This window comes from Psychroflexus aurantiacus (genome assembly GCF_010820555.1).
Lineage (GTDB): Bacteria > Bacteroidota > Bacteroidia > Flavobacteriales > Flavobacteriaceae > Psychroflexus > Psychroflexus aurantiacus.
Window position 1 is genome coordinate 456,570 of the sequence record NZ_JAAIKD010000001.1, and the last position, 57,671, is coordinate 514,240.

The 57,671-nt window shown below is 42.4% G+C and carries 56 protein-coding genes, 1 tRNA gene and 1 riboswitch (1 of these 58 only partly in view); of the genes, 28 read left to right on the forward strand and 29 right to left on the reverse strand.

Annotation, left to right across the window (positions count from 1 at the left end; genetic code table 11):
• Positions 1–468: 468 nt before the first annotated feature.
• Positions 469–542: transfer RNA gene (locus G3567_RS01960), tRNA-Ala, on the reverse strand.
• Positions 543–674: 132 nt separating this feature from the next.
• On the opposite strand from G3567_RS01960, the gene G3567_RS01965 reads away from it, so the two are divergent.
• The 4 genes from G3567_RS01965 (at position 675) to G3567_RS01980 (ending at position 4,983) form a co-directional block, all read left to right on the forward strand.
• Positions 675–1,259: a HupE/UreJ family protein gene (locus tag G3567_RS01965; protein ID WP_164003580.1), complete on the forward strand. Its 585-nt coding sequence runs from the start codon at positions 675–677 to the stop codon at positions 1,257–1,259.
• Between the two features lie 98 nt (positions 1,260–1,357).
• Complete coding sequence (locus G3567_RS01970; protein WP_164003582.1) at positions 1,358–1,789, forward strand: deoxycytidylate deaminase; 432 nt, start codon at positions 1,358–1,360, stop codon at positions 1,787–1,789.
• Positions 1,786–3,381 carry a S41 family peptidase gene (locus tag G3567_RS01975; protein ID WP_164003584.1) on the forward strand — a complete coding sequence of 532 codons (1,596 nt, stop codon included), beginning with the start codon at positions 1,786–1,788 and terminating at the stop codon, positions 3,379–3,381. The genes G3567_RS01970 and G3567_RS01975 overlap by 4 nt, the downstream gene beginning before the upstream one ends.
• 6 nt (positions 3,382–3,387) lie before the next feature.
• Positions 3,388–4,983 (forward strand): ATP-dependent DNA ligase, encoded by a 1,596-nt coding sequence (locus tag G3567_RS01980; protein WP_164003586.1) that lies wholly within the window; start codon positions 3,388–3,390, stop codon positions 4,981–4,983.
• Between the two features lie 79 nt (positions 4,984–5,062).
• Here the strand turns inward: G3567_RS01980 and G3567_RS01985 are convergent, their stop codons facing one another.
• Together G3567_RS01985 and G3567_RS01990 are read right to left on the reverse strand one after the other, a co-directional pair.
• Complete coding sequence (locus G3567_RS01985; RefSeq protein ID WP_164003588.1) at positions 5,063–5,335, reverse strand: hypothetical protein; 273 nt, start codon at positions 5,333–5,335, stop codon at positions 5,063–5,065.
• 6 nt (positions 5,336–5,341) lie between these two features.
• Positions 5,342–5,842: a CIA30 family protein gene (locus tag G3567_RS01990; RefSeq protein ID WP_164003590.1), complete on the reverse strand. Its 501-nt coding sequence runs from the start codon at positions 5,840–5,842 to the stop codon at positions 5,342–5,344.
• 94 nt (positions 5,843–5,936) lie between these two features.
• Here G3567_RS01990 and G3567_RS01995 point away from each other — a divergent pair, with 94 nt between their 5' ends.
• The gene (locus tag G3567_RS01995; RefSeq protein ID WP_164003592.1) at positions 5,937–6,533 is read left to right on the forward strand and encodes a DNA-3-methyladenine glycosylase; all 597 of its coding nucleotides are present in this window, start codon (positions 5,937–5,939) and stop codon (positions 6,531–6,533) included.
• A 6-nt stretch (positions 6,534–6,539) separates the two neighbouring features.
• Positions 6,540–7,205, forward strand: a complete 666-nt coding sequence (locus G3567_RS02000) for a hypothetical protein (protein ID WP_164003594.1) — start codon at positions 6,540–6,542, stop codon at positions 7,203–7,205.
• A gap of 196 nt (positions 7,206–7,401) precedes the next feature.
• Here the strand turns inward: G3567_RS02000 and G3567_RS02005 are convergent, their stop codons facing one another.
• Complete coding sequence (locus G3567_RS02005; protein WP_164003596.1) at positions 7,402–8,289, reverse strand: AraC family transcriptional regulator; 888 nt, start codon at positions 8,287–8,289, stop codon at positions 7,402–7,404.
• Positions 8,290–8,488: 199 nt separating this feature from the next.
• Between G3567_RS02005 and hemA the strand changes: the two genes are divergently transcribed.
• Genes hemA through G3567_RS02020 form a run of 3 tightly spaced genes read left to right on the forward strand, consistent with a single transcriptional unit; the run spans position 8,489 to position 11,337 of the window.
• Positions 8,489–9,745, forward strand: a complete 1,257-nt coding sequence (gene hemA, locus G3567_RS02010; protein WP_164003598.1) for a glutamyl-tRNA reductase — start codon at positions 8,489–8,491, stop codon at positions 9,743–9,745.
• Between the two features lie 34 nt (positions 9,746–9,779).
• The gene (hemC, locus tag G3567_RS02015; protein ID WP_164003600.1) at positions 9,780–10,688 is read left to right on the forward strand and encodes a hydroxymethylbilane synthase; all 909 of its coding nucleotides are present in this window, start codon (positions 9,780–9,782) and stop codon (positions 10,686–10,688) included.
• A gap of 1 nt (position 10,689) precedes the next feature.
• On the forward strand, positions 10,690–11,337 hold the full coding sequence (locus tag G3567_RS02020; protein ID WP_164003602.1) for a uroporphyrinogen-III synthase: 648 nt from the start codon (positions 10,690–10,692) through the stop codon (positions 11,335–11,337).
• A gap of 4 nt (positions 11,338–11,341) precedes the next feature.
• On the opposite strand, the gene G3567_RS02025 is transcribed toward G3567_RS02020, so the two are convergent.
• From G3567_RS02025 to G3567_RS02035, 3 genes are all read right to left on the reverse strand, one after another.
• Positions 11,342–12,577: an endonuclease/exonuclease/phosphatase family protein gene (locus G3567_RS02025; protein WP_235923435.1), complete on the reverse strand. Its 1,236-nt coding sequence runs from the start codon at positions 12,575–12,577 to the stop codon at positions 11,342–11,344.
• Positions 12,578–12,689: 112 nt separating this feature from the next.
• Positions 12,690–14,756, reverse strand: coding sequence for an insulinase family protein (locus G3567_RS02030; protein ID WP_164003604.1), 2,067 nt, complete (start codon positions 14,754–14,756; stop codon positions 12,690–12,692).
• A 1-nt stretch (position 14,757) separates the two neighbouring features.
• Complete coding sequence (locus tag G3567_RS02035) at positions 14,758–16,071, reverse strand: M16 family metallopeptidase (RefSeq protein ID WP_164003606.1); 1,314 nt, start codon at positions 16,069–16,071, stop codon at positions 14,758–14,760.
• Positions 16,072–16,233: 162 nt separating this feature from the next.
• Between G3567_RS02035 and G3567_RS02040 the strand changes: the two genes are divergently transcribed.
• The 3 genes from G3567_RS02040 (at position 16,234) to rpmA (ending at position 17,542) form a co-directional block, all read left to right on the forward strand.
• A complete protein-coding gene (locus tag G3567_RS02040) occupies positions 16,234–16,674 on the forward strand; it encodes a DUF4199 domain-containing protein (protein WP_164003607.1) in 441 nt (146 codons plus the stop codon).
• Positions 16,675–16,760: 86 nt separating this feature from the next.
• A complete protein-coding gene (gene rplU / locus G3567_RS02045; protein WP_164003609.1) occupies positions 16,761–17,258 on the forward strand; it encodes a 50S ribosomal protein L21 in 498 nt (165 codons plus the stop codon).
• 23 nt (positions 17,259–17,281) lie between these two features.
• Positions 17,282–17,542, forward strand: coding sequence for a 50S ribosomal protein L27 (gene rpmA, locus G3567_RS02050; protein WP_093369382.1), 261 nt, complete (start codon positions 17,282–17,284; stop codon positions 17,540–17,542).
• A gap of 221 nt (positions 17,543–17,763) precedes the next feature.
• On the opposite strand, the gene G3567_RS02055 is transcribed toward rpmA, so the two are convergent.
• The 7 genes from G3567_RS02055 to recA form a co-directional block, all read right to left on the reverse strand.
• Entirely contained in the window at positions 17,764–18,201 is a 438-nt protein-coding gene (locus G3567_RS02055) for a hypothetical protein (RefSeq protein ID WP_164003611.1), read from the reverse strand.
• Positions 18,202–18,206: 5 nt separating this feature from the next.
• Positions 18,207–18,725: an acyl-CoA thioesterase gene (locus G3567_RS02060; protein ID WP_093369373.1), complete on the reverse strand. Its 519-nt coding sequence runs from the start codon at positions 18,723–18,725 to the stop codon at positions 18,207–18,209.
• A 44-nt stretch (positions 18,726–18,769) separates the two neighbouring features.
• Positions 18,770–19,732, reverse strand: coding sequence for an HU domain-containing protein (locus tag G3567_RS02065; protein ID WP_164003613.1), 963 nt, complete (start codon positions 19,730–19,732; stop codon positions 18,770–18,772).
• A gap of 65 nt (positions 19,733–19,797) precedes the next feature.
• Positions 19,798–21,168 (reverse strand): outer membrane beta-barrel protein, encoded by a 1,371-nt coding sequence (locus G3567_RS02070; protein ID WP_164003614.1) that lies wholly within the window; start codon positions 21,166–21,168, stop codon positions 19,798–19,800.
• Positions 21,169–21,723 (reverse strand): RNA polymerase sigma factor, encoded by a 555-nt coding sequence (locus G3567_RS02075; RefSeq protein WP_164003616.1) that lies wholly within the window; start codon positions 21,721–21,723, stop codon positions 21,169–21,171. It lies immediately after the preceding gene.
• 6 nt (positions 21,724–21,729) lie between these two features.
• Positions 21,730–22,158: a hypothetical protein gene (locus G3567_RS02080; RefSeq protein ID WP_164003618.1), complete on the reverse strand. Its 429-nt coding sequence runs from the start codon at positions 22,156–22,158 to the stop codon at positions 21,730–21,732.
• A gap of 121 nt (positions 22,159–22,279) precedes the next feature.
• A complete protein-coding gene (recA, locus tag G3567_RS02085) occupies positions 22,280–23,302 on the reverse strand; it encodes a recombinase RecA (RefSeq protein ID WP_164003620.1) in 1,023 nt (340 codons plus the stop codon).
• A 437-nt stretch (positions 23,303–23,739) separates the two neighbouring features.
• Positions 23,740–23,840, forward strand: a riboswitch (SAM riboswitch).
• Between the two features lie 232 nt (positions 23,841–24,072).
• Between recA and G3567_RS02090 the strand changes: the two genes are divergently transcribed.
• From G3567_RS02090 to G3567_RS02120, 7 genes are all read left to right on the forward strand, one after another.
• Positions 24,073–25,374, forward strand: a complete 1,302-nt coding sequence (locus G3567_RS02090; RefSeq protein WP_164003621.1) for an O-acetylhomoserine aminocarboxypropyltransferase/cysteine synthase family protein — start codon at positions 24,073–24,075, stop codon at positions 25,372–25,374.
• A gap of 12 nt (positions 25,375–25,386) precedes the next feature.
• Positions 25,387–25,851, forward strand: coding sequence for an OsmC family protein (locus G3567_RS02095; RefSeq protein ID WP_164003622.1), 465 nt, complete (start codon positions 25,387–25,389; stop codon positions 25,849–25,851).
• Entirely contained in the window at positions 25,844–26,854 is a 1,011-nt protein-coding gene (locus G3567_RS02100) for a homoserine O-acetyltransferase family protein (protein WP_164003624.1), read from the forward strand. Before G3567_RS02095 ends, G3567_RS02100 begins: the two co-directional genes overlap by 8 nt.
• Before the next feature lie 3 nt (positions 26,855–26,857).
• Complete coding sequence (locus G3567_RS02105; protein ID WP_164003626.1) at positions 26,858–28,063, forward strand: homoserine dehydrogenase; 1,206 nt, start codon at positions 26,858–26,860, stop codon at positions 28,061–28,063.
• Positions 28,064–28,594: 531 nt separating this feature from the next.
• Complete coding sequence (gene trhO / locus G3567_RS02110) at positions 28,595–29,623, forward strand: oxygen-dependent tRNA uridine(34) hydroxylase TrhO (RefSeq protein WP_164003627.1); 1,029 nt, start codon at positions 28,595–28,597, stop codon at positions 29,621–29,623.
• Between the two features lie 287 nt (positions 29,624–29,910).
• The gene (locus G3567_RS02115) at positions 29,911–30,414 is read left to right on the forward strand and encodes a hypothetical protein (RefSeq protein WP_164003629.1); all 504 of its coding nucleotides are present in this window, start codon (positions 29,911–29,913) and stop codon (positions 30,412–30,414) included.
• Between the two features lie 173 nt (positions 30,415–30,587).
• Complete coding sequence (locus tag G3567_RS02120) at positions 30,588–30,986, forward strand: helix-turn-helix domain-containing protein (RefSeq protein ID WP_164003630.1); 399 nt, start codon at positions 30,588–30,590, stop codon at positions 30,984–30,986.
• Positions 30,987–31,300: 314 nt separating this feature from the next.
• Here G3567_RS02120 and G3567_RS02125 read toward each other — a convergent pair whose 3' ends face one another.
• The 6 genes from G3567_RS02125 to mutY form a co-directional block, all read right to left on the reverse strand.
• The gene (locus G3567_RS02125; protein WP_164003631.1) at positions 31,301–32,209 is read right to left on the reverse strand and encodes a DMT family transporter; all 909 of its coding nucleotides are present in this window, start codon (positions 32,207–32,209) and stop codon (positions 31,301–31,303) included.
• A 119-nt stretch (positions 32,210–32,328) separates the two neighbouring features.
• Positions 32,329–33,120: an MBL fold metallo-hydrolase gene (locus G3567_RS02130; protein ID WP_164003632.1), complete on the reverse strand. Its 792-nt coding sequence runs from the start codon at positions 33,118–33,120 to the stop codon at positions 32,329–32,331.
• 81 nt (positions 33,121–33,201) lie between these two features.
• Positions 33,202–33,759: a gliding motility lipoprotein GldD gene (gldD, locus tag G3567_RS02135; RefSeq protein ID WP_164003633.1), complete on the reverse strand. Its 558-nt coding sequence runs from the start codon at positions 33,757–33,759 to the stop codon at positions 33,202–33,204.
• Entirely contained in the window at positions 33,752–35,095 is a 1,344-nt protein-coding gene (locus tag G3567_RS02140) for a gliding motility-associated protein GldE (RefSeq protein ID WP_164003634.1), read from the reverse strand. Before G3567_RS02140 ends, gldD begins: the two co-directional genes overlap by 8 nt.
• A 19-nt stretch (positions 35,096–35,114) precedes the next feature.
• Entirely contained in the window at positions 35,115–35,567 is a 453-nt protein-coding gene (locus G3567_RS02145) for a single-stranded DNA-binding protein (RefSeq protein ID WP_164003635.1), read from the reverse strand.
• Between the two features lie 33 nt (positions 35,568–35,600).
• Entirely contained in the window at positions 35,601–36,671 is a 1,071-nt protein-coding gene (mutY, locus tag G3567_RS02150; protein ID WP_164003636.1) for an A/G-specific adenine glycosylase, read from the reverse strand.
• A 133-nt stretch (positions 36,672–36,804) separates the two neighbouring features.
• Here mutY and G3567_RS02155 point away from each other — a divergent pair, with 133 nt between their 5' ends.
• From G3567_RS02155 to G3567_RS02165, 3 genes are all read left to right on the forward strand, one after another.
• Entirely contained in the window at positions 36,805–37,095 is a 291-nt protein-coding gene (locus tag G3567_RS02155; protein WP_164003638.1) for an HU family DNA-binding protein, read from the forward strand.
• A gap of 286 nt (positions 37,096–37,381) precedes the next feature.
• On the forward strand, positions 37,382–38,926 hold the full coding sequence (locus tag G3567_RS02160) for an Rne/Rng family ribonuclease (protein WP_164003640.1): 1,545 nt from the start codon (positions 37,382–37,384) through the stop codon (positions 38,924–38,926).
• A gap of 89 nt (positions 38,927–39,015) precedes the next feature.
• Positions 39,016–39,507, forward strand: a complete 492-nt coding sequence (locus G3567_RS02165; protein ID WP_164003642.1) for a regulatory protein RecX — start codon at positions 39,016–39,018, stop codon at positions 39,505–39,507.
• Here G3567_RS02165 and G3567_RS02170 read toward each other — a convergent pair.
• The 3 genes from G3567_RS02170 to G3567_RS02180 all read right to left on the reverse strand — a co-directional run bounded on the left by G3567_RS02170 (position 39,493) and on the right by G3567_RS02180 (position 42,790).
• Positions 39,493–40,386 (reverse strand): cupin-like domain-containing protein, encoded by an 894-nt coding sequence (locus tag G3567_RS02170; protein ID WP_164003643.1) that lies wholly within the window; start codon positions 40,384–40,386, stop codon positions 39,493–39,495. The two genes, G3567_RS02165 and G3567_RS02170, sit on opposite strands and share 15 nt — an antisense overlap.
• Positions 40,387–40,466: 80 nt before the next feature.
• On the reverse strand, positions 40,467–41,555 hold the full coding sequence (gene bioB / locus G3567_RS02175; protein WP_164003645.1) for a biotin synthase BioB: 1,089 nt from the start codon (positions 41,553–41,555) through the stop codon (positions 40,467–40,469).
• An 86-nt stretch (positions 41,556–41,641) separates the two neighbouring features.
• Entirely contained in the window at positions 41,642–42,790 is a 1,149-nt protein-coding gene (locus G3567_RS02180) for a beta-ketoacyl synthase N-terminal-like domain-containing protein (protein WP_164003647.1), read from the reverse strand.
• 177 nt (positions 42,791–42,967) lie between these two features.
• Here G3567_RS02180 and G3567_RS02185 point away from each other — a divergent pair, with 177 nt between their 5' ends.
• From G3567_RS02185 to G3567_RS02195, 3 genes are read left to right on the forward strand one after another with little or no spacing between them, the layout of a single operon-like run.
• Positions 42,968–44,131: a PSP1 domain-containing protein gene (locus G3567_RS02185; RefSeq protein ID WP_164003649.1), complete on the forward strand. Its 1,164-nt coding sequence runs from the start codon at positions 42,968–42,970 to the stop codon at positions 44,129–44,131.
• Positions 44,118–44,615 (forward strand): gliding motility lipoprotein GldH, encoded by a 498-nt coding sequence (locus G3567_RS02190; protein WP_164003651.1) that lies wholly within the window; start codon positions 44,118–44,120, stop codon positions 44,613–44,615. The genes G3567_RS02185 and G3567_RS02190 overlap by 14 nt, the downstream gene beginning before the upstream one ends.
• A gap of 17 nt (positions 44,616–44,632) precedes the next feature.
• The gene (locus G3567_RS02195; RefSeq protein WP_164003653.1) at positions 44,633–46,957 is read left to right on the forward strand and encodes a penicillin-binding protein 1A; all 2,325 of its coding nucleotides are present in this window, start codon (positions 44,633–44,635) and stop codon (positions 46,955–46,957) included.
• Here G3567_RS02195 and queD read toward each other — a convergent pair.
• A complete protein-coding gene (queD, locus tag G3567_RS02200) occupies positions 46,954–47,406 on the reverse strand; it encodes a 6-carboxytetrahydropterin synthase QueD (protein ID WP_164003655.1) in 453 nt (150 codons plus the stop codon). The two genes, G3567_RS02195 and queD, sit on opposite strands and share 4 nt — an antisense overlap.
• 324 nt (positions 47,407–47,730) lie before the next feature.
• Between queD and G3567_RS02205 the strand changes: the two genes are divergently transcribed.
• Positions 47,731–48,372 (forward strand): 2OG-Fe(II) oxygenase, encoded by a 642-nt coding sequence (locus tag G3567_RS02205; RefSeq protein ID WP_164003657.1) that lies wholly within the window; start codon positions 47,731–47,733, stop codon positions 48,370–48,372.
• Between the two features lie 51 nt (positions 48,373–48,423).
• Here the strand turns inward: G3567_RS02205 and serA are convergent, their stop codons facing one another.
• Together serA and G3567_RS02215 are read right to left on the reverse strand one after the other, a co-directional pair.
• Entirely contained in the window at positions 48,424–49,659 is a 1,236-nt protein-coding gene (gene serA / locus G3567_RS02210; RefSeq protein ID WP_164003659.1) for a phosphoglycerate dehydrogenase, read from the reverse strand.
• 175 nt (positions 49,660–49,834) lie between these two features.
• Positions 49,835–51,613, reverse strand: a complete 1,779-nt coding sequence (locus G3567_RS02215) for an ABC transporter ATP-binding protein (protein ID WP_164003661.1) — start codon at positions 51,611–51,613, stop codon at positions 49,835–49,837.
• A gap of 289 nt (positions 51,614–51,902) precedes the next feature.
• Here G3567_RS02215 and G3567_RS02220 point away from each other — a divergent pair, with 289 nt between their 5' ends.
• Complete coding sequence (locus tag G3567_RS02220; protein ID WP_164003663.1) at positions 51,903–53,483, forward strand: amidohydrolase family protein; 1,581 nt, start codon at positions 51,903–51,905, stop codon at positions 53,481–53,483.
• Positions 53,484–53,580: 97 nt separating this feature from the next.
• Positions 53,581–54,051 (forward strand): CBS domain-containing protein, encoded by a 471-nt coding sequence (locus G3567_RS02225; RefSeq protein WP_164003664.1) that lies wholly within the window; start codon positions 53,581–53,583, stop codon positions 54,049–54,051.
• Between the two features lie 274 nt (positions 54,052–54,325).
• On the opposite strand, the gene G3567_RS02230 is transcribed toward G3567_RS02225, so the two are convergent.
• The 3 genes from G3567_RS02230 to G3567_RS02240 form a co-directional block, all read right to left on the reverse strand.
• Positions 54,326–55,234 carry a histone deacetylase family protein gene (locus tag G3567_RS02230; RefSeq protein WP_164003775.1) on the reverse strand — a complete coding sequence of 303 codons (909 nt, stop codon included), beginning with the start codon at positions 55,232–55,234 and terminating at the stop codon, positions 54,326–54,328.
• A 130-nt stretch (positions 55,235–55,364) separates the two neighbouring features.
• On the reverse strand, positions 55,365–56,870 hold the full coding sequence (locus G3567_RS02235; protein WP_164003666.1) for a S10 family peptidase: 1,506 nt from the start codon (positions 56,868–56,870) through the stop codon (positions 55,365–55,367).
• 256 nt (positions 56,871–57,126) lie between these two features.
• On the reverse strand, positions 57,127–57,671 hold the final stretch of the coding sequence (locus tag G3567_RS02240; protein WP_164003668.1) for an MFS transporter. The gene runs 622 nt beyond the window's last position; the window shows 545 of its 1,167 coding nt (coding positions 623–1,167); its start codon lies beyond the right edge, outside the window; the stop codon is at positions 57,127–57,129.

Genomic DNA, 57,671 nt, shown 5'->3' on the forward strand with positions numbered 1-57,671 from the left:
TTAGAAGAAAGTGGAGAATATCGTCCCGAAGCATCGGGAGACCCGATGGCCTCATTCCACAATCAAAAAATCACTCCGTAAAGAAGTGGTTTTTGAATAAAGTGGAGAATATCGTCCCGAAGCATCGGGAGAACCGATGGCCTCATTCCACAATCAAAAAAACCACTCCGTAAAAAAGTGGTTTTAGAATAAAGTGGAGAATATCGTCCCGAAGCATCGGGAGACCCGATGGCCTCATTCCACAATCAAAAAAACACTCCGTAAAGAAGTGGTTTTTGAATAAAGTGGAGAATATCGTCCCGAAGCATCGGGAGACCCGATGGCCTCATTCCACAATCAAAAAAACACTCCGTAAAGAAGTGGTTTTTGAATAAAGTGGAGAATATCGTCCCGAAGCATCGGGAGAACCGAGGGCCTCGTTCCACAATCAAAAAAACCACTCCGTAAAGAAGTGGTTTTAGAATAAAGTGGAGAATATCGGATTCGAACCGATGGCCTCCACGCTGCCAGCGTGGCGCTCTAGCCAACTGAGCTAATCCCCCAGAGCTTACAAAAATAAACAAATTTCAGACGTGTAAAACCTTAAATTAAACTATTTTTAGGATTAGGGGTTTTGAGTCTGTTTCAGAAGCGATTTTTATTTAATTTTATCAACTAAACCTAATTCTTACTAAATGAATGATTTTTGGCTATACCTCAAAATGGGATTCGAACACGTTTTGGACTGGAAGGCTTATGATCACGTGCTTTTCCTTACGGCTTTAGTCGCATCGTATTCGTTTCAAAAGAGCAAAGAGGTCATTTGGTTAGTCACACTTTTTACCATTGGTCACATTTTATCTCTGGCGCTTTCAGCTTACGATATATTGAGAGTGAACAGTGATGTCATTGAGTTCCTGATTCCGGCAAGTATTATTTTCACCGCCATTTATAATATGTTCACCGTGGGGAAAGCCCGTAGAAACGTCAAATTCAATCTTCTGTATTTTGTCACGTTCTTCTTTGGGCTGGTGCATGGCTTCGGATTTTCAATCCACTTCAATATGATGGCTAAAGGGGCGGATAACATTTTACTTATGCTGGTAGAGTTTGCCCTCGGTATAGAGTTAGCTCAAATTTTGGTAGTTTTTATAGTGCTGCTTTTAGGCTTTATCATTCAAAATCTTTTTAGATTTTCCAAAAGAGACTGGGTACTCGTCATTTCTTCCGTGGTTCTGGGAATGACCATTCCTATTCTTATAGACAACTGGATTTTTTAAAGGTTCTAAAAATCAATGCTATAGAGATTAAGTAAATTTAGGCAGCTTCTTAACGCTTGTAAAGAAGCATAAGTTTTATATTCGAATTAATTTTACAGATGACGACAGAAAAACAACTGAAATTTGATAAAGCCTACCTGCGCATTGCCAGGGAATGGGGGAAACTATCCCATTGCAAACGCAAGCAGGTCGGTGCCATTATCGTTAAAGACCGGATGATCATCTCCGATGGCTATAACGGCACTCCTACCGGATTTGACAATGCCTGCGAGGATGATGAAGATACGACCAAATGGTATGTGCTTCATGCCGAAGCCAATGCTATTCTGAAAGTATCCGCTTCCACGCAGTCCTCCAAAAACGCAACGCTTTACATCGCTTTGTCCCCCTGTAAAGAATGCAGCAAGCTCATACATCAGGCTGGCATCATTCGTGTAGTCTATCAGCAGGCCTACAAGGATAATTCGGGTTTGGAGTTTTTGAAAAAAGCCGGAGTAGAATTAGTACATATTGAAGATCTTGAGGAATGAATAAGAACACGAAAATAATCCTGCCGCTGTTTATTACAGTCGTATTTGTAGGCGGAATATTGCTTGGAAATCTGCTTAATTTCCAGGACAATTCATTTTCCGGTTCTTCTCCCAAGCGCCAAAAACTCAACAGACTTATCAGTTTTATCGATAAAGAGTATGTCGATGAAGTCAATACCGATAGTATTGTAGATCTTACAGTCACCTCCATTCTTGAAAATTTAGACCCACATTCCGCTTACATCTCTAAGCAGGAATATGACTATGTTCAGGATAATATGCGGGGAGATTTTGTGGGTATCGGCATAAGTTTTTATACCATCAAGGATACGATCGCCGTCATCAGAACTTTAGAAAAGGGGCCGGGCGAACAGGCGGGATTGGAAGCTGGAGATCGGATTTTATATGCCGATGCCATTCCTTTATTCGGGAACAATATGAGCAGTGATTCTATAACTGAACTCTTAAAAGGTCCTGCAAATTCCAAGGTGAATCTAAAAGTAAAACGCCTGGGTGAAAACGATTTGATGAATTTTGAAATCAACCGGGGCCTTGTCCCTTTGAAAAGTGTAGATGCCGGCTATATGCTAAATGACACTTTGGGATATGTCAAAATCAACCGGTTTGCTGAATCCACCTATTCTGAGTTTAAAGCCAAGTTGGAGGAATTTGCCACTCCGGAGATGAAAAGTGTCATACTGGATCTGAGAAATAATGGCGGGGGCTTTTTAAAACAGGCTACACTCATTTTAGATGAATTTATCGCCGATGGGAAACTGCTTCTGTTTACCAAAAACAAGAATGGCGACTTAAAGGAGACCTACGCCACAGACTTTGGAAGTTACGAAGACCAGAACCTTTACGTGTTTATCGATGAAAAGTCCGCTTCAGCCAGTGAGATTGTCGCCGGAGCAATTCAGGATAACGACAGAGGAACCATTATAGGCCGGCGGTCTTTTGGAAAAGGACTTGTACAGCGAGAAATGAATCTTGGAGATGGAAGTGCTGTCAGACTGACGGTGGCCAGGTATTACACCCCAACGGGTCGTTCCATACAACGCCCTTATGAACAAGGAAATACCGAAGCCTACTACTCCAGCTACATGGAGCGCTATACCAACGGTGAACTCTTAAGCAAAGACAGCATTACCACCGACGATTCCCTGCGGTATGAAACACCGAAAGGCAAGGTTGTGTACGGTGGAGGCGGCATCATTCCCGATATTTTTGTATCCCGAAACGCATCACAGGATATACAGGATATTAAATTCATGTATGAGGGTGGAGTGATGGATCGGTTTATTTTTAATCTGCTGGACGAAGACCGGGCATTTTACAACGCGCTTTCTGAAAGTGAATTTTTGGAAAGAAGGCTTATTACGGAAGCCGTCCTGGATAGGTTTACGCGCTATCTTGGCGATTATGACCTGAATTACAACTTTGGGAGCAGCAGTTATTACTTAAAAAAACATCTGGAAGCTACCATGGCAAAACAACTCTTTGGAAGTGACCTCGCTGAAAAGATTTCCAACGAAAACGATCCTTACATCAACAGACTTTTAAGGTCAGAAAAAAGCCTGGCGAAAGACTAAAGAGGTATGAAGGATTTTGCTCAATTGGTAAAGACCATAGACAGCACCAACAAGACCAATAGAAAGGTTGAGGCCTTGAGCGCTTATTTCCTGAAAGCTTCCGATGCTGATAAAGTCTGGACCATCGCGATTTTGTCTCACAGACGTCCGCCAAGACCGGTGAACAGTAACTTAATAAGAGATTATGCTTCCGAACTGGCCGATATCCCTTTATGGCTTTTTGAAGAATCGTATCACATCGTTGGTGATTTGGCTGAAACCATTGCTTTGGTGGTTCCAGAGAAAGTCAAAGCGACCGAAAAAAGCTTAAGCCAGTATCTGCAGGAAATCATTCAGCTCAAATCAAAATCAGAAGAGGAGAAAAAACAATACCTCATCGAGAACTGGAGTCAGCTCAATTATTACGAACGCTTCGTATTTACCAAATTGATTACCGGAGGCTTTCGCATAGGGGTAAGTCAGAAATTAATGACCCGGGCGCTTTCCAAAGCCACCGGCATCGATGAGGATATACTGGCCTTCAAACTCATGGGAAACTGGAATCCCGGCAAAATTTCTTATTCTGAATTGATCCTGGAAGAAAATGAAGCCGATTACCTGTCCAAGCCGTATCCCTTTTATCTCGCTTATGCCATCGAAGAGGAGGCGTCAGAACTCGGCAATCCTGCCGACTGGATTGCGGAACACAAATGGGACGGTATACGCTCGCAGCTGATTGTGCGAAAAGGACAACTGTTTGTGTGGAGTCGTGGCGAAGAACTGGTCACCGATAAATATCCGGAATTTGAAGCGTTTACAGAAGTTCTCCCCGATGGAACCGTTTTGGACGGGGAGATTTTGCCCTATCCAAATGAGGGTATCGGCGATTTTAAGGACCTGCAAACCCGAATCGGTCGCAAAAATATAAGCAAAGCGCTTCTGAAAAAATTACCGGTGATCCTGAAGGCTTACGATATCCTGGAATACCAGGGAGAAGATATTCGCTCGACCCCCTTTGACAAACGAAGAGAACTTCTGGATGGCCTTTTCGCTGAGTATTCTTCAAAAATAAAGCCCTTCCATCTGTCGGAAACCATGCGTTTTTCATCCTGGGAAGACATGGCCCGAGAACGTGAAAAAGCTAGAGAGATCAAGTCTGAAGGACTTATGATCAAACGGGCCAATTCCAGCTATGGTGTGGGCCGTAAAAAAGGAGACTGGTGGAAATGGAAGTCAGATCCGTTTAGCATCGATGCGGTGCTTACCTATGCCATGCGCGGACATGGCCGAAGGAGTAACCTGTTTACAGATTATACCTTTGCGCTGTGGAATGCCGATAAAACCGAGCTGGTCACTTTCGCGAAGGCCTATTCCGGACTGACAGATAAGGAGTTTAAAACAATAGATGCCTGGATCAAAAAAAACACCGTCGAGCGTTTTGGTCCTGTAAGAAGTGTGGAGCACGAACAGGTTTTCGAAATCGCCTTCGAAGGTATCGCCGAATCCAAACGTCACAAAAGCGGCATCGCCACGCGCTTCCCCAGAATCCTGCGCTGGCGACAGGATAAAAAAATTGCAGATGCCAATACTCTGGAAGATTTGAAAGCCATGATTCCTGAGTGAGAACAAAAAGTAAAAGGTACAAAGTATGAAGTATGAAGGTCAAAATGTCAACAGCCAACAGTTAAAGGTTAGGAGGCTCCTACTTATCCTTGAGTTTCTTACGGTAAATAAAGTCGTTTAAGGTCCAGGAAAAGATGCCGTAAATTCCGCCACCCACCACAATGGAAATGGCCAGCTGTACAAAAAAGTCCGTATTGCTCAGCTGTCCCCATTTGTCCCAGTAATTGATTACTAAATTGACTGCAAAAATCAAAATTCCAAAACCAAAGCCGTGTTTGATGATGTATTTGGCTTTGCCCTGACTTTTGATTTTCTCCCAGTTGTCAACAAATTTTTTATCTGCTTCGTTCATAATTTTTTATTTGGTTAAGTACACCTTATCGATTTCCAATTGAAATTCTTCTGCTTTCTTATTTCCTATCAGGAAAGCGACTTCCCGAATTACGTCAGCCTCAAAGTCGGGCAAATTTAAAGTTCTTCCTCTATATCTCGGAGAGAAAGCGGATAGTTTTAACTGAATTGTTTTCCATTCCGAAGTAACCTCAAATTCCTGGACATACGAAGCAACTTCTTCTTCCCCACTTTTTTTGATTCTGAATTGATAGGTGGATGGCTTTCCTTTTACCCGAAGATTCACATGGGTGTAATCCTGGACATGTTTAATCGTGGTTTGATGTCTTACAGAAGCAAAGCCTCCGTTGTTTTCCAGCGAAATTTTTCCGGTGAAAACCGCATTTCCGTCATCGTTAAGATGAATTGAACTCTGAGACAACCCACCCATCACACCATCATTTACAATATCCCAGTCATTGAGGTTTTGGTTAGGTTCGAAATCGTATATCGTAACATCTTGTGCCATAGCGGTTGTGATTATAAAACAGAACATTAAAGTTTTCATAGGAAGTCCGTATTTGAGCATTAAATTTAGTTATTTTAAATCGAAAATCTAATCTATGCCGCAAGCACTTTCAAAAAGTTATTTTGAGAATCCCGATGTCGTTTTTCTTGCCAGGGATTTGATTGGAAAACAATTGACCACCCATATAGACGGCGTCATCACTTCCGGCATCATCACCGAAACGGAAGCCTACGCAGGCCGCGGAGACAAAGCCTGCCACGCCCACCTGGGAAGGTTTACCGAGCGTACCAAAGTGATGTACGAATCCGGAGGAATTGCTTATGTTTACTTGTGCTACGGTATTCACAACCTCTTCAATATCGTGACCAATACCCAGGGAAATGCAGATGCCATATTGATAAGAGCCATCCAGCCTACGCAGGGTATCGACATCATGCAGGAACGGCGAGGAAAGTTAAAGCTTGACAAATCCCTGACTTCAGGTCCGGGAAATGTGACCAAAGCTTTAGGCATTACCCGGTCTCATAACCAGCTGAGTGTGACCGGAGATGACATTTGGATAAAGGATGCTGGTCAAAAAATTAATACTATTGTTGAAACCAAAAGAATTGGTATAGATTATGCGGACGAAGATGCAGAATTGCCCTGGCGATTTTACGCTAAGGATTCTAAATTCGTTTCCGTAAAATAAAAGCCTATGAAACTTAAACTCATTTTATATCTTGTTCTTCTTATCGCGCTGAGCGAGAACCTGTACAGTCAGGACAAACTATTTTACAACCGGATTCATTATTTTGAACATCAGGCCTGCCAGCATCCTATCGGGACTGTGATTCAGGATAAGGTCTTTTATGCGAATAATGCAAACCCTGCCTCTTTTATGAATTTCAATAATTCTGAAAGTGAAATCGCGTATGTGGATTTGTTCAATTACGGAAAATATACCGCCTTTAATCAGTTTTTGAAACCCGAATTCTTGGCAGCAAATACGGTTGTCATGGGATTTAGGCAAGGCGTTTGGAGTGTTACCGGATCCATTCAAAAAGCGAAAAGTCAGTTCCAACTGGACAAGGTCAAAGACACGCTCGTCGGTGATAAAACCCTGAAGCATATACGTATTGAGCCAAAAGACACTTTAATTCACCGGTTCAAATCCTATAATATCTTAATCAACACCCGACCTCAGACAGAATTGCCTCTTTATACCTCACCCCCGATATACTTTCTGCTGAAAGGAAGCCTAAAAGAGTTAAAGGGCATTGTTGTAGAAACTTACTTTGTGGACTTACAGGGTTACTGGTTTTGCCGGGACGTCCTTTCCGGATTTGAAATCACCAACAAACGGGTGATTATTCTAAACTAAAGATTTGCAACAGAAATTTTAGCTTAGGCATTTAAGCCTTTGGAACTGTCATTTTTTAATTGATGAATGACTTAGCTTATCTTTGCGTTAGTTCTTTGAGAGTTTTGCGTGAAACCCAATTCTAAAGATTGATTTTAAATAGGAGGATGAGATCATATCTTCCAAAGCCATTCCTCAGTTAAACTCTTATTCAAAATCACCCCTGGACATACTTCTTCGGGGTTGTCCCAAATTTCTTTTTAAACGCGGCGATAAAATGGCTGGCTGTACTGTAACCGATACTTAAACCCACTTCATTCACATTGTGCTGCCCTTTTTCCAGGAGTTTCCTGGCATAATCCATTTTATAATCGAAAAGAAAGGAGAACACCGTATCCCCGTAAATTTCCTTGAAGCCTTCTTTCAGCTTTTTCAGGCTCAAACCTACCTCATCGGCAAGTTCCTGCAAGGTTGGGGGCTCTGTCATTCGCTGGAGAATGATACTTTTTGCCAGCTTGATTTTCTTCACATTGTCTTCGTCATCCAAAAATGGACATTGTTCAATGTCTGCCTCTGCAGGCCGATTGAAATAAAGCCCTATCAGCTCATACACTTTGCCTTTCAGGTAAATTTTCCTGACGGAAGGGTGAAGGTTGAAGTTCAAAATCTGACTTAAAATCACAGCCATAGCCGGTGAAACCATGACTTCCTTATAGAATTTTTTATCGCGATTGTCCTCGGTCAGGAAATCGATGTAATTGGCCTCGGCAGAAAATAACGTATGCAGTTTTTTGATGGATATCAAAATGGATACCGACCAGGAATTGGAAGAGGATTCAAGATTAAGCGGTAAATCCCGCTCCGGATTATAAAGCAGTAACGAGGAATCTTCCTTAATATTTAGAGCATACCTGCCTTCATTAAAATTGAATTTAATCTCCCCTTTCACGCAGAAATGGAATTGAATGAAATCTGCACTGATCTGGTGAGTGATACACTCTTCATAGTCCGAATCATTCTTCACGGACAGGATAGATATACCCTCTTCAATCTCTATAAGCTGCTCCGAACCTCTAGCGATATTTTTATCTGACATTAAGGCCATTGGTAGTCGTTTATTATTTAGAACGTTTCTAATTAAACTAGCTCTAATTGGTTATCATTACTACAAAAATACTTAATTAAGCTGATATTTATCAGATTTCAATTAAAAATACGCCAAACGACAAAAAAGGAACTTATAGCGTTATTTTTAACTCTGCTTATATTCTAGTTTTGTACTCCATATTTTTTGGAATCAAAGAATGCAGAAATACAACGTCTCTAAACATAAAAACTTTTACGTCATAGGCATAAGCTATCAAAAAGCAGATGCGGAGACTAGAGGTAAATTCAACCTAAATATAGACCAGAGAAAAGCTTTGCTAGACAAGGCTAAATCTATTGGCCTTACTTCTGTGGTGACTTCTTCAACCTGCAACAGAACTGAAATTTACGCCTTTGCTGACGAGGCAGAGGTATTGATCGATTTGCTTTGTGAATTTAGCATCGGAGACCAGACCACCTTTTTGGAAAGCGGGTATATTCTGGAAAACGAAGTGGCTATCAATCATATGTTTCGTGTGGGAGGCGGACTGGACAGCCAGATTCTTGGTGATTTTGAAATTATAAGTCAGATCAAATCGGCCTTCACTTTATCCAAGAAAAAGGGAATGATCAATCATTTCATGGAAAGACTGGTCAATTCAGTGATACAGGCCAGCCGCAGAATCAAAAATGAAACTAAAATTTCTTCAGGAGCAACCTCGGTTTCCTTTGCGTCTGTCCAATATATTTTAGACCACACCACTCATGTTTCAGATAAGAAAATACTCTTGTTTGGCACTGGAAAAATTGGGCGAAACACCTGTGAGAACCTGGTGAAGCATACCAGCAACAAAAACATCACGCTCATCAACAGAACCAAAGATAAGGCTGAAGAAATCGCTGGTAAATTCAATTTGATCGTCAAGGATTTTTCAGAATTACAGTCGGAAATCCGTTCTACGGACATTTTGATTGTTGCCACGGGTGCTCAAACCCCAACCATCACCAAAGAACTGATTTATCCGAAAAAAGAGCTTTTAGTTCTGGACCTTTCTATTCCTAAAAATGTAGCTGAAGATGTGGAAGGCATGACCAATGTGAAGCTGCTTCACCTGGATCATTTATCTCAGCTTACCGATGAAACACTATCTAAAAGAAGAGCTTTTATCCCTGATGCAGAAGCCATCATTGAAGATGTAAAAATAGAATTTGATGAGTGGCTGGACACCCGGAAATTCGCTCCAACTATCAAAGCCCTGAAAGAAAAATTCAAAATCTTCCAGGATGAAGAATTGGATTATCAAAGCAAAAAGAACAGTCAATTTGATAAGGAGCAGGCCGAACTTATCAGTGATCGCGTGATTCATAAAATCACAAGAAGTTTTGCAAGCCACTTAAGAAGCGCCAACGGTTCTACGGAAGACAGCATTGCTTTGCTTAAAAAGGTGTTTGAATTGGAAACGGAATCCGACTAGCCTAAATTTTACACGCCTATAATCATACTTACTTATGTCAAAAACTATACGGATAGGGACTCGTGATAGTGAACTGGCCTTATGGCAGGCTCATAAGGTAAAATCACTCCTGGAACGTGAAGGCTATACTCCCATTCTCAAACCCGTCAAATCTACCGGAGACCTCAACCTGGAGCAACCGCTTTACGAAATGGGCATCACCGGCATTTTTACCAAAACCCTGGATGTGGCCCTTATCAAAGGAGAAATTGATATTGCCGTGCATTCCATGAAAGACGTGCCTACAGCCTTACCGGTAGGCGTTGTGCAGGCGGCTGTTTTACCAAGAGCCAACACAAGTGATATCCTTATTCATAAAGGATTGGAGGATTTTTCTTCAAAACGAACCATTGCCACGGGAAGCTTAAGACGCAAAGCCCAGTGGCTGCGCAAATATCCAAATCATGAGGTCGTCAACTTGCGAGGAAACGTCAATACGCGTCTGCAAAAGCTGGAGGACAGCGACTGGGCCGGAGCCATTTTTGCGGCAGCGGGACTTGAGCGCATCGATTTAAAGCCGGACAACCACATCGAACTCGACTGGATGATTCCTGCGGCTGCCCAGGGCGCTATGCTGGTGGTCACCCTGGATTCTAATTCCGTCTGCAAAACCGCTTTAAGCCCTATTAACCACGCTGAGACCGCTTTGGCTGTAAAAGTTGAGCGAGAGTTCCTCAAAACTCTGGAAGGGGGCTGCACTGCTCCTATTGGAGCCCTGGCGACTATTGAAGGGGATGAACTAAAATTAAAAGCTGGATTGTTTGGTCTGGACGGAACCGAAAGCTACGTCATCGAAGAATCCGCCGCTTTAAGTCAGGCAGAAGGTTTTGGGAAACGCTGCGCTGAACTGGTTTTGAGTCAGGGTGGTGATCGACTGATGAAAGAACTGCGGAAAATACTATAAAATGCCTTCAGTCCTTTCTACAAAACAGCTTTCGCCCGCTCAGAAAAACCTGCTACTCAACGCAGACCTCAGTCTTACCGAATACAATTTTATACAGACACAAGCCTTAGAACTGCCGGCATCTGTATCCGAAGCATCTTACCCAAATGCCATTATCACCAGTCAGACAACGGTTGAGTTAATCCAAAATTTCAAAATCAAAACGTGCTATTGTGTGGGTGAAAACACCGCTTTAAAATTGAAATCCCTGGGGTTTGACGTCGAACTCATCGCTGAACAAGGGAAGGCCTTAGCTGAAGCCATCATCGAAAGCTATCCTGACCAGGCTTTTACCTTTTTTGGAAGTCGGCAGCGAAGGCCTGAACTTTCTGAAGCTCTTGAAAAAGCAAAAGTGAGTCTCACAGAGATTTTCGTTTACGAAACCCTCAAAACGCCTAAATCCTTCAACCGGACATTCGATGCCGTGCTGTGCTTCAGCCCTTCCGGAGTGGACAGCTTTTTTGAAGGAAACCCCAATTCAGCATCCCAACTGATTTGCATTGGAGAAACCACTGCGAGACAAGCAAAGCTCTACACAGAACGCATTTTTATATCGAGTAAAACCAGTATAGAAAGTGTCATCGTAAAAGCGGTGAAGGTGTTGAAGTAAACCCTTAGTCTTCGAGCTTGACTTCAACCCAAACCAGTCTGTGGTCGGAGCTGGATGCTCTATCCAGCATCAACTCATGCAAAGCTTCGCCTTCTACCGGCCAGAATACCCCATGATCGACCACGTTTAAATCTGTGGAAGGCAGCACATAATCTGCTCTCAGTTTCCATGAAGCAGTGTGGTATTTTCCGTAGGGATTATCAGGGCTTAAGGATTCACCGCCTTTGCTGGAAGGCGTAAACTCATTATTCACCCGGGGGTGATTCAATAAATCGCTGATGCCTTCGGTCCTGGCGTTACCTTCATCCGGGGAAGCGTTCAAATCTCCCATAATGACGAAGGTCTCTGATCCCAGGGAACCGGTTTCGCCCTTATCATCATAGATATAAGCGCCCTGGTTTTTATCGATATAGTCTTTCCAGAATCTGATTTCATCGTGATTCCTTTTGCCATTTCTATCTTCCTCCCCGTCAAAACCTGGCGGAGTAGGATGGCTGACAAGGACATGTATGGTTTTCTCACCGACTATGACGGGCACATCCCAGTGGGATTTGGAAGACAGCCTGAAGGCCTCCCAGGCTTCATCGCTATAAAAGTTATTACCGTCAGCAGTTTTGGTTTCTAAATAATCTGGCATATCCTTCCACTTGAATTGCTGAAAAGTGCGAATGTTCGTTTTGTCGATGGGGTATTTCGATAGCAGTACCATCCCATAATGCCCGGGATACCGCCCATAACCAAAGGCATCGTTGGCACTGCCTTCAAATTTACGATCTCCGTTAAGATCGAACGGCGTTTCTATGCCCGTATTGGGGGCAGCATAGTAATAATAAGGATAGTCGATCGCTTGTGCTTCTCCCTGAGACACCTTAAGATAAGCCTTGATGAATTGCTCTATGCCCTGTTCAGGATTTTCGATATAGTCAAATTCATTGAGGAGAATTACATCCGGTCTTTGGGTCTGTATGAGTTTGGCAATGTTTTTAATATGTGGGCTGCTTCCACTGGCCAGTTTATCAATTAGCACCTGAGAAGACACCCCATCGGCATACCGGCCTAGATAATTTTCAGATTCCATACTGACGTTGAAGGTCGCAAACATGACCGCCGTCTGCTGGTCTGATGCACTAGGGTTTTTACATTGAATCATGAGCAAAACCAATACTAAAAGCGAGGGTAAATCTTTGAAGCGCATTTTGTTTTGTTTAGACTGTACGTCTGCAATAATACGCTTATTCAAGTTTTTCTAAATGATGAATTATTCAAAAAAAAACCGGGTACTGACTGTTTTTTTTCCTAAAACAAAAAAATCCCGCCTTTCAGCGGGATTTAAGAATCATAAACACTAAACCTTATTCGAAATCGGCATCGGCAACGCCTTCGTTAAATTTAACTTCTTCTATTTTAATATCAACGCTTTGTGGACCAAAACTTTGACTTAAGGTCATTGGAATCAAAATTCCGTTTTTATCTGTATAATCCAGGTATGAAATGGTGGATACCATTTTTTGCCCCATCTGTTCTGCCGTAGTTTCCGTAGCCAGCTTCAAACCAGAATCTACACTGTAGAATTCTCTAACATTGTCTGTAAGCTTAACAACATAAGCATCTTCACCATTAACTGGCTCAATCCCCGTAAGTTCTGCGTTTTCTGAGACACTCAATTCAGGAAAGAGACCGGAACTCGCTTTGGTATCTTTTATTTGTTGCTCGTTTAAGTCCATTCTTTGACCCTGGCCAGCAGCATAGCCTTTTTCACCATCAAAAACCTGTTTGCTAAGTGTCATCCCATTCATTTCAATCATAGTGAGAGATTTTCCGCCTTTAGCCGCTTTACTTGTAAACGATAAAGTCCTGCCCTGAAGGCTTGCATTCCCTTTCATCATCATGGAATTGACTTTAGACACTGCCTCTTCTCCACCTACAGCAGAGATATAATCCTCATACACGGTTGCTACTGTAACCCCTTCCGGAAGTTCTTTTTTGAACTCAGGCTTGTCAATAGGATTCGCATATTGATCAAAATAATTTACAGGAAGATTCAATCTATCAAGATTATCTACAACCTCACTTCCTTTACCCACCATGATTATTCTTGCATTATCAATCTTAAAGTACTTTTGAGAAACGGCTTTAACATCCTCAGCAGACACCTTATTGATATTGTCAAGATAATTTTCATAAAAATCCTGTGGTAAATTATTGAGCTTTATGCTAAGCGCATAGTTTGCAATGGTTTGAGGACGCTCTAATGCCATTACAAAGTTTCCAACATACTTAGCTTTAGCGTTTTCTAAAGTTTGCGCATCAACGGGCTCTGTTCTAATCCGTTTTATTTCTTTAACGAACTCAACCACCGCACTATCTGCTACGGCATTTCTTACCTTAGCGGAAGCATTAAATCTAGAGACACCATATCGGTTTGACCCTAAACTTGAATAAGCACCATACGTATAGCCTTTGTCCTCACGAAGATTTTTGAACAGGTAGCCTTCACCGCCTCCTCCAAGAATGTTATTTGCCATCAATGCAGCAAAATAATCTTCGTCGTTCTGCTTCAAGTCCACATTATTTGTTACTGTAATGTCCGTTTGAGAGGCGTTTGGCATATCGATAAAATTAATTTGAGTAGTCGATACATTCTCTGTCAATTTTGGTTCAGATATGTTTGGTAAATCCTGTTTTTCCCAATCCCCAAAAAACTTTTTTATTTGTTTTTTCGCGGCCTTTGGATCAATATCGCCTACAACAACAATATAAGCATCGTTGGGAGCAAAACGCACCTTATAAAGATCTTTTACATCTTGAAAAGTAACATTGTTAACCGTTTCTTCTGTTAAATACTCTCCATAAACATGATCCTTGCCATAAGCTAAAGCGCTAACAACTCTTCCTGAAACTGCATCTAAGCTTTTTTCGCTTGACTTTAAATTTTCGATCAGCTTCTCTTTCTCTTTTTCAAATTCCTGTTCTACCAATAACGGATTAATGGTAGCATCTGCCATAAGCTCGACAATACGATCAGAGTATTTCACCAATCCACTTCCAAAGGCTCCACTAGAACCAAAGCTTATGCTAGCTCCTAAAAAGTCAACTTCTTCGTTGAAATCATCTTTGGAAATCGAAGTGGTTCCATTACCGAGCATTGCAGATAATAAACTTGCAACACCTGCTTTATCTCCTTCCTTGTAAGGCAAGTTGTCTATACTCAACTGATAAGAAACGCGAGGTAACTTATTATTTTCAACCACCATAACGGTGATTCCGTTCTTTAATTTAAATTCCTTTGGCTTTTCAAGATTGATTTTGGGTTCAGGGCCAGCTTCAGGCATCTGAGATCTATCTATTTGAGCGTTGACTCCAAATGCAATCAAAGCAACACCTATAAAAGCGACTAATTTTATGTTTATTGTTTTCATCTTAGTTATCTTCTTTTTTTGGTAAATACTCGATTTCTACCCTTTGATTAGGGCTTAAATACTTCTTAGCAACGTCTCTAATTTCCTCTCTTGTTATAGATCGGTAAAGCTCCAACTGAGTGTTGATCAGATCCACATCCTCATATAACAAGTAGTAGGTAGCCAAAGAACTGGCTATCCCTGCAACACTAGAGTTAGAACTTACGAATCTGCTTTCAAATTGGTTCAATAATTTCTGATAGTCTCTTTCAGAGATCAATTCATTCTGCATTTTAAGAATCTCTTCATCAATTTCTGCTAACAGAGTGTCCAAAGAAACATCGCCTAAGGGCAGCGCTAACAAAGCAAAAATATTATAATCTACCTGACCCAGGTTGATCGCCTGAGCTTGTAAAGCCATCTTTTGTTCATCAACTAATTTTTTGTACAAAACAGAACTCTTTCCACCGCTTAAATAGGTTGAAATCATGTCTAATACGAAAGCATCACGGGTGGCCTGTCCAGGTAATCTATAGGCGGCGATGATGGCAGGAATCTGGATATTTGCATCGTAAGCTTTCACCCGTTTAGTAGAGGTTATAGGCTCTTCTTCAGGAAAATCTCTCACCACTTCAGGACGTGGCTTAACCGGCCCAAAGTAATCTTCAACCATTTTCATAGTTTCAGCTTTGTCTATGTCTCCGGCAACGATGAGTACAGCATTGTTTGGACCATAATATTTGTTGAAATATGCATTAAATTCTTCCAAAGTCGCCGCATCTAAGTGCTCCATTTCTCCAATATTCGTATCCTTATAGGGGTGCACTGTGAAAAGATTTTCGCCTACAACCTCTAAAAATTTACCATAAGGTCTATCATAGCTTTGTCGCTTTTCTTCTTTTACGACCTCATTTTGAGTCTCTACTCCCTGTTCATCAATTACTGGATGCAGCATGCGCTCGGACTCCAACCATAGTCCCAGTTCCAGCTTATTGGACGGGAAGATTTCATAATAATAGGTCCTGTCCTGGGACGTATTGGCATTAAACGTACCTCCGTTGGCAGGAATTATTTTCATGAACTCACCTCTTCCTATATTTTCTGAGCCTTCAAATAACAAATGTTCAAAAAAGTGAGCGAAGCCGGTACGATCTCTAGGGCCGTCCTTTCCACCTACGTTATACATAACAGAGGTGATTACAACAGGTGCCGTGTTATCCTGATGCAGGATCACATGCAAACCATTGTCCAAGTCATATTCTGTAAATTCCACCTTCTGGGCCTGTGCCAGCGTGATAAAAAATACAAAAACAGATAACATAATAGTCTTAGTCATTTTTTTTGTTTTTGGTTATATCCTGTAAGTCTCAAATTATACAATTTGTTACAAAAATTTAGAGTTCATTTTATAGTTTTGAAATCCTTAAGAGTTTATTAATTCATGTTGAAAATTCTTATCCATTCTTAATTTTGATATATTAGCAAATAAATTTAACCCATGAGTCGATTTGTACTTTCAGTAAGATTTGGAATAGCATTAGCTTCCTCTTTAATAGCATACTTTTTGGTTTTATCCTTATTCGGACTGCATACCAACCCATTATTTAGTTTATTTAATGGGGTTATTACCGGTTTTGCCATCTATGAAGCCATAAGATACAAGCGAATTGAATTAAAATCTGATTATACGTATACAAAGGGCTTTCAGGCCGGAATAGTGACCGGTTTTCTGGCTACCATCCTCTTTACCATTTTTATGGCGGTCTATGTGACGGAAGTCGACCCCGATTTCATCAGTAAAATCGCCGAAACCTTTTCCAAATCCTATTCAGTAGGTGTTGGAATCTTTAGTTTCACCGTTTTACTCGGCGGTTTTGCCACGACCATCGTCCTGACCCTGTCCTTCATGCAGCTGCTCAAACGCAGTTTGAAGGCTTAGTATTTTCATTCAAATTTAAATTGCCCTTTTATTTTTAAAGTACTATATTTGCAAACTATTTAGTAAAAATTAAATAACTAAACACTATGTATGCAATTGTAGAGATAGCAGGGCAGCAATTTAAAGTTGCGAAAGACCAGAAAGTGTTTGTTCACCGTTTAAAAGAAGAAGAAGGTACGGATGTATCTTTTGACAAAGTTCTTTTACATGCAGACGGAGACAACATTACTCTAGGCGCCCCGGCTATAGATGGTGCTTCCATTAGCGCAAAAGTCGTTAAGCACCTGAAAGGAGACAAGGTTATTGTCTTTAAAAAGAAAAGAAGAAAAGGATACCGTAAGAAAAATGGTCACCGCCAGTACCTTACTGAAATCCAAATTGGAGACATCTCTGTTTCTGGAGGTTCTTCAAAATCGACTTCGGCTTCTAAGAAAAAAGAAGAAACCAAAGAAGCTAAAAAAGAAGAAACAACCGACTTGAGCAAGCACACTGTGGCTGAGCTTAAAGAAATGGCCAAAGAAAGAGGCTTGGAAGGATACTCTGCTTTGAAAAAAGCTGAATTGATCGAATTATTAAGTAAGTAACATAATTACAAAAACTAAACATCATGGCACATAAGAAAGGTGTTGGAAGTTCAAAAAACGGAAGAGAATCAGAATCAAAACGTCTTGGCGTTAAAATTTTTGGTGGACAGGCTGCTGTTGCTGGAAATATCATCGTGAGACAAAGAGGAACTGCTCACAAGCCAGGCGAGAATGTATATGCTGGAAAGGATCATACATTACACGCTAAAGTGGATGGAACCGTACATTTTAAGAAAACAAAAGATGACAAGTCTTTTGTCTATGTCACTCCATTTGAAGCTTAAGCAATTAACTTCTAATATACAAAAAGCCCTTTAATTGATTTTAAAGGGCTTTTTGTATCTCTGAATCCTGCCACAGTGACTTAGGAAAGGAAATTATATGGGATTTCATGAACAAACTTCAGCGTTTAAATTCAGGTGCATACGCCTCCTAAATCAGAAGCAAAGCTCCTGGAAGTGCTTCCGGGAGCTTTGCTTCTTATGCCTGTTATGGTATGCTTATGTTAAAACCAAGCCTTCCAGGGAATCCTTGAAAGCATAAGCAGTAAGGCCAGGGCATAAAAAATAGCGATGGTTCTAAACTTCTTGTTGGAAGCCAGCTTCTTTTTGTGTTTGCTGTAGCCTACGGTGATGAGGACAATCGTTATTATCATCGTTAATGGGTGCTCCACAAGGTATAATCTCAAAGTGCTGTCCTGCATGACGCCTTTCATGCCAACTTCTGAAAAGGCATTGAAATACGGGCTTACGAAATATAAGACCAGGCCAATAAGCAATTGTAAATGCGAAACAATAAGCGTAAACAGTGAAATTCTAAAGTCTTGCGGGCCAAATGATTTTTTGCCCAGGGTTTTGATAATCGCATTAAAAGTCGCTAATACCAAAACTAAAACGACTAAATAAGCCCAATAGGAGTGAACAATCTGAATAACTTCGTACATAGTATTTATTTATTATTTTCAAAAAGAGCTTTAAGCTCTGTAGCGTTTTGTGGTTTCATTTTACCTGCCAGAACCAGGCTTAACTGCTTACGTCTTAAAGCAGCATCAAACCTTTCTTTTTCAAGTTTGGTTTGCGGCTCCAATTTAGGAACTTCTACGGGATTTCCTGTATCATCTACAGCAACAAACGTATAAATCGCTTCATTGGCTTTAGACCGTTTTCCGCTTTCACGGTCTTCGATCCAGACATCGATAAATATTTCCATCGAGGTTTTGAAGTTTCTGGAAACTTTAGCTTCAACAGTCACCACACTCCCCAGGGGAATGGCTTTATTGAAAGCGACGTGGTTGACAGATGCCGTCACGACGATACGCCTGGAATGTCGTCTTGCAGCAATACTCGCGGCACGATCCATCCTCGCTAAAAGCTCTCCGCCAAACAAATTGTTGAGTGGATTCGTTTCACTGGGTAAAACTAAATCGGTGAGTGTGGTTTTAGAATCTTCAGGATATTTTACTTCCATGTCTATTTTTCTGCAAAGATAGGATTTGTCTTGTTAACCCAATCCTAAAGTTGCTTGACATATAACCAGGCCTCTGGGTTTTCGGTCGCTTTTATTGTTCTAAGCTGAGACAAGGCCTCCTCTTTTTGCACGTAACTGTCAAAAGCTACCTGGTGTAATCCATAGGCGTTTTCTCCTATCATCGAAGCCTTATAACCCTGAGCCCGGAGAAGCTCTACTTTTCTAATAGCATTGCTTTTGACTCGAAAAGCTCCGGCAATAATGTGGTATTTTGGTTTTAAAGTTTCAAGCTTTGTGGTGCTTAAAGGAAGTTCGGATAAGGTATAGCTGAATTCTGCACTTTGAATTTTATCCTGCAGGAGGGATTCTGCTTTTTGAGCTTCCGCGTCGTTATGTGATATCACGTAGGTATTATACTGGTACAATCCTCCAAAACCGATAAGGCTTAGAGCAATCACGCCAACTGCAGCATATTTTAGATAAGGTCTGCGATGTTTTACTTCTGAAGTTTCTTCTGCCATAACCGGAGCTTGCAGCGTTCTGACTTTTACCCCGGAGTCCTCTTCTGCTGCATTTTCCTGCAGGGCTTGTGAAACGCTATCCAGGGTCATTTCAGCCAGTCCAAAAGACTCTACAAAATAGTTAGTGGCATCATTAGGTTCAAAAGAAAGCTTGTGTTCCTCATCAAGCTTAAACCGGCCTAACTGAGGAATGTCTATCACTTTTTCAAGACGTAAAGCCGTTTGAAAATCCTTGACGAAAAGCTGGATTTTGTGCTTTGCAGAGTCAAAATCCATAGACTCTCCTTTGGCAATGGTTTCTGCTAAAAGCCCGTCGTGATTTTGAATCGCTTTATTAAAGGTCAGTTTCCTGGAAGGTGGCGTAAACCTATGAGAGTCCGCATGATAGGCAGACGTGTTTTTTTGGGTGACAAAGGCTCCAAATCCGGGAACGATCACACATTCGTAACGGTATAACAGGTCTTTTATGTAGTCTTCTACTCTCATACCAACAAAGTTAATTTTTTTACTTACATGAGCAACAGGCCGACTAAATTTTGAACGCTAAATTTCTAAAACTTAAATTTAACCCCCGAATAAATTCCGAAGAAATAAGGCTCAAAATTGGTGGTAGCCCTATCAAAGGTATTGATTTGATACATAAACTTAGGCTCTAAATTTAAGGATACCCGTTCTGAAAAGCTGAAGTCCAGACCCACACCAAGATTGGCACTGAAACTGAAGTCATTGATATTATCTGCTTCACCAATACTGGAAGAGCTTCCGTTGTTTTCGAAAAAGATTTCATTAGTGTTCAATACATAGGTACTGGCTCCTCCCAGTAAATGAACGCCAAGTTTCTTATCTATTAATGCGTATTCCACTTCCAGAGGTACTTCCAGAAAGCCCATTTCATGATGGATGGACCCAATAGGATTTAAATTGGAAGGGACCAGGGAACTGGATAGCGTTCTGGATTGCATATTCCCAAAAGGGCTTGCAGAAATCAGGGAGACGTCCCCGGCGAGATGGGTCTGGATATTGTTATTTATCAAACGTTCCCCTTTGAAAGAAGAGATGGATAAAATGACATCCTGCGTGTTGTAACCCATGGCGACCTGGTTAATCCCTGTTCGTATTTTGATCTTTTTATTGATAGCATAGGCAACATTCACCCCGTAAGACAGGTTGGGATTGCTGGTTGTTTTTCCCAGGAGCGTCGGTGCTATTGGATTTCCTCCGCTAAACGAATTCATAAAAACAGGAGCGACATTGGGCTGAATTGCCCAGGGTCTTTGCATGGACTTGTTTTCTTCACCAGCTAAACGGTTGTTTGCTTCTATGGCATCAAACAAGGATGGTTTCCGGTCGGTGGTGTATTCCTCTTCGTCAGTACTGATGAGTGTGGAGGCCATGGAGGCTTTTGACAATGAGTTTACTGATAACCCGTTCAACTGGCTGACTGTGGAAAGCGAGCTTCCTGAAGTTTTTGGTTTTGCTGCAAGACCTGCTTTCGGGTCTGTTGGTTCCGGGTTTAAAACAAGGCTTGCTAAAACTGAATTATTGGTTTCCGACTCTGAAAACTGAAAAGCCAGGCGGCTTTCCATAGCGGTTTCAATTTCCGATAAGCGTTCATTAACCGATGAAAACCTATACCGGGCTGGAATGAGTTCCAAAGAGGAGGATGTGAAATTTACAGGCGTCTTAAACCTTATAGATGGTTTATAAACGGAGGACTGGTAATAAAAAGCTCCGATAGAACTGAAAATAAGAACCACCGCTGCCACGGAAGCGACCTGCCACCAGAAAGGAAGGGTTCTTCTGGACTGTTTTTTTCCAGTTAATTTCGCTTCGATGCCATTCCAGACTTTTGGAGACGGCGAAGCCTGGAGGTCTTTTAAGCCCTCCTGAAACAAGCGTTCTATGGATTTAGAAGATTTCATTTAATTCTGATCGATTTTATAGGAATAATTCCCTCCTCCACTGGCTTCTACTATTTTTTTTCTTAAAATTTCCTTCGCTCTGGACAGGTTTGATTTGGATGTGCCTTCCGAAATGGAAAGTTTTTCAGCAATTTCTCTGTGTGAAAACCCATCAAGCGTATACAGATTAAACACCATTCTGTATCGGTCGGGCAGACTTTGTATGCAATTCAATAAAAATGGAAGGGTGTAGCTTTCGTCTTCTACATAAATCTCTTCCGCTTTGAGGGCATTTTCATTCACAAGCTCAAATACCTTTTGAGTTCTGTAGCGCTGAAGGCAAATGTTGATGGTAATGCGTTTTAACCAGCCTTCAAAAGAACCCTTGTGCTGAAACTGATGTACATTCTCGAAAATCGTGATGAAGGCATCCTGCAGATTATCTTCAGCCTCGGCATAATTGCGGGAATACTTTAAAGAAATACTAAACAGAACCTCGGCAAACATCTCATACAAAAGCTTTTGTGACGACAGGTCATTCTGCTTACAACGTTTGATTAGGTTCTTTAATTTCATAGGTGTTTATTCTATCACAATCACTTTTTTATCTATGAAAACGGGCTGTCCAAGGCTATCGTTAGCGGTTAAGAATTTGAACGTGAAGTCAGATTCAAATCCGTTGTTAAAATTAACTTCTCTTGGTACGCCTTCATTTTCCGGTATACAACTAATGCCACCTTTCTGAGTGAATATAGTTATTGCGCGAACAAAATACAAACTATCCTGCTGTATTTCAGCCTCAAAGCCTGAAAACCTGTGACAATCTGACTTTTTTTCGTACGTGATTTCTAAAACATAGGCTTCACCAACCCGCATGGTATCTGGTATGTTAGCTGCTAATATGGGAGAAACTTCTGTAGATTGAAAAAAAGTATCATCCTCGGAGTCACAACTTGCAAAAAAAAGTGAACCTATCAAACAGGCTATAAAGAATTGACTTAGGTATTTCATTGAGGGTGCATATTTAATTTTAGATGATACATTATAAATAAGGTTGCGTAAAAAAATATAGATTTAGTCAAAAAAACCGATGAAATTTTCATCGGTTTTTTTATTTGGTTTGAAGCCTGTTTTATTCTTCAGACTTGGCCAGTTTGATCGCGGCTACGATTTTTTCTTCCAGTTCGTCCATCAGTTCAGGATTGTCCAGCAATAAGGTTTTGACAGCATCCCGACCCTGACCGAGCTTGGTGTCTTCATAACTAAACCAGGAGCCTGCTTTTTTGATGATTTCGTAATCCACGCCGATGTCGATAACTTCTCCGACTTTGGAAATTCCCGTACCATACATGATGTCAAATTCTGCCATCTTAAATGGAGGAGCAACTTTGTTTTTGACCACTTTCACCCGGGTTTTGTTACCCATGACATCACTATTCGCATTTTTGATCTGCGTGGAACGTCTGATATCCAGCCTTACAGAAGCATAGAATTTAAGTGCATTTCCACCCGTTGTCGTTTCCGGATTTCCAAACATCACTCCTATTTTCTCTCTCAACTGATTAATGAAAATCACCGTACAATTGGTTTTACTAATAGTAGACGTCATTTTTCTGAGGGCCTGAGACATCAGTCTGGCGTGAAGTCCCATTTTGGAATCTCCCATTTCTCCTTCAATCTCGCTTTTTGGTGTTAAAGCAGCTACGGAGTCAATCACAATAATATCGATAGCTCCGGATCGAATCAGGTTCTCGGTAATTTCCAGAGCCTGTTCCCCATGATCTGGCTGGGATATGATCAGGTTATCTATATCGATGTTCAGGTTTTTGGCGTAAGCCCTGTCAAAAGCATGTTCAGCATCTATAAACGCAGCTATTCCTCCGGCTTTTTGCGCTTCTGCAATAGCATGAAGCGTGAGGGTGGTTTTACCTGAAGATTCCGGTCCGTAGATTTCTACAACTCTTCCTCTGGGATAGCCGCCAACGCCAAGCGCCAGATCCAAACCCAAGGAACCCGAAGAAATGGCGTCCACATCCTGTACAGCCTGATCACTCATTTTCATAACTGTCCCCTTACCATACGTTTTATCAAGCTTATCCAAAGTCAACTGGAGTGCTTTTAACTTTGCATCTTTCTCGCTATTTTCTTTTGCCATGTTTTTTTATTGAATTCATTTTATGTAAAAATAGTATTTCTTTTTAATTATTTTGACCTCCGTGACGCAACCATTTAAGTAAATAAACATCTTCATTAGTAAACGACAGTATTTGAAGTTTTTAAGAAAGATATCTTTTACCAGTATGAATGGGATTTCGGTCTCATTTATGACGGTGTGCAGTTGTAAAATCGACGGGGGCTGACGTTGTTTAATTTTTGATTGATTGAAAAATTAAAAATGTATAACAACGAATTAGCCAAACCTTGTTGTTTTTTACAACCTTTTAAAAAAGCCCCTGCGAACGGGGCTTTTTTTATTTCCAAAACCCGAAGCCATTCATTTTAAGAATATTTAACATAATTCTGCTTTTATCAGCTTGCTATTTATAAAGTTTGCTATAGATTTGCTGTATCATCTGCCACAATTCGGTGTATGATTTATAAAGAAGAGGTAAGAGACAGGCTCTACGACCCTCGGCAACCTCAACAAAGTGTTGAAAGGTGCTAATTCCTGCCCACTAAGGGACATATAAATTATAAGGAAATGAACTTGTATTTTTTAAACACCGCTTTTACCCGTTTTTTCAATTTTGAATTCGTAACCTCATGGTCTTTGTGCTCGCGATCTATGCGAATGCGCATGCCTGTGTCGTGCTTTTTCTGTATGTGCGCATAGGCTCACTTCCCTCATTTTATTTATAACTCACGTCTTCATTTCTGAAGAACTATCGAGTCAGTCCATTTTATAATCCTTTAATATTCATACAAATGTCTACACTAAAATTTGAAAGTTTACAACTTCACGCCGGCCAGGAAGCCGATCCAACCACAGGTTCCATTGCTGTACCTATTCACCAGACCTCCTCTTATAAATTTAAAAGTTCTGAACATGCCGCAAAATTATTTGGGCTGCAGGAGTTTGGAAATATCTATACCCGAATCATGAATCCCACCACCGATGTGTTCGAAAAACGCATCGCTGCCTTAGAGGGCGGGGTTTCGGCGGTAGCGACCTCTTCCGGTCTGGCCGCCCAGTTTCTGGCTTTATCGACCATTCTGCAGGCCGGAGATAATTTTATTTCCACCTCGTTTCTGTACGGCGGAACCTATAACCAATTCAATGTCACCTTCAAGAAACTCGGCATAGAAGCCCGCTTCGCCAACGGCGATGAGGCGGATTCTTTTGAAGCCTTAATCGACGATAAAACCAAAGCGATTTATCTGGAAACCATCGGTAATCCAAAATTCAATATTCCGGATTTTGAGGCCATTGCCAAAATTGCACAGAAGCATGACATCCCGCTTATTGTGGATAACACCTTCGGGGCCGGGGGAGCGATTGCCCAGCCGATAAAACATGGGGCCAACATTGTAACCTCTTCGGCAACCAAATGGATAGGCGGGCATGGCACAAGCATTGGCGGCGTGCTCGTAGATGCCGGAAACTTTAACTGGGCTAATGGAAAATTCCCCGGATTCACAGAACCTTCTGAAGGCTACCACGGCCTGAAATTCTGGGAGGTGTTTGGCGAAGGCAACCCTTTGGGTCTCCCTAACGTAGCTTTTGCCATAAAAGCCAGGGTGGAAGGCCTGAGAGATTTCGGGCAATCCATTAGCCCGTTCAACTCCTTTTTACTGCTTCAGGGTCTGGAAACCTTATCCCTCAGAACCGAACGCCACACTGAAAATGCCTTGAAATTGGCCCGACACCTGGAAAAACATCCCAAAGTGGAATATGTCAATTACCCCGGGCTGGAAAGCTCGCCCTATCATGAAAATGCCAAAAAATACCTGCGCCATGGTTTCGGAGCTGTACTATCCTTTAAGCTCAAAGGCAGCGTGGAAGATGCAGACCAGCTGGTAGATTCATTAGAACTTATTACCCATACCGCCAATGTGGGGGATGCAAAGACTTTGATCATTCACCCGTCTTCGACCACCCATCAGCAGCTTAACGACGAGGAGCAAAAAGCCTCCGGCGTATTTCCGGGAATTCTCAGGGTTTCAGTAGGGATAGAACATATAGACGATATCATCGCTGATTTAGAACAGGCATTTTCAAAACTTTAAAAATTAAATACCATGAGTTTATCAAACTTTTCAATAAACGGATCCAGTATCAATTCAACTTTATATAAAGGCACTTCAAGACAATTCAGCTTTTTAGTGGACGAGCCCCACGAACTGGGTGGTCTGGATCTGGCCGCCAATCCGGTAGAATATTTGCTGGCAGGTTACGCAGGCTGTCTGAATGTGGTCATCAATTTGGTGGCCAAAGAATTGGGGGTCAAACTTTATGATTTTACTATTAATATCAATGGAAATATCGAGGCCGATAAATTCCTGGGACTAAGCCAGGAAGGCCGGGCCGGCTTTCAGTCGCTGGAGGTGAGTATCGACTTCGTCACCAATGCCACTCAGGAAAGCATTGACTTTCTGTTGAAAAACGTAAAACGAAGATGCCCCGTCGGCGATAATTTAAGCCAGGCGACACCAATCGAATACCACATTTCAAAATCAGCTTACACCGAGGAAGTCTATGCCTAAACTATTTACGTATCGACAGCCTTTCGAACTCGAAAACGGGCAGAGCTTACCTGAGCTTGCGCTGGCTTATAACACCTTAGGCCAGCTCAATGCGGATGGTTCCAATGTGATCTGGATATGCCATGCCCTAACCGCCAATGCACATCCCGAAGAATGGTGGCCGGGCATTTTCGATAAGAAAAATGGTATTGATATCGATACGTATTTTGTGATTTGCGTCAATACGATTGGTTCCTCCTACGGGAGTACCAGTCCTCAAAGCTTGCATCCGGAAACCGGGGAAGTCTACGGCCTGGATTTTCCAAAGTTCAGCATTCGGGATATTTCAAAAAGCCTGGATCTTTTAAGTGAACATCTGGGAATCCACGAGATTCAGTACCTCCTGGGAGGGTCCATGGGGGGCATGCAGGCGATGGAATGGGCCATTCAGAAACCAGAGAAAATCAAAAATCTGGTCCTGCTGGCTACCAGTGCCAGGCATTCTTCCTGGGGCATTGCCCTGAATGAAACCCAGCGTATGGCCATTGAAGCCGATGCCACCTTTTTTGGAAACAAAAAAGAGGCCGGTAAAAAAGGGCTTGAAGCTGCCAGGGCCGTGGCTTTGGTGAGTTACAGAAACTACCGGACTTACCAGATGTCGCAAATCGATCAGGACAATACCACCGATCACTTCCGGGCTTCTTCCTATCAAAAGTATCAGGGTGAAAAGCTTTCCGGGCGTTTTGATGCCAAAGCTTACTGGTATTTATCCAAAGCTATGGACAGTCATGATGTGGGAAGAAAGCGGGGAGGCTGCGAAAAGGCGTTATCCGGAATCCAGGCAAAAACCCTGGTGATTGGCATTCAAAGCGATTTTCTGTTTCCCGTGGAAGAGCAGGAATTCCTGGCCCGGCACATCCCCGATTCGGCCCTGGAGATTATCGATTCTACCTACGGTCATGACGGCTTTTTGATAGAAGTGGACCGCATTAAATCCGTATTACAAAAACACTTTAAACTATAACCCATGCCACAACAGCTTAGTATTGGATTATTTGGATTTGGCAGCGTGGGCTCTGGAATATACCATGTGCTCAAGAAAAAACCCAGTCCTGAAATTCAGTTAAAAACCATCGTCGTCAAAAATAAAGATAAACCGAGATCCATCGACTCCAGTCAATTTAGCTATGCCGCAGAAGATATTCTGGAAGATGAGGATATCAACGTGGTTCTGGAGCTAATCGATGATGCGGATGCCGCTTTTCACATCGTAAAACAGGCCTTGATCCAAAAGAAACATGTGGTTTCGGCCAACAAAAAAATGCTGGCCGAGCATTTTGAGGAACTCATCACTCTGGCACAAAAGCAAAACGTCAGTTTGCTTTACGAAGCCGCCGTTTGCGGAAGTATCCCGGTGATACGAACCCTGGAGGAATCCTTCGGTTATGATGCGTTAACCGCTTTAAAATCCATAAGCAACGGCACCAGCAATTATGTACTGACGCGCTTGTTTCAAAATCCGCAGCCCTTCGAGGAAATCATCACCGATGCGCAAAACCACGGTTTTGCAGAATCTGACCCGACTTTGGACATCGACGGCTGGGATACCAAATTCAAACTGATACTCAAAAATTACCATGGCTTTGGGGTATTGCATGCCCCGGAGGATATTTTAAATCTGGGCATTCGGCATGTCAAACCGGAAGACATTGAATTTGCCAGGGAAAAAGACCTGAGCATAAAATTAATCGGGCATTCCAGGATGGAAGACCGAAGGCTTGAAACCTACGTCGCCCCCCAGTTTATACCGACTTCTGAAGCCATCACCGGCATTGACTTTGAAAATAACGCCGTGCAGATCGATGCCGAATTTGCACATCAGCACCTGCTTCAGGGCAAAGGAGCCGGGAGCATCCCGACGGCCAGTGCCGTGCTTTCAGATCTGGTTTCCCTGCTCAAAGGCTACGCTTATCCGTATTCGAAAGTCCGTAAAGGCATTCCTGAACCTGAGTCTCAAACTCCTGAAGTTGTGTTTGATCCGGAAAAACTTATCAAAGTCTACATCTCTTCCTACGCTAGAGAAGATTTGGAGCCTTTTCGTTTTAAAGAGCGTATCCTTTGCGGCACCCAAAAGCAGCTTCAGTATAAAATCGGAAAACTGACGCTTGACCATTTAAAAGAACAGGTGAAACACTCTAATGCGGAGGTGTTTATCGCGGTGTTTCCAGACTAATCCTGGATTGGAGATTGGAGATTGAGGATTGAAGAATAGGTATTTTCTCGTCGATCAAAGTTATTGTCAGGTCATGCGCAGTCGAGACCGACCTGGGAAAAGACCTCTCGACTCAAGCCTGTTCACAGCACTTCAGGTGGAAGCCGAAAGGCTCGAGGGGACAGGCCTAAAACGTGATTAGGCATGACGAATGATCAGATATTTTTTACACCGCTTTGCCATAGCTGGGTGGGTTAAACACCCAGCTTGATCTTCCCTCAAGGGAAGAAAAACACACTGGAAATAATAAACCTTAAGTATAATTGTAACTTTTTCCCTCCTTGCATCCGACGATCTCGATTATTATCAGGAGAGAGGAATGCACAATGCCGATAGGCAAAGGGTGTTAACCATCAGCATAAGTCTATCTCAAAACAAGATTCTTAGTTTCAAATCATCCTTCTTAAATCAGAAATCGGATATCATAAATATCAAATTTCTTACCTTTGCACTTTTATTCATCATTTCTTTTAAACCAAATATTAGTATAGCATGCAACTGTACAATAAACTAAGTTCAAAAGAAAGGGAACAGCTTATTGAAAAAGCTGGCGAGGAACGTCTTACCCTTTCTTTTTACAAGTACCACCAGCTCAAAGATCCCAAAGCCTTTAGAGACGATCTGTTTATCCACTGGAACCGGCTCGACGTTCTGGGGCGTATCTATGTGGCTCACGAGGGCATCAACGCCCAGCTGTCGGTGCCGGCCAAAAAATTTGAGGCCTTCAAAACCTATCTGGACAGCATCGATTTCTTAAAAGACGTCCGGCTCAACATCGCCATCGAACACTACGCTAAAGCTTTTCTAAAACTCAAGATAAAAGTCAGACCCAAAATTGTTCACGACGGGCTGAACGATTCCAGCTTTGATGTGACTGACAAAGGCGTGCATGTGGATGCGATGAAATTCAACGAACTCATCGAAGATCCCAACACGGTTTTGGTGGATATGCGCAACCATTACGAAAGTGAGATCGGGCATTTCAAGAACGCGGTCACTCCCGATGTGGATACCTTCAGACAGTCTCTGGACATCATCGAGGAAGATCTGAAAGACCACAAAGAAGACAAAAACCTGGTCATGTACTGTACCGGAGGGATCCGCTGCGAAAAGGCCAGCGCCTACTACAAGCACAAAGGCTTCAAAAAAGTCTACCAGCTGGAAGGCGGCATCATCGAGTACGCCAGGCAGGTCAAAGACCAGAACCTGGAAAACAAATTCTTCGGCAAGAATTTCGTGTTTGACGACCGCCGCAGCGAGAAAATCTCAGACGACGTGATTGCCCAGTGCCATCAGTGCGGTAAGACCTGCGACACCCATGTGAACTGTGCCAACGACGGCTGTCACCTGCTGTTTATCCAGTGTGAGGACTGCGCGAAAACGATGGAAGGCTGTTGCTCCGACGCCTGCCAGGACATCATAAAGTTGCCATACGAAGAGCAAAAACGCCTAAGGTCTGGCAAGCCCGCCGGACATCGAATCTTCAAAAAAGGCCGGTCGCCGGTGCTCAAATTCAAGTAAAGAAGTCACCTATCGTTTACCCACTTCCCCCTAAATACGTTCATAAAGATTTAGGGGGATTTTGTTTGCTCCTGACTTGAAGTATGGCGATACATTTCTTTACGATTATCGTTAACCCAAACCTCCGGTCTGGTGATGACCTTCTCCTGAAGGAGGGCTACTAGCCTTAAGGGCCTAAACTGCTCCTGAAAAAGGCAAGAAAAAACCGATATCCTAACTGTTCTAATAAAAGTATATTTTTGAACGGAGATAATGAGTTTTGCGCATTAAAACATTTTTTCAAGTACATGAGAAAAATCGAACTGATTTTAGGAACTGTTGCAGCGATTTCAATAGCATATAAATTTATTTTAGGGAATGGTATTAATCCCATTTTTATACTGTCAATAATGGGTTTAAGTTTATTCTATATTTACTTCAGTTTTGCTTATTTCAATAATATCCGCTTCAAAAAAATATTTAAACGATATTCTTTCAAATACATTTCAAAATGGAGGATACTTGGCACTATCGGATTGGGTTTCGGCTTAGGAATTACGATTTTAGGCATTTTATGGTCTCTAATGTATTGGCCGTTTAATGCATATTACTCATTAGGAGTTCCGATTTTGCTCATAATCGGAATAATCTCAATGATAAAATTTTTGAAAACCAAATCAGAAGATTACATACGTATTTTAAAACGGATTCTAATAATCGGTGGTGTGGGAATCATCCTATGGTTAATACCTCAAGAAACTTTAAATGAATTATTGAGCATAGAAACAACCCAAACAGCAGAAAAGAAGTAAAATAAACCACTCGAAATTCCCAGTGGATTTTCCTCCAGAAAACCTTAGCGAAGTCCATAATAAAGCGTTTTTACTGTATAAAGACAAGTTTGTCGTAAGATTGTCACCCTAGTGACGCAAGACTGAATTAGACTTCCAGATAAATTTGCCTCGAACCATTACCTAAAAAAACCATGAAAAATCAACACTTAGCAGAAAAAATTAAAGATCTAAGGACCCGAAAAGGATTTTCGCAGGAGCAATTGTCAGAAGAATCAAAATTGAGTTTAAGAACGATTCAAAGAATAGAAAAAGGGGAATCCGTTCCTCGGGGGGATACCTTGATTAAACTGACCCGGGCGCTTGGCGTAAGCCCGGACGACCTCTTAGAATGGGCAGAGGTGGAAGACAAAGGCTATTTAACGCTTATGAATTTAAGTGCGCTTAGCGTCTTTATACAGCCCTTCCTGGGCATCATTATACCTACGGTGATGTGGATTCTAAAACGAGAAAAAATAAAAGGAGTTGAGGATACGGGAAAGAAAATAATAAGCTTTCAGATTACCTGGACTCTGACTTTTTTATGCTTTTGATGATAGCATCCAAAGGATCCTATATACCCTTAAATTTTAACGCTTTAAAGTCCTTACCGGTCTTAGTGATGGATTTTTCATTGGTCGGATCCGTATTAAAATTGCTTTACCTGTATAATTTGGTTTTGATTCTTCTAAACGTCCGGAAAAGTCAACGCAGAAAGAAAAATAAATATGTCCCCAGAATTCCATTTTTGAAATAAAAGAGAAATTCCATTACTATTAATAAATAGAGGTTTTGCCAAAGAATTAGCATAGAAAAACAAGGGTGTAACCGGAAAATCTGTGTGCCCATTGGCAACCAAAAAAGGCTTCTAAGCCTCCTCCAGGACTTCAGCCTTTTTCTCTTTGGTCTTCCGGTTGGAAATATAGACCCCCAGGAGAATCACGCCTCCGGCAGCTAACTGGAAAAGATTGAACTCCTCTCCATCCAGGTACCCCCAGAACAAAGCTACCACAGGAATAAGATAAGTCACCGAGGTGGAAAATACAGGGTTGGATAATTGAATAAGCCTGTTGAAAATGATCTTAGCCAGGGCGGTTCCCATAAGCGCCAGGATCGTCACATAAAGCAAGGAGGTCTGCACGGCGTCTTGGGCGAGGAATTCTGCGTTAAAAAAGCCTGTAAAGGCTAATAGGCCGAGGGCGAAGGGAGTCAGTACCAAAAAAGAACCCGTAGCGATACCCAGCGCTGAAATTTTTTCCAGGTAGGATTTTATGATATTGGCATTGAAGGCATACATCAGGGAAGCTATCACCGGTAAAACGGCAAACCAGTAATTCTGATTGGGATTCAGCGAAGCGCCTGCTAAAATGAGAAGTACAGAACCTGCAAGCCCAATCACAACGCCTATAAACTGTTTTTTGATAAACCGGTTGCTGAAAAACAGAATCCCGGTCACAAGCGCCAGCAAAGGTACTGTCGAATTCAGAATAGACGCAATGGCGCTATCGATTTCCGTTTCAGCATAGGAGAATAACAGGGTGGGAATCATGGTCCCGATAAAGCCAGAAACCGCAATCCACTTCCACTGCCACTTCCGGATTTGCTTTATTTTTTTAAAGCCGATGAGTCCCAGGAAAATCCCGGTAATCAGGACGCGGAGGCAGGTGAGCTGCAGTGGAGACAGGCCCACCAAACCCTTTTTGATCAGGATAAAGGAACTTCCCCACAGAAGCGCCAGAGAAAAAAGAAAAACCCACTTTAAGGTGTTTGCATTCAAACCAAAAAATTTTTGTAAAAGTCAGTTTTATTCTTCAGCACGTTTAATAAAATCGGGTTAAAACTTTTCAGGCTTTGGAAAAAAATCCAAAGCCTGAAATAAGTTAGGTGTTTTTTGTTTTAATCGGCCTGAGGATACCAGTCCAGCAGGTTAACTTCAATGGCCGCATTGCCTTTATTCACTAAAGCTTTAAATTTCTCTACATCCGATAGGCCTCCCTGTCCCCGGTAATGGTACGGATAGATCTCAGCAGGCTGAAAAGCCAGCACCGCATCCGCTGCAGCCTCTACATCCATGGTGTAGGGCAGGTTCATGCATACGAAAGCCTTGTCGATATTGTCCAGGTTTCTCATTTCAGGAACCCCTTCCGTATCCCCGGAGAAATACACCTTAAGTTCTCCTTTCGCTATCACATAACCGTTGCCTCTGCCTTTGGTATGGTATACTTTATCTTCATCGCCTTGGTTATACATGGCTATGCCCTCTATATTAAAACCATTCAGAGCTTTGGTTTCGCCGTTATTGAGTATAATCAACCGGCTGCTAAACTTCCCTTGCATTTGATCGGCGACCGCCTGAGGGACAATGATCCTGGTTTCCGGAGTCGAAACCGCTTCCAGGGTTTCCTGGTTGAAGTGATCCCCGTGAATATCGGTGATCAAAATAACATCTGGGGAAGGCTGACTTTCAAAAGCCTGAGTGCCTCCTACCGGATCGATATAAAACACCGTGGAATCGATTTCAAAAACGGCCGTCGCATGAGAAATGGGCGTAATGTCAAATTCAGGCGCTTTCTGTTCTGTGGTCTGAACCTTTTCTTCGGCCATCTCCTCTTCCTGACTGGAATTGGAGTTTTTACAGCCTGTAAGCATAACTGAAGCCAAAACTAAACTGAGTATTCCTGTTTTCATAGTGTAAAATTTTAAGCTAAATGTAAAGTATGCTCTTTTATAAAGCATTGGGATTATATTTTATTTAGGGATTAAGGGGTTTTACCTCCACTCCAGGCTTTCCACCAGATGTCGCATGTCGGCTTTGATATAGCTGGCGGCGGGTAAAATGGAATCGTAATTGGGCTGGACTTCAAAATAAATGGAGCCCGTCAGGAAATGAGAAGTACTGTCGGTGAGGTAAAACTGGGCCTGGGACGCGGCGTCGCCTTCCACCTCGTAAAAATTTCCGAAGGTCTGTTTTTCCAGGTTTTCGTAAACACTAACTTCAATATGATCCGCCTTAATCGTATGTTTTTCCGGAAGCTTTTGGGCATCGATGAGCAGTGCTCTCAGGTTATCTTCCACCGGCGTATAGGTGAGATAAATCTTAGCATTCATCCTGGGGTAGTCGAGGTTGATCCAGCAGGGTTTATCGGGATTATCTCGCTCTAAGGTGGATCGCACATTTTTTTCGAAGGTGAACGGACAGTCCAGCGTGATTTTGTTATACCTGGCTTCTTCATAATCCAGCGCCAGAAATCCGGAGGGTTTTGGCTGATTGGCCCGGTTACAGGACGTCATGAATACCAAAAGAAAAGCTATGGAAATTCTAAGCATCTTCAACGGTATTGTCTTTATTGATTTTCACTTTGAGCTGCACGATGCGTTTGCTGTCCAGAGCTTCTACCGTGAAATCAAAATTACTGAAGGCAATGAGCTGTCCTTTCTTCGGAAAGCCTTTTGCAGACTCGAGGACAAAGCCGGCGAGGGTTTCGGCTTCTCCCTTACTGGACTCCATTTCTTCCATTTTCTGATCGCTCAGTTTCAGGATTTTATAGAAGTCTTTTAAAGGGGTTTTGCCTTCAAACACATAGGTAGAGTTATTGATTTTGGAATAAATAACGTCTTCGTCATCAAACTCATCGCTGATGTCTCCAACGATTTCTTCGATAATATCTTCCAGGGAAATCAAACCGCTCGTGCCCCCGTATTCATCGACGACAATGGCCAGGTGATTTTTTTGATTTTGGAAATCGGCTAAAAGATCATCCAGTTTCTTGTTTTCGGGAACGAAATAAGGCTCTCTGACCAGAGCCTGCCAGTCGAAATTTTTCTCCTGAAGGTGTGGCAGCAAATCTTTGATGTACAAGATGCCGGTGATATTATCCACGTTTTCTTCATAGACAGGAATCCGCGAATAGCCGTTTTCCATAATTTCAGAGACCACTTCAGCGAAAGACTGTTCCACATTAAGCGCAAAAATATCGAGTCGTGGGCGCATCACCTGTTTGGTATCCGTATTTCCAAAAGACACTATCCCCTGCAGGATTTTCTTTTCATCTTTGGAGGTGTCTTCCTCGCTGGTGAGTTCCAGGGCCTGGGACAACTGATCCACACTCAGGTTGGTTTTTTGTTTGCCAAATCTGGTATGTATCAAAATGGTTATGGATCGCATGGGCAAGCTCAGCGGCGTAAACAGTCTGTCCAGAATACTCAGAGGCACCGCCATGAAGTGTGCGAATTCCACGTTGTTTCTGTTGGCATAGACTTTTGGTAAAATCTCACCAAACATCAGTATGAGGAAAGTCACCAGGCCTACATCGATAATAAATTTGAGGCTTATTCCGAAAAAAAGGGTTCCGCTGTCTCCGTAAAAGGTTTCGCTGATGGAAGCGTAGAGTAAAACGATGGCGATATTTATAAAATTATTGGCGATAAGAATCGTCGCCAGTAGTTTTTTGGGCTTATCCAGCAGGTTGATGATAATTTGTTCCTGCTTGGACACATTTCCCTCCTTCACATCAAAATCTGAGGGTTTCAAGGAAAAAAGAGCCACTTCCGAACCTGAAATAAGCGCAGAGGATATGAGCAAAATAAAGAAAAGTATAATCTTGAATATTTCGCTAAATTCTATTACCGAAAATAAAATGTAACTCGAGGGGTCGGGTTCCAATACTTAAAGAATTTTTGTTTTAAAAGGGTAAATCATCTTCTTCCTCTTCCATAGCCTGCGGGGCCGGAGAAGGTTTGGAATCAGACTTGGGTTGAGAAGCCTGGGGAGATCCCATGCTTTCAGAACTAGCTCCATCTTTTGGAGTCAAAAAGGTAAATTCCAGGCATTGTATTTCAGTTGAATACCTGTCCATGCCTTTGTCATCCTGCCATTTACGGGTTTTGATGCGTCCTTCTATATACACTTTATCACCTTTCTTAAGGTATTTTTCGCAAATTTCAGCAGCCTTGTTTCTCACAACGATGTTGTGCCATTCGGTGTTGCTTACTTTTTCGTTGGTGGATTTATTGATGTACTCTTCGTTTGTGGCCAAAGGAAAACGCCCGATACAATTTCCGCCTTCAAAATAATGCATTTTCACTTCATCGCCTGTGTGGCCTATGAGCATGACTTTGTTCAGTGTTCCTGCCATAATAATAAATTTATGTAAATGTAAGAAAAAGATTTATGCCATGGAAAATTCAGATTCTATAAAATTCTGAATCAGCACGGGCACAGCCAGTTGGCCTAAATCTTTTATTTTCTGAAGCTCCAGGTGTTCTAAAAGTTCCACTTCAGAAAGTTTACAGCTGAGTTTAACTTCTATGAATGAAGCCAAAATTTTTCTGTGCGACAGCAGATGAACCACTGGCTTTTCATTATACAGACGGATGCCCTGTATGCAGGATGTCTTCAGATTGATTCTGGAAAGGATGTCTTCCGAAGCCGGCAGTTCCTGTGGTGCTTCCGATTCCATAAGCGGAAATTCATAAAGGCCTTTCCAGATGCCTGCCCCCTTTCTTTGCTGAACCAGGGTGTTTTCTTCTGAATCTGTAACTACCAGGTAAGTAAAGTAGCGTGTTTTGACTTTAGCGGTCTTTATTTTCACGGGCAGTTCTTCCTGAATCCCCTGTCGAAAGGCCACACAGTCCTCCTGAAACACACAAAACATACACTTTGGAGATTTGGGCCTGCAGTGCAGCGCGCCAAATTCCATAATGGCCTGGTTATGGATTGACGGCTGGGAAGCATCGAGCATGTCCTGGGCTTTTAGTTTGAATTCCTTGACTCCTTCGGTAGAATTAATGGGAGTATGAATGCCCAGAAAACGCGAAAGCACCCGCTGTACGTTTCCATCGACAACGGCCACGGGCTCCTCGTAAGCAAAAGAAGCGATGGCAGCGGCGGTATAATCGCCTACGCCTTTCAGGCTTTTTAACTCCTTATAATTGTCGGGAAAAATGCCGTTTAAGGTTTTGCTAACATACTGGGCTGTAAAATGAAGATTTCTGGCTCTGGAATAATAACCCAGGCCCTGCCATAATTTCAGCACCTCATCTTCGCTTGCCCTGGCCAGATCGTGAACCGTAGGAAAACGGGAGACAAATTTACGGAAGTATGGCAGGCCCTGCTTGACCTGGGTTTGCTGCAGTATGATTTCGCTCAGCCAAATGATATAGGCATCCCGGGTGTGTCGCCAGGGCAAATCTCTGTGTTCTATCCTATACCAATCCAGCAGACGTTTAGAGAAATTCATTCCTTGTTTTTTGCAAGTATAATTCATATCCGCCTACTATTTAGCGCATTGTGTTTAATTATTGCGGATTAATTACTTATATTTGCAAACTCAAAAAAAATCAAGATTAATCCTGAATAAATATTTTTGAATTATGACGAAAGCAGATATCGTAGCCAACATTTCAGACAAACTCGGCTTAGAGAAAAATGAAGTTCAAGCTACTGTAGAAACCTTTATGGATGAAGTTAAGAATTCTTTAGAAGGTGGAGATAATGTGTATCTTAGAGGTTTTGGAAGTTTCATTGTGAAGACAAGAGCGGAAAAAACAGGGAGGAACATCTCAAAAAACACAACCATTAAAATTCCAGCCCACAATATTCCGGCATTTAAACCTGCTAAAATATTTGTAGAAGGAGTGAAGCAAAACGTAGAAGTAAAATAAGTTTAATAATCTAAAAAAAATACAAGCCTATGCCAAGCGGTAAAAAAAGAAAGAGACATAAGGTAGCCACTCACAAAAGAAAAAAGAGAAGCAGAGCTAACCGTCACAAGAAAAAGTAGTGCCTCACTACTTTTTCTAATTCTATACGTTCTTTGACATCAAAATTCAAAGCGATTGAATTTTTAAATCGAATTAAAAATGTAATCCTTTTCATCACTGAAATACAAGGATTACTTATGTATAATTTTAGTCTGTAAAACCTACAGACTTCTAAAATCTAATAAGCGTGAATAAGGAATTAATAGTACGTTCTAGTTCCGACGCTGTAGATTTTGCCTTATTAAAAGATGGAAGGCTCATAGAGCTCCATAAAGAGACAGAAGGATTCGATTTCTCTGTTGGTGATATTTTTCTAGCAAAAATTAGAAAAGCTTTACCGGGTCTCAATGCCGCATTTGTGAATGTCGGTTATGAAAAAGATGGTTTTTTACATTACCATGACCTTGGACCAAACGTCAAAACAATGCTGAAGTTTGTGAAAAAAGCCACCGCCAATCAACTGAAAAATTTCTCTTTGAGGGATTTTCCTTTTGAAGAAGAAATCGATAAAAATGGATCGATAGCCGATACGCTAAGCTCCAACCAATCCCTTCTTGTACAAGTTGTAAAAGAACCAATCTCTACCAAAGGCCCAAGATTGAGCAGTGAGCTTTCTCTTGCAGGTCGCTATATTGTTTTAGTTCCCTTTTCGGATCGGGTTTCAGTTTCACAGAAAATTGAAAGCAAAGAAGAAAAGAGCAGACTCAAGCGATTAGTAAAAAGTATTAAACCCAAAGGTTTTAGCGTCATCATCAGAACTGTTGCAGAAGGCAAAAAAGTGGCTGATATCGACAGAGACCTTCAAAATTTGATGAAACGATGGGAAAACATGTGCAAAAAGCTTAGCAAAGCACATCAGCCATCGAAAGTTTTGGGTGAGCTTAGTAAAGCTTCATCAATATTAAGAGACATGTTCAACGACTCATTTACATCTATTAGCATAGATGATGATGTCATTTTTACACAAATAAAAGATTATGTCGGGAAAATATCTCCAGACAAAGAATCTATTGTTTCTCACTATAATTCTAATGTTCCCATATTTGAAAAGTATGGTATAGAAAGACAAATCAAAACGTCTTTTGGTAAAACCGTAACTATGAAAAAAGGAGCTTACTTAGTCATTGAGCATACAGAAGCTATGCACGTGATTGATGTCAATAGTGGAAACAGAAGTAATAAGGCCAAAAATCAAGAAGATACAGCACTCGAAGTCAACATGATAAGCGCAACAGAGATTGCGCGTCAGTTGAGATTAAGAGACATGGGAGGAATCATTGTCGTCGATTTTATCGACATGAACAACCCAGACAACCGAAGAAAACTTTACGAACATCTTAAAGATGAGATGAGCGATGATAGAGCTAAACACAAAATCTTGCCCCCAAGTAAATTTGGGTTAATCCAAATCACCAGACAGCGTGTTCGTCCCGAGATGAACATCAAAACGCGTGAGGCGGACCCCAATAAAGGCGACGGTGAGATTGAAGCCCCAATCGTGATTATCAATAAAATCAATGCGGATCTGCAAAAGATCCTGAAGAAAGGAGATAAGAAGATTACGCTTACTGCGCATCCTTTTATCGCTGCCTACTTAATGAAAGGCTTTCCTTCTCCAAGAAGCAAGTGGTTCTTTGATTTCAAAAAATGGGTGAAAATCCAGCCAAGGGATGCTTACAATTATTTAGAATATCATTTTTATGACCAAAACGGGTCAATCATCAAAGTCTAAGGTGTTGATATCAATTTTTAAAAACCCCATATCCCAAGCGGATATGGGGTTTTTTGTTTTCGTATTTTTGCAGCCAGATCAAACTGAAAATGCCAGGAGAAAACTTCAAACCCAGGAAATCCTTAAGCGTAGACGAAGCGCTGTTGAAGCTGATGAATTACTGCGTCTATCAGGACCGCTGTCATCAGGAGGTGGAGAAAAAACTCAAAGATCTGCAGATGTATGAAGATGCCCAGGCTTACATCATCACCAGACTCATTGAAGAGGATTTCCTGAATGAAGAACGCTTCGCCAGAAGTTATGCCCGCGGCAAATTCAGAATAAAGAAATATGGCCGATTAAGAATTACAAGAGAACTTAAGGCTAAAAATATTTCTGCCTACAATCTGAAAGCAGGCTTGTCTGAAATTGAGGAAGAGGAGTATCTCACGACGCTGAGGGACTTAGCCGAGCAAAAACTGAACAGCCTGAAGGAGCAGGACCCCTACAAAAAAAGGCAGAAACTCTATCAGCACCTGGCTTATAAGGGCTATGAAACCGAGTTGATTTACGATGTCATCAACGATTTACTTCCGATGTAAGTCGTTCTGTAATCGTTTCTCCTGCCTGCGATAGGCCAGCCTGTTTTTATAGTTGATCCAGTCATCCCCTTTTAGTTTCCGCATCACATTTTCAAAAGCCCGCATGATCGTCAGATTATAAATGGCTTTACTCAAATTTTTAGGGCTTCTGGGTAAGGTTCTTAAACTCATGGAAAAACCGGGCGTGAGGTAAGTCATATTATGCCAGTAACCTTCCGGCATATACAGGGCTTCACCGTGTTCCAGGTAGGCTTCGTAACCCTTTGCCAGCTTCAAGGCGGGGAACTTTTCCAGATCGGGGGCATTGAAATCAATTTCATTCAGACTGATCAAGGCATTCGGAACTTTATACAGGTACCTGGTTTCTGAAGGCGGATAGATAATGCAGCGCTTTTTCCCTTCGAAATGGATATGCAGTATGTTTGCAAAATCAATGTCGTAGTGCATAAACACCGACGAATTCTCAGCACCAAAAAAAAGAAAGGGCAGTTTTTTGAGAAATTTTATGCCAAGCGCCGGCATTTTGAAGTGATTTTGAAGTACGGGGACTTCTTTCATCATATTAAACAAAAAAATACGATAGTCGGTCGGACCTTTTTTCAAAAGATCCACATAGGCTTTAAGTTTCATTTTAGCATGCGGCTCATTGAACTTATTCTTGGCCGAAACCGGTCTGTTGTCGTATAAAGGCACTTCCACATCTCCGGCGATCTCCTTCAGGTAAGACAGGGACCACTTTTCATACGCAGGCCATTCCCTGGTGAGTTGCTCTATAACCACAGGCTTTTGAGGCTTCACATACTGCTCCAAAAAGTCCTGAGGGGAAATGCTTTTTACCCTGTCGACAGTCTGCAGGTTGAGTTTTTCATCAGGTTTCATACCTAACAAAAATAAGCTTCATTTCGGGATCTGCCAAAATGAAGCTTATGATATCTTAACTCTAAGGCTGTCTCTCCAGACTAAACCTTGGTCTTGGCTTTTTGCTTGGCCTCGACATTACGTTCTATCGTATGTCCGGGACGCGACCATTTTGGTTTTTCACCGAGTGGTTTGTACTGGGATTCTTCTGCAGAAACCGACTGTGGCTGAGATTTTTTCTCAAAGGGCTTCTGAGGCTCCAGTCCCAGGAGTTTAAACATTTCCATGTCTTCGTTCACGTCAGGATTTGGTGTGGTCAGCAGTTTATCTCCGGCAAAAATAGAGTTGGCACCGGCAAAAAAGCACATCGCCTGTCCTTCTCTGCTCATGTCGGTTCTCCCCGCAGAAAGTCTCACTTGGGTTTCAGGCATCACGATTCTGGTGGTAGCAACCATGCGCAGCATTTCCCAGATCGATACTTTTTGCTGTTCTTCCAGAGGAGTTCCTTCTACAGGCACCAAAGCGTTGATGGGTGTAGATTCCGGCTGAGGATTCAAGGTGGCTAAAGCCACCAGCATCCCTGCTCTGTCTTCCAGGGATTCTCCCATGCCAATAATACCTCCGCTACAAACGGTCACATTGCTTTTTCTAACGTTCCCAATCGTATCCAGCCTGTCCTGGTAACCTCTTGTGGAAATCACTTCTTTATAATATTCTTCTGAAGAATCTAAATTATGGTTATAGGCATACAGACCGGCTTCAGCCAGACGCTGAGCCTGGTTTTCTGTCACCATGCCCAGAGTACAGCAAACCTCCATGTCCAGTTTGTTGATGGTTCTTACCATTTCCAGAACGTTATCGAACTCCTGACCATCCTTTACATTTCTCCAGGCTGCGCCCATACAAACTCTGGAACTGCCGGAAGCTTTGGCTCTCAGGGCCTGTGCCTTAACCTGAGAAACGCTCATTAGATCGTTGCCTTCAATATCGGTGTGGTAACGCGCTGCCTGCGGGCAATAGCCGCAATCCTCCGGGCACCCTCCGGTTTTGATAGATAGCAAAGTTGAAACCTGCACTTTATTGGGATCGTGATGTATTCTATGTACGGTGGCTGCTTCGTAAAGCAGCTCCATCAAAGGCTTATTATAAATATCTAAAATCTCTTCCTTGGTCCAGTCGTTTCTTGTCATGATATTTTATTTAAGGATTCAAAAATAGAAAAAAGTAGGTGTATTAGCTATTCTGAATAAAATTTGAGTCAAATTAATTTTTAAATCTATGGTTTTTCCAGCAAAATACTCACGGCATTCCCGCCAAAACCTACGGCATTTACCAGCACTGAAGTGATGGGTTTTGAAGGTGAGAGCTGCTTATAAAACGGGGTTTCAAAAAATTCGCCAGTTTTCAGCATCAGTAAGGCCATTTCGATATTCAACATGCCTGAAGCGCCAAAGGTATGCCCCAGCTTCCATTTGTTGGTGGTGAGCAGGGGCATGGTTTCAAATGTGTTTTGGATGGCATTCACCTCGGCCTGGTCTCCTTTTTTGGTGCCCGGAGCATGCAGCACAACAGCATCTACACGGGTCTTTCCGGCTTCCTGCAGTGCCATTTTCATGGATTTTTGAAAGCATTCTGCGTCCGAAGAAATGGAAATGTTGTGTGTGATCTGTTCAGTAGCATACCCAAATCCCGTGATCCGGGCCAAGGCCTGTTCTGAAGATCTCGACATGACTGCCGTTGCCGAGCCTTCCCCAAGAATCAGAGAATTCTGACGTTTATCCAGCTTCAGACTTTCACAGGGAAAATCGGTATCCAGTCTGGAATACAGTTTTAAAGCCTGCATCTGAGCGACCGTAAATTCCGTCAGCGGCGCTTCTGAGCCGCCTACCAGAAACATGCCACACATGTCGGCTTCCAGCCAGGCTTTGGCATTCAGCATGGCATGCAGGGCTGTGGAACAGGTGATGGAATGGCTTATGTTGGGGCCGTCCACACCCAGATCCTGGGCCACCCAGGACGAAATATTCCCCAGGGTGGTGGTCGGAGACGTGAGCGGCGATAGTGTTTTCCCCTCCAGAAACCTTTTGTGGTGCGCTTCGAATAAGGCTGTGGCTCCGCGGGACGACCCGATATTAATCCCTGTGGATTCGGGTTCAAAACTTAAGCCTGAAATCGCTTTTCTGGCGGTAAACATCGCCATCAGCACAGATTTGTCCAGGTCTTTGTACCGGGGGTTTTCCTGAGCAAGGTTTTGGATTTCTTCTGAAGATGAGGCAGGAAGACTCGCTCCTAGGACCGAGGTTTTAGCCCAGTCTAAGGCTTTGAAATGCGTGGAATCGGTTCGATAATGCTTCAGAATGCTTTCCCGGTCATCGCCTAAAGCGGAAATAGATCCAAAACCATTGATGTATATGGGGTGTTTCAAGTGAAGTTAATTTTTGAAGCAAATATCGAAAAAACTAAAGCTACACCCTATTAAATTCAGAATAACTAAAAAAAGCAATGGAATCTCTCTAGTAATTATTTGGTATCTTTGAAATTCTGAATAAGAAAGATTAATCTTCAGCGTTTTAAGTATGAAGCGCTTCAATATATAGAACGTATGGGATGTAGCAGTTGCTCGACCGGAAAAGATGGCCAGCCAAAAGGCTGCAAAAATAACGGCACTTGTGGAACAGATGGATGTAATAAGCTGACGGTTTTTGACTGGCTGTCGGATGTGGAGCTTCCTGGAGGACAGAAAGCTTTTGACTGTGTCGAGGTCAGGTTTAAGAATAGCAGGAAAGAATTTTTTAGAAATACAGAACAGCTAACGCTTTCCATTGGAGATATTGTAGCCACGGAAGCTTCACCAGGGCATGATATCGGGATGGTAACGCTTACCGGGGAACTGGTGAGGGTGCAGATGAAAAAGAAAAACACAGACCCAGCTTCCAAGGAGATTCCAAAAGTTTACAGAAAAGCCTCTCAAAAAGACATCGATGTCTGGCAGGCCGCCAGAGAGCGCGAGGATGCGATGAAGGTGAAAGCCAGACAAATCGCTATCCGCCTGAAGCTGAAAATGAAAATAAGCGATATCGAATTTCAGGGCGATGCCTCCAAAGCCGTTTTTTATTATACCGCAGAAGAGCGTGTGGATTTCAGGCAACTGATTAAAGAGTTTGCCTACGAGTTCAAAACGAGAATCGAAATGCGTCAGATTGGCTTTAGACAGGAAGCGGCCAGACTTGGCGGTATTGGATCCTGCGGACGTGAACTCTGCTGTTCTACCTGGTTAACCGATTTCAGGACGGTAAAAACTTCGGCGGCGAGATACCAGCAATTATCGCTGAATCCGCTAAAACTTGCCGGACAATGTGGTAAGCTGAAATGCTGCCTCAATTATGAACTGGACACCTACCTGGAAGCTCTCAAAGACTTCCCGAGACAGGATCAAAAACTCACCACGCAAAAAGGGGATGCCGTTTGCCAGAAAATTGATATTTTCAAAGGGAAATTATGGTATGCTTACGAGAAGGAATACAACAACTGGATTGAGCTCGATACAGACGCAGTTAAGGAGATTTTAAAGGCTCAGCGTGAAAAAAACCCGGTAGCCAGTCTGGAAGAATTTACTTCTGAAATACCTGTCGAAAAAGCGGAGTTTTCCAATGCTTTCGGGCAGGACAGTTTAACCCGTTTTGATAAGCCAAAACGAAAAAAACCTAAAAATAAAAGAAAGTCAAATAAACATAAGAAGTCTAAAAAGAACAATGCAAACTCTTAAACTCTTGCTTTTAGTTGGCTTTTGTATGGGTTTGGTAAGTTGCCAGGAAGATCTTGTATTTTCAGAATATAAAAGCTTTACCGGGGGCTGGCCGAAAACCGATACCCTGGTTTTTGACTTTGAGGCTCCCGACACCATTCGCCCTTATGATTTGTTTTTTGTAACACGGGTCAACCAAGATTACGAATTCAATAATTTATACCTCATTGCTCATATTACTTTTCCCAACGGGAAACAGATTGGGGATACCCTGGAATATGAAATGGCTTATCCTGACGGAGAACTGATGGGAACCGGTATGAGCAGCGTAAAAGAAAGTAAATTGTGGTACAAATCCAATGTGGTTTTCACTGAACAGGGAACCTATGATATAGCGGTGATACAGGCTATGCGAAAATTTGGAAAGATTGAAGCCTTGGACACCCTGAAAGGAATTATGGACTTTGGCATACATTTGGAGAAGGTAAAACAGGCTGAAAATTAATGTGTTTTTAAAAAATTATGAGTAAGACATCAACATCAGAAAAGAAAAAAGGATTTAAGAAATACATACTGGGCTTTTGGATTTTATTCTTTGCCGGAGTCCTCAGTGTTGTTTTTATTTTTCTTCTGGCTGGCTGGGGCGCTTTAGGACCCATGCCTACCTTTGAGGAACTGGAAAACCCGGAAACCAACCTGGCAACCGAAGTCATCTCTGTAGATGGCGAAACCCTTGGTAAATATTTTAAGGAAAACAGGACGCCCATCAATTTTGAAGATCTTCCCGATCACCTGGTCAATGCCCTTGTTGCCACAGAAGACGAACGGTTTTACAGCCATTCCGGTATAGATGCCCGAGGAACCTTAAGGGCAGCCATTTTTCTCGGAAAGAAGGGAGGCGCCAGTACAATCACCCAGCAGCTTTCAAAGCTTTTGTTTACAGATCCCAACAAAAGCGGAACCTTCAATAGAATTATTCAAAAAATAAAAGAGTGGGTCATCGCCGTGAGGCTGGAAGAGCAGTATGCCAAAAATGAGATTATTGCGATGTACCTCAACAAAATGGATTTTTTGTACAATGCCATCGGGATACGTTCTGCCTCGCGAATTTATTTCGGGAAGGAGCCTAAAGATCTGTCCATCGAAGAATCGGCAACTCTGGTGGCCATGTTGAAAAACCCTTCGCTTTACAACCCGGTTAAAGAACAGTTTAAAGACAATTCCAAACAAAGGCGTAACCAGGTTTTTGTACAAATGGAAAAAAACGGGTTTATAACCACCCAGGTGAAGGACTCCTTACAGGAATTGCCCCTGGTAACCAATTTCTCTCCTGAAGAACACGATGATGGTATTGCCACTTATTTCAGAGCTTACATTCAGGAGTTTATGAAGGACTGGATTAAAGATAATCCAAAACCGGATGGAAGCTCTTACAGCATGTACAGAGACGGACTCAAAATTTACACCACGGTAGATTTCAAAATGCAAACCTATGCTGAAACGGCTGTAGAGAGACATCTCCAGAACCTTCAGAAAGAATTCAACCGTCAGAATGAGAATAACAGAACCTCCCCTTTTAGAGATATAGATGCTTCAGAGATTGAGAGCATCCTTCAAAGAGGAATGAAGAACTCTGATCGTTACAAGAGGATGAAGCAAAGAGGGATAGGTGAGGATTCCATCAGGGCAAGCTTCAACAGAAAGCGAGAAATGCGACTGTTTTCCTGGGAAGGACCCATAGATACCCTGATGACTCCACGGGATTCCATCAGGTATTACAAATCTTTCCTGAATACCGGAATGATGTCCATGACCCCACAAACCGGTGAAATCAAAGCCTGGGTAGGCGGGGTGAATTTCAAATTTTTCAAATACGAACACGTCAAACAAGCCAAGCGACAGGTAGGGTCTACCTTTAAACCCTTTGTGTATGCCACGGCTATAGATCAGCTGCATTTGTCGCCTTGCTATGAACTTCCCAATACTCCTTATACTATTCCCAGAGGACGGCATGGTGTCACCGAAGACTGGACACCCGCCAACTCCGGGGACGATTATGGTGGAAATAAGACTTTAAAGCAGGCCCTTGCCGAATCCATCAATACCATTACGGCCAGAGTTATTGACAAAACCGGACCGGAAAGTGTTATCGATTTGATTGATGAGTTAGGAATTGACACTTCCAGGATCGTACCTGTGGCTGCCATAGCTTTGGGTACGCCAGATATAAGTGTGTATGAAATGGTCTCTGCCTATAGCACCTTTGCCAACAAAGGCGTGTATGTAAAGCCCTATGCCGTTCAGCGTATTGAAGATAAGAACGGAACCATTCTTTATCAGCATCAGCCGAAAAGCCGGGACGTGTTAAGCGCGGAATCTGCTTTTGTGACGATTAAGCTTTTGGAAGGGGTTACGCAGTTTGGTTCGGGCAGGCGTTTAAGAACCGATTCTGAATATGCGAAAAATACGGAAGCCTACAAGAGAGCCGTGACCGGTTATCCGTATGCCTTCGACAATCCTATCGCCGGAAAAACAGGAACGACTCAAAACCAAAGTGATGGCTGGTTTATTGGTATGGTTCCCAATCTTGCTACGGGCGTCTGGGTAGGAGGTGAAGACAGAAGTGTACATTTTGAAACCATCGCTTACGGACAGGGCGCTACTTTAGCTTTACCGATCTGGGGGATGTATATGAAAGACGTTTACGCCGATGAATCCCTGAATGTTTCCAAAGGTGAGTTTGAAGAGCCGGATAATCTCAGTATTCAGATAAACTGTGATGAATTTTCTGAAGATGACCTGGAAGAAACCGTAGAAAAACCAGAAGAATTTGAAATCGATTTTTAAGCATTATCGCTTGCAAACCACTCGGCGAAAGCAGTGCCTGTTTCCCTGAGTTTAAGCGAATGAAGCTTGATATCTGCATTTAATTTACTGGAAATTCGACTGGCAAAATCGGCGATCATGTTTTCACTGGTTGGCTGATAGTCAACCAAAATCACATCATGACCGGAAGATTTTAAATGCTCGGCAAGTTCGATGTGTGGAGTTTCCTTGTTCAGTAAGATGGCATGATCCATTCGATCCACAACTTCCGTTTTCACAATTTTCTTTAAATCTCCAAAGTCGATGACCATGCCGCATTTTACGTTATTCCTGTCTGTAATAGGTTCACCTATCACGGTAACGTCGAGTTTATAACTATGCCCATGTACATTTCTGCACTTCCCGTCATAGCCATAAAGCGCATGAGCCGTCTCAAAAGTAAATTGCTTGGTAATTCTGATTTTTGCCATAAACTTAAATGTTGGTGCAAAGATACTGGATTTTAAAAATTATCGGTGAGTCTGTGGATACACTTTTTATCGCCTTGGGTTTGCCGGAAGACAGCTTGGCAAGAGCGCTTTCTTAAAGGGCTCGACCTGACATATACAAATGTCCCCTCGAGCCTGCCTGACTTCGCAGAACGCAGGCAGGCGCAGTCGAGAGGTCTGTGGATTCCAAAACCAACAGAACCTCCATTTGAATTTCAAAACAACAACCTATACCGTCCCCTGAAAAATGATATCAGGTTAATCATTTATAGATTAAATTTGTAAACTAAACTTAAAGGTTTTTCAATGCGTACAGAACTGCTTACCGATGCGCTCTCTTATGAAGAACATCCGCTTTACGAGCGTATCATTTCCGATATCCTGGATCAGGGCTATTCTATCTGTGATTCTTTTTTTGAAGAGCCTACGGTCAATTCGTTAAGGGAAGAAATCAAAACGCTTTACAGGCATAGTGAACTCAAGAAAGCGGGTATTGGCAATAAATTAAATGAGTCTGTAGAAAAAAGCATTCGTGGAGATTATATACAGTGGATCGATGAGCAGAAGGCAAATGCAGTAGAAAAAGGCTTTTTTGACAGAATAAATGCGTTCAAAAATTACCTTAACAAAACCTGTTTTATGGGACTTCTGCATCAGGAATTTCATTATGCCGTGTATCCCAAAGGAACTTTTTATAAAAAGCATATCGATACCTTTCAAAACGACGACAGGCGAAAACTTTCTCTGGTGTGTTACCTCAACGATGATTCCTGGAAAACCTCCAACGGTGGAGAATTGGTGCTGTATCCGGAAGGCCTGCCGGAAGTCGTCGTTCATCCTCTGCCCGGCAGGGTCGTCATTTTTGAAAGCCAGCGCCTGGAACACGAGGTCAAAGCAGTCATACAGGATAAACGCCTAAGCATTACCGGCTGGTTAAAAACCAGATAAACTGCAGGTTTTAATACCAAGCTTCCTCTTATCCCTCAGGAACGCATTCTCCTAATAAAGTATACGTGCACTTATCGTGTGGTCTATCTTTTTAAGCTCTTTTAAGGTGTCCAGGGAGTCGTTTTTGGAAATGTCCAGCACCACGTAGCCCACCTCAAAATTGGTGCTCAGATACTGTCCGAGAATGTTTACATTCAATTTAGAAATTTTCGAGTTGATCTCAGAAAGCACCCCAGACACATTTTTGTGGATATGCAAGATTCTGTGGGTATCCTCCATTTTAGGTAAGGATAATTCGGGTATAGAATGACTGCCAAGGCTGGCTCCGCTTTCGATATATTTGATGAGTTTCCCGGACACATCCACCCCAATATTCCATTGGGCTTCTTCCGTAGAACCGCCAATATGAGGCGTTAAAATCACATTGGGCACGTTTTGCAGGGGCGAGGTGAATTTTTCTGCTTTGTTTTTAGGCTCCTCGGGGAAGACATCTAAAGCCGCACCGCCAATACGCTCTTCGTCCAAGGCCTTTTTTAAAGCCTGGATATCCACAACATCTCCCCGACTCATATTGATGAGCAGCTGTCCTTTTGTAAACCAGCTTAGCACCTCCGCGTTGAATAAGTTTTTTGTTTCCTGGGTTCCCGGCACATGCAGTGTGAGAATGTCGCTCTCTTCGATGAGGGTTTTAAGATCACCGACGGCTTCAGCATTGCCCAGGGGCAATTTATTTTCCACATCATAGTAAGACACCTTCAGTCCTATGGATTCGGCAAGAATAGAAACCTGAGAACCTATGTGTCCGTAACCCACAACGCCCAGACGCTTTCCGCGGATTTCGTGAGCGTTTTCTGAGCTTTTATCCCATTCTCCGGCATGCGCGGCCTTATCTTTGTCCGGGATTCTTCTTATTAGCATAATCGCAGAAGCAATAACCAGTTCGGCTACCGAACGTGTATTGCTGAACGGCGCATTGAAGACGCAAACCCCCGCTTTATTGGCCGCCTCCAAATCGACCTGATTAGTACCGATACAGAAGCAGCCTACCGCCACCAGTTTTTTCGCTTTTTGAATCACCTCTTCCGTCAGTTGGGTTTTGGATCTCACCCCCAGGATTTTGGCATCTTTCAAAACTTCATCCAACTCTTCCCCCGATAACGCGCCCGAATGCTGCTCAATTTGGGTGTAGCCCGCTTTTTTGAAAGACTCTACAGCCGATTGACTTATACTTTCCAAAAGAACAACTTTCATTTTATGCTTTGGGAACGAGGTTTTGAGTGGTGACATAGCAATACGGAGTTTAAAATTGGAAGCCTCTAAAGTAAAAAATTACGCGAAAGCAATCCCATGTTGTTTTTATTTTTTTTCTTCTGACCCTTGCCCGTCCAAAATACGCAGGCGAGTTTAATCTTACTAGATTTGTGAGCGGATATCCATAACCTTGTTCTTCAAATTCATAGCGCTAGCTGAGTTCCATCTGCAACTGAATCAGTTTGGAATAAAGCCCGTTTTCCTGTTCCAGCAATTCGGCGTGGGTTCCTTTTTCCATAATTTCACCGTTTTCCAGGACCAGAATCTGGTCAGCGTTTTTGATAGTCGACAATCGGTGAGCAATCACAAACGACGTTCTGCCTTTCATCAGCTTGTCCAGAGCTTCCTGTACCAGTTGCTCCGATTCTGAATCCAGCGAACTCGTGGCTTCATCCAAAATCAAAATCACAGGATTTTTGAGCACGGCTCTGGCGATAGCGACCCGCTGTCGCTGACCTCCGGAAAGCTGGACGCCGCGTTCTCCAACTACCGTTTCGTACTGCTCCGGAAAAGACATGATAAAATCGTGGGAATTGGCTTTTTTGGCGGCTTCCAGAATTTCCTCATGGGTGGCGTCTGGTTTTCCGTAAGCGATGTTCTCTTTTATCGTCCCTCCAAAAAGCAGGATATCCTGTGGAACTATAGCCATCTGGCTTCTTAAGTCATGCAGGGTAAACTCTGAAGCCGGTATATCGTCCAGCAGCATTTGACCGGACTGTGGCTCATAAAATCTTAAAATCAATGAGGCAATTGTCGATTTACCCGCACCGCTGGGTCCAACAATGGCGATGGTTTCTCCTTCTCTGGCCTCAAAACTGATGTTCTTCAAGACGCTGAGTTCCGGGCGACTGGGATAGGCAAATTTTAAATTTTTAAAACTTAATTTTCCGTGAATAGGCTGCGGCGAAGACTCTTCTTCTATGATTTCAGGTTCTTCATCGATAAGGTCAAATACGCGTTCTGTGGCTCCAATGGCCTTTTGAATTTGCGCATATTGAATGGGTAAGCCACCGATGGAAGCCCCAACAAAAATGGTATACAAGATAAAGGTAATCAAATCGGCCTGACTCAATTCTCCGGCATTTTGAAGTTTGACCGCATACCAGACCAAAAGCACGATAGCACCAAAAATGCAAAAGATGATAAAGGAGGAGAAGGCGCCGCGGGCAAGACCTCCTCTGATCGCTATTTTTTTGATATCGGTAACCGCAAATTTATACCTCAGCATTTCAAAGGCTTCGTTGGTAAAGGCTTTTACATTGGCAATCCCCTGCAGACTTTCGCCGACAATGGTATTGGAATCGGCCACCTTATCCTGAGCCTCTTTGGATAATTTCTTGATGAATTTTCCAAAAAATACAGCGACAATGGCAAAGATGGGAATGGTAGCCAGCATCAGCAAAGAGAGTTCGACCGATACTAAAAACAAGGCGGCAATCCCGCCGGTGACAATGATCATTTGTCTTAAAAACTCGGCAATACCCGTCGTGAAGGTGTCCTGAATCTGAGAAATATCTGCCGCCACCCGGCTGTTCAGTTCGCTCACGCGTCGTGAAGAGAAAAATTGCATGGGCATTTTAACCAGCGTATTGTAAGTGTCCTGCCTAATGGCAGAAAGCATGTTTTCGGTCACATTCACAAATAAGACCACTCTGAAAAAGGAGAAAATCGCCTGGGCGGTAAACAAGCCCAGAAGAATAAGTCCCATTCGGTTGATATCTTCCGAAGTGAAATCTGCAGTTTCTATAAGATCTCCCATCAATTTGGGAAATAAAAGCGCGGTGAGTCCGGTAAAGGCCAGAAACACCATCCCGACGATGAGTTTCCACTTATGCGGACCGATGTAAGAAAAAAGGCGTAGGGATTTTTTGAGATTCTGTTTGTTGGGTTTTACTTTAGGAAGGTCCGATTCCTTTTTTCTTTTAGCCATTCTTAAATTATCTTCTTGTCTTGGAGCGCAAAGTTAAGGTCATGCTTGACACAAAGCTATGAACTTAACTTAAAAGTCTAAAAAAATATACATAAAGTTAATCTGGCGCTATCAAACCTGCTTCTCTGACCGCCTGCATGGCTTGGACGTGCAGGCAGGTTCAGAAAAACAGATAAATCAAATTATATGCTCTTACTACCTGAAGCCTTTGCCGGGAATTCCACAAAGAGGAAGAGGCTAGGCCAGCGTCTAAACTTTAGTATCTTTAAGTTTTTAAACGAACTGTCTTATGAGAAATCTATTAGTCTTACTGCTTGTTGTATTCATTCAAATTCCGGCCTCGGCGCAAATCAAAAGCGCTCCCGAGAGGGCTGAAGGCGAAGGGCCATGGTCACAGCTGATCATTCGCGGAGTCACCCTCATCAATGGAAATGGTGCTCCACCAACCGGACCTGTGGATATCGTTGTGGAGCAGAATAAAATTAAGGAAATCAAAACCGTCGGCTATCCTGGTGTGGAAATCGACGAAAGCAAAAGACCTCAGCTTAAATCCGGAGGTAAGGAACTGGATGCTAGCGGAATGTATCTGATGCCGGGTTTTGTAGATATGCACGGACACATTGGCGGAGAAGCTCAGGGCACTCCTGCAGAGTATGTCTTCAAACTGTGGATGGCCCACGGAATTACGACCATTCGAGACCCCTCTGCAGGAAATGGCCTGGACTGGGTGCTGGAACACAAGAAAAAATCTGCTAAAAACGAAATTACCGCTCCACGAATTTTGGCTTACACCGCCTTTGGACAAGGGAGTGCCTCTGAGATAAGCTCTCCGGAAATGGCCAAAAAATGGGTGAGAGAAAACGCTGAAAAAGGGGCCGATGGCATTAAATTTTTCGGAGCCAGACCAGAAATCATGCAGGCCGCCCTGAAAGAAAATAAAAGCCTTGGACTGCGTTCTGCCATGCATCATGCTCAAATGGACGTCGCCAGATGGAATGTGCTGAATTCTGCCAGAGCGGGACTTACCAGCATGGAACACTGGTATGGACTTCCGGAAGCCTTATTTACAGACAGAACTGTTCAGCATTACAAACTGGATTATAATTATAACAACGAGCAGGACAGATTTGCAGGAGCAGGGAAGCTGTGGGAACAGGCCGCGCCGCCCTATTCTGAAAAATGGAATGCCGTGATGAACGAGCTGCTGGAACTGGATTTTACCCTGGACCCCACCTTTAATATTTATGAGGCTAACCGCGATTTGATGAGAACCCGAAGAGCGGAATGGCATGAGGAGTATACCCTGCCTTCCCTCTGGGAATTCTACCAGCCCAGTAAAATATCGCATGGTTCACACTGGCATTACTGGGGCACGGAAGAAGAAACCAACTGGAGGAAAAATTACGAGCTGTGGATGACTTTCGTCAATGAATACAAAAACAGAGGAGGCAGAGTCACCACGGGATCCGATTCTGGTTTTATATTTCAACTTTACGGATTTGCTTATGTCCGGGAACTGGAATTACTGAGAGAAGCCGGATTCCATCCGCTGGAGATTATGATGTCTGCAACCCTCAATGGCGCCGAAGCTTTGGGAATGGAAGATAAAATAGGATCGGTTGAAGTTGGAAAACTGGCCGATTTTGTCATCGTTGAAGAAAATCCCCTGGAAAATTTGAAGGTGCTGTACGGAACAGGCGCTATAAAACTGACCGATGAGAACGAGGTGAGGCGAGTAGGCGGCGTAAAATACACCATAAAAGATGGTATTATCTACAATGCTCAGGAACTTCTGGAAGATGTAAAGCAAATGGTTAAGGAAGAAAAAATGAAATCTGGTTATGAAATCAGGCAGCCCGGAGAGCAGTAACAAGATTCAACTTGTTTAAATACAAATAATTTATATTTAACGTATAATATTATCATATTCCCATTTTTATAATTAAATTAATGCCAAATTAATAAGTATGGGTATTAAAAATTTTCAAGGGAAGCAGGTTGGTGACGTCAATTTAAAAGCTGAAAAAATTACGGTGAGGGACTGTATGTCCAAGAGTATGGTTTTGTTTAAAAAAGAGCAGAGCATCATAGAAGTGGTAGAAACACTCATAAAATTCAGGGTTTCCGGAGGTCCGGTCATCGACGATCAAAAGTGTGTGATCGGTGTTATTTCTGAAGGAGATTGTGTGAAACAAATTTCTGAAAGCCGATACTATAACCTGCCGATGGAAGATACCTGTGTTGAAAAATACATGTCCAAAGATGTGGAGACGATTTCTCCCGAGGTCAATCTTTTCGATGCTGCCAATTTGTTTTTATCCTCCAAAAGACGGCGTTTTCCCGTGGTCGAAGATGGAAAAATTATAGGAATCGTAAGTCAAAAAGACATTTTAAGAACGGCCCTGATGCTGAAAGGCTTTAGCTGGAAACATAAGTAAATTCCTCCCCCAGCCCCCTCGCTTAAAAGACAACCCGCCACCTCAGGTACTCATCAATTTTCAAAGATTGGTTTTCACTTGCCTTTTTGATGTTTCGAAATCCAAAACCCATTAGGCTTCAAGGGATTTATTTCAAATCTGATATTTCAAATTTGGTATTTATAATTTGTTACTTGCAACTGACTACTTGCTACCCAATACTAAAAAAACGAATTTTCTATTTACCTAAACCCTACTACCTACCACCTAAGTTATGTCTTGGGTCTTGAATCTATTAAAAATACATATACTGTGCCGTACGGTAGGTATTGGCGTGGGCATCGATAATGGTTTTGATGTCTTTGGAATAACCGCCTCCCATACTGACTTCCACTGGGATTTCATGTCTGAGGCACTGCTCAAATACAAACTCATCCCGGCGTTTGCATCCTTCTACGCTGCAACCTAACTTACCAAGTTTGTCGGTACTCAGGATATCTACCCCCGACAGAAAAAATATAAAGTCGGGTTTTACCCGGTCGATAAGATTGGGCAGAGTAGAGGTAAGCGCTTTCAGGTATTCCTCATCACCGCAATCGTTTTCCATGGGTAAGTCCAGATCCGATTCTTCTTTTTTGAAGGGATAATTGCTTTTGCCGTGCATGGAAAAGGTAAACACCCTCTCCTCATTCCGGAAAATTTCAGCGGTACCGTTGCCCTGGTGGACATCGAGATCGACTATAAGGATTTTCCTGGCCAGTTTGTTCTGAAGCAAATACTGCGCCCCGATAGCCTGATCGTTCAGCATACAAAAAGCTTCCCCATGATCTGAGTAGGCATGATGGGTTCCGCCCGCTATATTCATCGCCACGCCATGTTCCAAAGCGTAATTACAGGCCTGAATAGTGCCGTCGGTGATGATACGCTCTCGCTCTACCAAAGCTGAAGACAAGGGGAATCCTATTTTTCTGGCCTGTCGTGGTTCAATACGTATGCTATATAACTCCTCCAAATATGCTGAAGTATGCACCGATTGAATATAGGTTTCATTTTCTTCCCGGATTTCCGGCTGAAAGAAATTCTCCTCCTCACAGGTGCCTTCATGCAGAAGTTGCTTGGGCAGAAGATCATACTTCTCCATGGGAAACCGGTGCCCTTCGGGTAAAGGGTGCTTGTAGATGGGATGAAAAGCGATTTTTAGCATAATCTGATAAAACAAGCCCAAAATAAATGCTTTTCCCAATCATCTCTGCTCTAAAATTTTTTAAATGTTTGGTAAAATAGAAGTATAAAATTAAGCTTAGTATTAATTATCAGTAGATGGTTTATTACTACTAGGGCTTAGACGTTTCATCGATGAATTGATCAACATCTATTTTAAATTTCTCCATAGACGGCAGATGAGTGTACATCATATGGCCAGCCTCATAATATTTCATAATAATATTGTCCCTTAACTCTGGTTCCAGCCCCATGTGATTAATAGAATGCTCAACTCCATAAAACACAGTAGCTAAATCGTAATATCCATTCAAAATCAAAATTTTCAAATTCGGATCACGCTTCATAGCAGAGGTCATATCTGGAAGAGTACTTATGGCTGTTTGTGCATTCCAGCTCACATTGCCTTTATGTTTCCAATCCCACTTAAATCCTTCTCTGCCACTGGCAGTAGTAGTGTAGGTCAAGTCCTTATTTGCGTTTAAGTCGTTGTACAGATAATCCTTAAAAGCAGCGATATACGGGGCTGATATAGCATCACTTTGGGGGTCTGTAAATGCATTTTGAGAAAGTAAATCTTCGTTTATTCCCTTGAATCTGGAGTCCAATCTCCCAACAGTTTCGCCTTCTTCTCGCATTAATTCCTGAAAAAACTCAGAATTGGTTACTCTAAGATTAGCTTTAATCCAATAGTCAGTACTCAAGCCTGTGAGGTCAGAAAGCTTTTGTGCCATGCTGGATTTGTCGGAAACAGAAAGTCGGTCTCCTTTGAGCAAAGCAGGGGCATATTCATTTTCAGTAAAATACCTGACCTCTTCCAAAAAGGATTCCAAGGAATTACCTTTATCTTTCACTTTATCATGATACCAAGCTGTGGCTGCATAAGTCGGGAAATGTGTGAGGTAAGCTATATCGTCTCCGGGACCAAAAAGTAAATGCTGTAATTCAAAAACAGCCGAAACCATAATGACACCATTCATAGCTATTCCTTTGTCTTGCAAATGCTTCACCAGGGCAGCGTTTCTGAACGTACCATAGCTTTCACCCAGTAAATACTTAGGTGAATTATACCTGCCTTCACGAATTAAAAACTGATCAATAAAAAGTCCTATGCTTCTTACATCTTGATCTACCCCCCAGAAGTCTGTCCACTTGGCTTCACCAACAGGACGACTAAAGCCAACACCAACAGGATCAAGCATGACCAAGTCTGCCTTATCTAAAATTGAAAACTCATTATTAACAATAGTGTAAGGCGCTGGTTTGGTATAATCGGGATCATTAATAACCACCCGTTTAGGCCCCAAAACCCCAAAATGAAGCCAGAAAGAAGCTGATAAAGGTCCACCGTTAAAAGCAAATACTATAGGCCTGTTGTTAGTTTCACCAGACTTTTTGTAGTGGGTAAATCCAAAAAGAGCGATGGGCTGGTCGTTTTCATCACGTAATTGTATAGTACCGGTTTCTGTATCAAGATTGATGGTTTTACCATGGATGCTTACCGATTGAGAAGAGGTGTAAACTTCACCTTCTGGTATTTTTTTATCTTCGGCTGGTTCCTGAGAATAGGATACTAAGGTGTAAAGGATAATAAGGCTAGTGAGTAATTGATTTTTCATAGTCTAAGCTTTAAAACAAATAATTCTTTATTTTGTTAGTAATACTGATTTAAAGGTATGAAAAATTCAAATGCGGATTTTTATGCTAATCATCCAAATTCTAAGCTAACTTTAAATTTCAATTTTTATCGCTTTGAAGGTTTAAGCTGAGATAGTAGCTTAAGAAATGTATCTAAAAGCTTTAAGCTAAGCAAGGCAAACCTGCCTGCGTTACTTGGAAGGCAGGTTCAGAATAAATAAATACTACCCAGCTGGTTTATGTGATTTTTTTCCTGAGTGCTGCCAGGCCCAGCAGGGGACCGATGGCTAAGAGGGTGTAAATAAAATGGCTGCTGGTCCAGAGCATCAGACTGCTGAGAAGCTGTATGCTCCCAATGGTGATGGCAAATCCAATACAGTTGACAATCGTGAGCGCCGTACCTTTAAGCTCGGCAGGAGCGCTTTGAGCTACCAGCGTGGACAGGAGTGGTGAATCTGCAATGACAAGCATACCCCACAGCAGTAAAAATCCTATAAAGATGTCGCTCTCCAGAGCAAACATCCACGGCACAGCCAGGCAGCAGGCACAGGATAAGAGCAAAGCTGCCGAAGCTGTGGATTTGGTGCCCTTTCGATGAGCTACATAGCCTCCTAAAACACAGGACAAACCGCCGATACCTATGATTAAAAAGGACCATAAAGACACATTGAACGTGACTTCGGGATGACTCAGGTTATAGGTCTGTAATAAGACGGGTACAAAGGCCCAGAACGCATACAACTCCCACATGTGGCCAAAATAGCCAAAAGCTGCAGCGCGAA

Bases quoted from the DNA above. Each gene is read 5' to 3' on its own strand.
- G3567_RS02165 (WP_164003642.1), top strand. From the start codon at position 39,016: ATGCCAGGAGAAAACTTCAAACCCAGGAAATCCTTAAGCGTAGACGAA.
- recA (WP_164003620.1), bottom strand. From the start codon at position 23,302: ATGGCAAAAGAAAATAGCGAGAAAGATGCAAAGTTAAAAGCACTCCAG.
- G3567_RS02225 (WP_164003664.1), top strand. From the start codon at position 53,581: ATGGGTATTAAAAATTTTCAAGGGAAGCAGGTTGGTGACGTCAATTTA.
- mutY (WP_164003636.1), bottom strand. From the start codon at position 36,671: ATGAATTTCTCTAAACGTCTGCTGGATTGGTATAGGATAGAACACAGA.
- bioB (WP_164003645.1), bottom strand. From the start codon at position 41,555: ATGACAAGAAACGACTGGACCAAGGAAGAGATTTTAGATATTTATAAT.
- rplU (WP_164003609.1), top strand. From the start codon at position 16,761: ATGTATGCAATTGTAGAGATAGCAGGGCAGCAATTTAAAGTTGCGAAA.
- G3567_RS02155 (WP_164003638.1), top strand. From the start codon at position 36,805: ATGACGAAAGCAGATATCGTAGCCAACATTTCAGACAAACTCGGCTTA.
- G3567_RS02055 (WP_164003611.1), bottom strand. From the start codon at position 18,201: ATGTACGAAGTTATTCAGATTGTTCACTCCTATTGGGCTTATTTAGTC.
- hemC (WP_164003600.1), top strand. From the start codon at position 9,780: ATGTCAAAAACTATACGGATAGGGACTCGTGATAGTGAACTGGCCTTA.
- G3567_RS02005 (WP_164003596.1), bottom strand. From the start codon at position 8,289: ATGGCCTTAATGTCAGATAAAAATATCGCTAGAGGTTCGGAGCAGCTT.
- G3567_RS02100 (WP_164003624.1), top strand. From the start codon at position 25,844: ATGCCTAAACTATTTACGTATCGACAGCCTTTCGAACTCGAAAACGGG.
- G3567_RS02020 (WP_164003602.1), top strand. From the start codon at position 10,690: ATGCCTTCAGTCCTTTCTACAAAACAGCTTTCGCCCGCTCAGAAAAAC.
- G3567_RS02230 (WP_164003775.1), bottom strand. From the start codon at position 55,234: ATGCTAAAAATCGCTTTTCATCCCATCTACAAGCACCCTTTACCCGAA.
- G3567_RS02235 (WP_164003666.1), bottom strand. From the start codon at position 56,870: ATGAAAAATCAATTACTCACTAGCCTTATTATCCTTTACACCTTAGTA.
- hemA (WP_164003598.1), top strand. From the start codon at position 8,489: ATGCAGAAATACAACGTCTCTAAACATAAAAACTTTTACGTCATAGGC.
- G3567_RS02095 (WP_164003622.1), top strand. From the start codon at position 25,387: ATGAGTTTATCAAACTTTTCAATAAACGGATCCAGTATCAATTCAACT.
- G3567_RS02065 (WP_164003613.1), bottom strand. From the start codon at position 19,732: ATGAGAGTAGAAGACTACATAAAAGACCTGTTATACCGTTACGAATGT.
- G3567_RS02185 (WP_164003649.1), top strand. From the start codon at position 42,968: ATGGGATGTAGCAGTTGCTCGACCGGAAAAGATGGCCAGCCAAAAGGC.
- G3567_RS01975 (WP_164003584.1), top strand. From the start codon at position 1,786: ATGAATAAGAACACGAAAATAATCCTGCCGCTGTTTATTACAGTCGTA.
- G3567_RS02090 (WP_164003621.1), top strand. From the start codon at position 24,073: ATGTCTACACTAAAATTTGAAAGTTTACAACTTCACGCCGGCCAGGAA.
- G3567_RS01965 (WP_164003580.1), top strand. From the start codon at position 675: ATGAATGATTTTTGGCTATACCTCAAAATGGGATTCGAACACGTTTTG.
- G3567_RS02215 (WP_164003661.1), bottom strand. From the start codon at position 51,613: ATGGCTAAAAGAAAAAAGGAATCGGACCTTCCTAAAGTAAAACCCAAC.
- G3567_RS02195 (WP_164003653.1), top strand. From the start codon at position 44,633: ATGAGTAAGACATCAACATCAGAAAAGAAAAAAGGATTTAAGAAATAC.
- G3567_RS02075 (WP_164003616.1), bottom strand. From the start codon at position 21,723: ATGAAATTAAAGAACCTAATCAAACGTTGTAAGCAGAATGACCTGTCG.
- G3567_RS02170 (WP_164003643.1), bottom strand. From the start codon at position 40,386: ATGAAACCTGATGAAAAACTCAACCTGCAGACTGTCGACAGGGTAAAA.
- G3567_RS01990 (WP_164003590.1), bottom strand. From the start codon at position 5,842: ATGGCACAAGATGTTACGATATACGATTTCGAACCTAACCAAAACCTC.
- G3567_RS02145 (WP_164003635.1), bottom strand. From the start codon at position 35,567: ATGGCAGGAACACTGAACAAAGTCATGCTCATAGGCCACACAGGCGAT.
- gldD (WP_164003633.1), bottom strand. From the start codon at position 33,759: ATGCTTAGAATTTCCATAGCTTTTCTTTTGGTATTCATGACGTCCTGT.
- G3567_RS02190 (WP_164003651.1), top strand. From the start codon at position 44,118: ATGCAAACTCTTAAACTCTTGCTTTTAGTTGGCTTTTGTATGGGTTTG.
- G3567_RS02080 (WP_164003618.1), bottom strand. From the start codon at position 22,158: ATGAAATACCTAAGTCAATTCTTTATAGCCTGTTTGATAGGTTCACTT.
- G3567_RS02035 (WP_164003606.1), bottom strand. From the start codon at position 16,071: ATGACTAAGACTATTATGTTATCTGTTTTTGTATTTTTTATCACGCTG.
- G3567_RS02060 (WP_093369373.1), bottom strand. From the start codon at position 18,725: ATGGAAGTAAAATATCCTGAAGATTCTAAAACCACACTCACCGATTTA.
- rpmA (WP_093369382.1), top strand. From the start codon at position 17,282: ATGGCACATAAGAAAGGTGTTGGAAGTTCAAAAAACGGAAGAGAATCA.
- G3567_RS01985 (WP_164003588.1), bottom strand. From the start codon at position 5,335: ATGAACGAAGCAGATAAAAAATTTGTTGACAACTGGGAGAAAATCAAA.
- G3567_RS02205 (WP_164003657.1), top strand. From the start codon at position 47,731: ATGCGTACAGAACTGCTTACCGATGCGCTCTCTTATGAAGAACATCCG.
- G3567_RS02040 (WP_164003607.1), top strand. From the start codon at position 16,234: ATGAGTCGATTTGTACTTTCAGTAAGATTTGGAATAGCATTAGCTTCC.
- G3567_RS01980 (WP_164003586.1), top strand. From the start codon at position 3,388: ATGAAGGATTTTGCTCAATTGGTAAAGACCATAGACAGCACCAACAAG.
- G3567_RS01995 (WP_164003592.1), top strand. From the start codon at position 5,937: ATGCCGCAAGCACTTTCAAAAAGTTATTTTGAGAATCCCGATGTCGTT.
- G3567_RS02105 (WP_164003626.1), top strand. From the start codon at position 26,858: ATGCCACAACAGCTTAGTATTGGATTATTTGGATTTGGCAGCGTGGGC.
- serA (WP_164003659.1), bottom strand. From the start codon at position 49,659: ATGTCACCACTCAAAACCTCGTTCCCAAAGCATAAAATGAAAGTTGTT.
- G3567_RS02120 (WP_164003630.1), top strand. From the start codon at position 30,588: ATGAAAAATCAACACTTAGCAGAAAAAATTAAAGATCTAAGGACCCGA.
- G3567_RS02130 (WP_164003632.1), bottom strand. From the start codon at position 33,120: ATGAAAACAGGAATACTCAGTTTAGTTTTGGCTTCAGTTATGCTTACA.
- queD (WP_164003655.1), bottom strand. From the start codon at position 47,406: ATGGCAAAAATCAGAATTACCAAGCAATTTACTTTTGAGACGGCTCAT.
- trhO (WP_164003627.1), top strand. From the start codon at position 28,595: ATGCAACTGTACAATAAACTAAGTTCAAAAGAAAGGGAACAGCTTATT.
- G3567_RS02070 (WP_164003614.1), bottom strand. From the start codon at position 21,168: ATGAAATCTTCTAAATCCATAGAACGCTTGTTTCAGGAGGGCTTAAAA.
- G3567_RS02220 (WP_164003663.1), top strand. From the start codon at position 51,903: ATGAGAAATCTATTAGTCTTACTGCTTGTTGTATTCATTCAAATTCCG.
- G3567_RS02030 (WP_164003604.1), bottom strand. From the start codon at position 14,756: ATGAAAACAATAAACATAAAATTAGTCGCTTTTATAGGTGTTGCTTTG.
- G3567_RS02000 (WP_164003594.1), top strand. From the start codon at position 6,540: ATGAAACTTAAACTCATTTTATATCTTGTTCTTCTTATCGCGCTGAGC.
- G3567_RS01970 (WP_164003582.1), top strand. From the start codon at position 1,358: ATGACGACAGAAAAACAACTGAAATTTGATAAAGCCTACCTGCGCATT.
- G3567_RS02115 (WP_164003629.1), top strand. From the start codon at position 29,911: ATGAGAAAAATCGAACTGATTTTAGGAACTGTTGCAGCGATTTCAATA.